This window comes from Brevibacillus panacihumi (assembly GCF_003710985.1).
Lineage (GTDB): Bacteria > Bacillota > Bacilli > Brevibacillales > Brevibacillaceae > Brevibacillus > Brevibacillus panacihumi.
Window position 1 is genome coordinate 1 of sequence record NZ_RHHT01000045.1, and the last position, 57,671, is coordinate 57,671.

Genomic DNA, 57,671 nt, shown 5'->3' on the forward strand with positions numbered 1-57,671 from the left:
ACTGGTTCAAAGCTGGCAAATCATTAATGATAGACTCATCAACGCTTTCGCTGTTCAGTTTTCAAAGAGCATCCAATCGCCCGTAGGCGACCTTCTTATTATAACACCTTCACCGCAAGAGTGCAAGTGTTTTTTTGTAACCGCCAAACTTCGTTAGCGGCGACAAAATCTAATATAACAAAATCACCTACTCAAAGTCAAGACCTTTTGAATCTTTTTTTCAAGATATTTTTAGTTGCACTGTCTTTTAGTGAGCAGAATTAGAGTATATATAAACAAACATGAGAAGTCAATAGTAAGATGCATACGTTTGGATGCTTTACTTCACACTATTTATTAAGCGTGCATTTCCCCAAACAATAAGGCGGTGAACTTGTGGATCCTAAACCTACCTACCAAGAATACGATAACCAGGATTATAGTGAGCTTTCTACTGTACAATCGCAAAGAAACGAAATCCTCCAGGAAGAGTTTCCCGAAGGTCCCTATGGTGCGGCTACAAATGAAGTGAGGCTGGGCAAGGCAACAGGCTGGGAACCCGGGCAGCATTCCACAAATACGCACTATACGTACGAAACCAGGCAGATGCATGAGGATTTGCCCCGTCAGTACCCTGGTGCTCACCCCATTCATGACAACTCCACCGAAGAGGAATAATCCAAAATACAGCAAGCCCCTACCTTATCAAAGTGGGGGCTTGCTGTATGAACTCGATATACTCTGCATCACGCTTCCGCTTCTGCTTCGACTCGTGTCCTCAGAGTTCCAATCCCCTCAATCGTTACAGAAATTTCATCACCGACTTGAAGCGCCCCTACACCTGGAGGAGTCCCTGTCAGGATGACATCCCCCGGCAGCAGAGTCATCACGGCCGATACGGCTTCCACCAGCTGCGGAACGGTAAACACCATCTGATTCGTGTTGGAGTCCTGACGAACCTCTCCATTAACCCGTGTCACAATGCGCAGGTTTTGGTAATCCACTTTGGCAGCGATCGCCGGGCCGAGCGGACAGAACGTATCAAAGCTTTTCCCCCTGGTCCATTGCCCGTCCTTCATTTGCAAATCCCGTGCTGTAACATCAATTGCACACGTAAAGCCGAGGATATAGTCTTCCGCATCCGCTGCCTTGACTCGCTTCGCTTCCTTTTTGATGACGACAGCAAGTTCTCCTTCATAATGCAGATTTTCGGTCAGTTTTGGGTAGACAATCGGTTCCTCCGGTCCGACGACGGTTGTCGAGGGCTTGAGGAACATCAAAGGCTCAACCGGCAGCTCAAGCCCCATCTCTTCGGCATGATCACGGTAATTGACGCCGATGCACACAACCTTGCTAGGTGTACTTGGAGCCAACAGGTTGACATCCCCCAGCGGCAGTTCCAAACCCGTCATGATTGGTTTGGCTGATTGAATCTTGTAGATGTCCCCTTCAATCACGCGAACCTTGTTCTCGTCTTCCACCATCCAGCCATGCTTGATCTTGCCATTGCGCTCATAGCGAATAATCATGCTCTTTTCCTCCCCCGACATGCCTTGTCTCTCGCTTAAAATAGATCGTTACTCTCCTCGCGCGGTTTGGATGTAATCTCTTCGATGACTGTTCCTTCCACCGCTGCCTCGACCAGTGCCTCTACATCCAATGCTTCCTCGAATCGCGCCGCCAGATAGGCTTTCGGTCTCGTCACCGGATTTTTTGGTGTAAATACGGTGCAGCAATCCTCATAAGGAAGGATGGACAGCTCATAGGTATCAATTTTTCTTGAAATATCGGTAATCTCGATTTTGTCCATCGCTACCAAGGGACGCAGCAGAGGAATCGAAATCACTTTATTGATTGTGTCCATGCTCTCCAAGGTCTGCGAAGCGACCTGACCCAGACTCTCTCCTGTAGCCAGTGCCTTGGCCCCGGTATTGGCTGCCACCCGTTCGGAGATCCGCATCATGAAGCGTCGCATGATTGTAATCAGATAGTCCTCGGGGCACTTTTCGCGGATCGCCGTCTGAATTTCCGTAAAAGGAACAACATGGAGCCGAACTGTGCCGCCCCATTTGGTCAGCTTATGTGCCAGATCACGGACTTTTTGCAGCGAGCGTTCACTGGTGAAGGGATAGCTGTGAAAATGGATGGCTTCCAACGTAACCCCGCGTTTGAGCATCATCCAGCCAGCCACCGGACTGTCGATTCCCCCTGAGAGCAAAAGCAGTACCTTTCCGCTCACTCCTACTGGCAAACCGCCAGGACCGGGGATCGTCTCACAACTGATATAGGTACCTTCTGTACGAATTTCGATATTTACGATTGCTTCCGGCTCGTGAACGTCCACCTTGATTTGCGGCAGAGCACGCAGAATATGCGTCCCCACGATGCGGTTCATCTCCATCGACGGCGTCGGATACCGCTTGTCCGCGCGGCGTGTCACGACACGGAACGTCCGCGGCTGCGGGTCCATCTGGCGGATCAACTCTAGCGCCCTGGTCTTGATCGTCTCCAGGTCAGGCTCGACGTGGATCGTAGGGCTGAACGAGGAGATTCCGAATACGCGTTTGAGCCGCTCCATGACTTCATACGCATCCTCTCCGTGCAGCTCCACATACATCCGCCCGTAATTGCGGCGCACCTTTACCTTGAAAAAGGAGCGCAAGACGCTTTTTACGCTACGAGCCAAGGCCTCCTCAAATTGATCGCGATTGCGTCCCTTCAAGGCAAGCTCGCCATAGCGAATCAAAATTACATCGTAGTTCATGACAGTCTCCTTCTCTATTTCCCTAAATTTTTATTTCATATAAGATCGCAATGTTTTCACACAAATCCGCAATGCCTCGATAAACTGCGCAACCTCTTCGGCTGTATTGTCGCGACCGAGACTGATGCGCAATGAAGAAGAAGCACATTCAGTCCCCACCCCGATCGCCATGAGGACTCGACTGGGTTCGTTCGCCTTGGAGGAGCAGGCCGATTTGGTGGAGACGAGAAAACCCCGTTCTTCGAGGGCATGCAATAGCACCTCTGCCTTCACTCCCGGAACAGACAGATTCATAATATGCGGCGCTGTTCCTTTTTCCGGCGTATTGACCTGAATCCCTTCGATCGGGGATACTCCCTCCCGCAGCTGTTCAAGCAGACGCTGCAGTCGCGATGGTTCATCTGCGCCCGACTCCTGCAGCAGGCGGAACGCTTTTGCCAATCCTGCGATTGCCGGCAGATTTTCTGTACCGGAGCGAACCCCTGCCTCCTGTCCGCCGCCTGTGAGCAGCGGTTGGATAATCAAGCCTTCCCTTTTATAGAGAATGCCGATGCCGCGAGGACCATGGAATTTATGAGCAGACAGGCTCAGCAGGTCAATCCCGGATTCTTTGATCCGCAGCGGAACCTTGCCGATCCCTTGCACCGCATCGACATGGAAAAGAACCTTGGGAAATTGCTTGAGCCACTTTCCAATTTCCTCGACTGGCTGTATCGTGCCCAACTCATTATTTACATGCATGACGGAGACGAGAATCGTATCAGGCCGCATAGCCTTTTGTACGTCTGCCAAGGATACTCGTCCTTCACGATCAACTGGCAAATAGGTCACGGAAAAGCCCATCGACTCCAGTTGCTTGCAGACGTCATACACGGCGGGATGCTCAATCTGCGTCGTGATGATATGCTTCCCTCTGCTTTGATATTGGAAGGCGACACCTTTGATCGCCGCATTGTTGCTCTCCGTCCCGCCTGAAGTAAAAAAGATCTCGCTCGGCTTGCAGCCCAGATATCCGGCAGCTACAGCCCGCGCTTGGTTCAGAATATTTTCTGCTTCTACGCCTTTGCGATGGAGAGAAGACGGATTGCCATAATAGCTTGCCATCGCCTTGCTCATCGTCTCAATGACCTGTGGATGGGGACGGGTAGTCGCACTGTTATCGAAATAAATCACTTGCCTACACCTTTCTTGGGGCATCTGCCCTAGTCTACGCTTCATCATAACATGACTTTTCCCTGATCACATATAGCCAAAAATCATGTCTGCTCTCTATTTTCCCCACCTTTTGCTGCTGCCATATCCTTTTTCGGTCCATGATTGAGCGTTTGTTCACAATCCGTTCACGAAGTAACCGCTTACACCCATAAATAGGCTCTTTACATCGGCAATGCCTTTCTTTAGAATAGTCAATAAATTTAGATAAAAACAAAAAACAACTTAGGAGAGAGCAACCATGACGACGCAAGCCATGCAAGAAAAAATCAGCAAAATGGAAGCAGAGATAAAAAAACTGCAAGCCGAATTAGCCAAAATGAACAAAAAAAATACACCTCGCTTCGAACGCTCAGAAATTGCCTATCTCAACGAAGTGTACAACGGGTAATGTTCTGTTTTCTTAAAAAAGCTACAGCGTGACGCTTCGCTCTCGCATCGACCGAGCAAGCATCACGCTATATTTGTGTCCATCTATTTGTAAGGAATCGGCCCCCGGTAGACACCAGAAAAAACTTCTTCCGCCGGACCCGTCATGATGACGCGGTTGTCACTCTCACGCCATTCAATGAACAGATCCCCGCCAGCGAGATGAACCGTTACTTCCCGGTCCGTCTTCCCTCTGAGGCAAGCTGCTACAGCCGCAGCGCATGCCCCGGTCCCACAGGCAAGTGTCACGCCAGTCCCCCGCTCCCAAACGCGGAATTCGATTTCCTCCCGATTCAATACCTGAATGAACTCGACATTGGTCCGCTCCGGGAACCACTCGTGAAACTCCACTTGAGGACCGTACAGCCGGACATCCTCATCCCGAATCTCATCCACGAACAGAACAGCATGGGGATTGCCCATCGAAACAGCCGTCATGGTAAAGGAAGCATCGGCGAGATCAATCACTTCTTCTACGGCCCGTTCCTCGGGAATGCCCGTCATCGGAATCGCTGATCGCTCAAAGCGCGGTTCGCCCATATCGATGCTGACCTGATCCACTTTTCCATCCGGACCTACCGACACGACAGGAGCCATGATTCCGCCTAATGTCTCCACCGTGAACCTCGTCTCTTGGGTCAATCCATGGTCGAATACATACTTGCTCACGCAGCGAAGTCCATTCCCGCAGTTTTTCGCTTCGCTCCCGTCATTGTTGAAGACGCGCATCCGGAAATCTGCCCGCTCCGAAGGAAGAATCAGGATGAGGCCATCTCCCCCGATCCCGAAGTGGCGGTCACTCACCTGCCGAGCCAGCTCAGGCAGGTCCACACGGCTCACATCTTCCTCAAAACAGTTGACATACACGTAGTCGTTGCCTAATCCATGCATCTTCGTGAACTTCATTCCTCTACTCCTCTTTTTCTTTGTTTAGGTCGGTTTTGTTTGTATGAATAATCTTAACATATCGGTCAACCTTCGTGGAGAAAACTGTAGAATGGTATACTACTCCTAAAATGAATGACTGGAAAAGGAGTTCGATTACATGGATTATTCCCAATTTCGCTATGCTCTGGGAACCCAAAATGCTGCCAAAAGGCGCGCGGTAGTGCAGGCAACCGGAGTCGAACCGACTTGTCTGTCCGTTCCTTCCGGGGTATCGGGCCAGCCCATGTCCGAAGAAGAGACAATCCAAGGAGCGATCAATCGCGCAAAAGCCGTGCTGGACAAGCTCCCCGATCACCATATCGGTCTGGGTCTGGAAGGCGGTTTGATGCTCGACCAAGCATACACCCAGCAGTGGTACCTGATCTCCATCTGCGCTGCCTGGGATGGCAAACAGTTGTTTTTGGGAAAAGGACTCAGCTTTCCGATTCCCCTTCAGGCTGCACAGCGAATCGTACAGGAAGGCATCGAGCTTAGTACCGTCATTGATGAATGGGGCAACACGACAGGCAGCAATCAACAGGGAGGGGCGTATGCCTTGTTGACAGAAGGCCGCATCCAGCGCGCAGACGTGTTCCAGCAAGCCGTGACGGCTGCCATTACTCCGTTAATTTCTCCGCTGTACAAGCCTGTAGACAGACAAAAACCTCTCCAGCCATAGGAGAGGTTTTGTCCGCGGGTTTTGATGTGCTGGCAGGTTATCGCGTCGTAAAGTACGGATAGATAACCAGGGCACCCAAAATACCAGCCGCCCCGAGTACGATCGCCCATACTCCCGTCATTTTCGCATCGCGGCGATAGGCGACAATCCCCAGCACAATCCCCACAATTCCGAGCAGGTATGGCCACATAAACAAAGAAAGAATAGACAGCACAAGCCCAGTGATTCCGATGCCTTTGGCTCCTGCTTTCGGGCTTCCATCGATTTCCTGGTCGTCTGCCCGTCGCGAGCGCGGAATCGGCTCGGCTATTTCTGCCGCTGACTCGACATCATTGTCGCGTACGTTCGAAGCCGTAAAGGGCTTCTCCTCCGTACCTCTTTCTTCACTCATCCCTGTCTGCCCGGCTTCCTCACCAACCAGTTCACCTGTGTAGCGTTCTGTCTGTGTATACGGATCATACTCGATGCGTCGCTTGGCATTCGCTTCGCCATCAGTCAGGGCAGCGCTTGTCCATGTATCGGCTGCGAACTCCGTATCATGCAGATCGACTGTCTCAGAAAAACCGGTATCTTCCTTGCGCCTCGCAGTCATACGTTCATCTTGGTCCGTCATGGCATGCTCAGCCCCTTTTGGAAAAGGATTTGTTGGTGAAGGAAGTAGCCTTATTCTCTGCCTTGGGTGTACAATTTAATCGGGAGGCGAGAGGATGAATTCAGATAAAGTCCTAACCATTGGCATTGATATTGACGGTACAGTAACCTCACCAAGCAGTATTGTACCTCTCATGAATGAAAGCTTTGGAAGAAATTTACGCTATGAAGATTGCCTGGAGTACAACCTGGCCAATATTTACAAGATTACCGACGAGGAATTTGCCGACTGGCTGGATCAGTACGGCGAACGGCTTTATAATGAGGCTCCTATTCACGGAACGGCTGATCAAATCCTGCGGGGCTGGCATCAGGAGCATAAGCTGATCTATATCAGCGCGAGGGAAGATCGACACCGAGAAGTAACCTTAAACTGGTTTTCCCGTTACCATATTCCCTACGATGAAGTGGATTTGATCGGTTCTCACGACAAGCTGGCCTCAGCACGAAAATGGGAAGTCAATCTGTTCCTCGAGGATCGCTTGGAGAATGCTCTGCAATTGTCAGAAGAACTGGAAATTCCCGTATTTTTGTTTGATACTCCCTACAACCAGGGAACTTTGCCAGATTTGATTCACCGGGTCTATACCTGGGAGGAAGTAAACGACAAGATAAAGAAGCTTTTCCCTCATACTGCTTTTCGTTAATACAGTGAAAAGACGTACCACTCCATTGGAGGATACGTCTTTTCTAGCGCAAGGGTTTACTTGCTTTTGGAATCTTTGGGTTTAAACGTCAGACAACAGGTTTGGGAAGAAGATTTCGCGGTATCCTGATGGCTGGTTTGCGTACTGCTGCCACCACTATACTCGCCTGCAAATTCTACATCGAGGTTTTGTTTTGCGTGCGCATCGATTTCAACCAGGATCGCATCAGCGCTGCATTTGTTGCCCTCTGCCCAATAAGTACAGTTGGCTACACTGCAATTTACTGTCGGCATTCCTATCACCCCCTAGGGGCTATCCTTCACCTTCACCATCCAGCTTATACTTGGCAAACACCGACACGATTATTAGAAAAACGTGGCTGACGCCCATGTCCAATAACAAAACGTGTCTACATTCTCAGAAAGTTGAAAAGGAGACTTCCTCTTCATGACTTCTCGTGTCGTCGTCATTACCGGAGCCACAGGCGGGCTTGGCCGCGCGCTCGTCCAGCTCCATCTGAATAAAGGCGATCTGGTCATCGCAACAGGCCGCCGTGAACAAGCGCTAGCTGCCTTGTCCCGGCACTTCCCTGCTGCCGATCAGCTGCATACCTACACGCTCGATGTGAGCAGCAATGAAGCGGTGCGCCAATTTGTCGCGTGGGTGCAGGTCCGTTTTGGACATTGCGATATTTTGTACAACAATGCGGGCACAGCCGTTTTCACACCGCTGACAGACATGCGGCTGGAGGAATTGGATGAGACTTTGCTCACCAACATCGCGGGAGTCATGTATCTGACACGGGCTTTTTTGCCGATGATGCTGCAGGCCCGCTCCGGACAAATCGTCAATATCGCCTCCTTGGCTGGACAGGTAGCGACAGCCAAAGCAGCCGTCTACGCAGCCAGCAAAGCGGCGGTGATCCGCTTCAGCGAAGGGCTTCGCCATGAGCTTGCAGGAACCGGCGTCAGCGTCACGTGCGCCATGCCCGGTCCGATCGACACGCCTTTTTTGGATCGTGCCGATCACACGGGAGCCTACCGCGACAAGGTGCGCCGCTACCTGCTCACACCGGAACAGACAGCGGAACGAATAGGGAGGGCAGTGGAAAAAAAGCAGCCTGAGGTCGCCATGCCCCTACGCCTTTCTTTCCTCTCCCAGCTCTACGCCCTCCTGCCCCACTGGTTGAAGCGAATCGCCGCCCCGCTGATCAACCGCAAGTGATCCTTGCTGATCCAAGCCTCGCAAAAGCCCCAGGGCAAGAAGCCCCATCAAGATACAGGCGGTGGCTCCCGCTCCCAGCAATCCGCGAACTCCTAAAACGGGAATCAAAACGCCACAGACTGCTGCCCCTGCCGGCATCCCGGTCCCTGTGATCGTACGGATGCTGGTCATAACCCTTCCCAGCAAATGATCCGGCACATGATTTTGCAGGTAGCTGCGGTAGAGAATGTTATACGGCGAAAAGCTCAATCCGGCAATCCCCATCGCGAGCATGGCGACCTCCAGTCTTGGAAACAAAGCCAACGGGAGTGTCGCCAATCCCCAGAGGACAATGATTCCGCCAAGCGTTACCCCTGTAGCCAGCTTCCAGCGAATGGCAGTAAACAGCAATGATCCCAACAAGGCGCCTACGGCCAGTGAAGACCAAAGCATTCCCAAGCCCACTGGCCCTGCTGCCAAATCCTTGTTGGCGTATAAAGGCAAGGCGACCTCGACTGGCCCGTATCCCATATTGAACAAAAAAGTAAAGATAACCAGCAGCAGCATTTCCTTGCGGCCAAACAAAAAGCGATACCCAACGCGCATATCAGCTAGCAAGGAGCGTAAGAACGGACCTATTTTCTTTGCCGTGGCCCCCGATGAGGCTTCCTGATCTTGCACCTGATGGGAAACAATCTGTCTCGGCAGCCGCGAAAAACAGAAAGCGCAGATAAAGAAGCTGACAGCATTGAGAATTAGCACATTGGCGGGTCCGATCCACCCGATCAGCACACCTGCCATGGCAGGCCCCAACATGTAGACGATCTGCCACTGACTTTCCATGACTCCATTAGCCTTTACCAGCAGCTCCTTTTTCGGGACGAGCCGCGGCAATAAGGTCTGGGCACCAGCCGAGCTCATGGGTGACAAAATCCCAGCGCATACAACCAGTATGTAAACGGACAGGAGCGGAACCTGTTCCATCTGCAGCAGCGCAACAAGACCGAAAAAAATCACGCCTCGCCCTACATTATCCACGACAATCAATTTTTTGCGGTCATAACGGTCCAGCAGCACGCCTGCAACCAATCCGGCAAAAACCGCTGGCAGCATATACGCCATGATGATGCCGCCCATCGCCACAGGGGACTGGGTTCTTTCCATTACGAACCAGCTTAGCGCCATCCAGCCCATTTGATCGCCCAGGCCAGACAGAAACAGACCGAGCCAATACCAGCGGAAGGGCCGCTGAAGCCATAGCTCCTTCATGCAGAATTCCCCTTTTTTGTAGATTTTGACCTCATTATAGCGTATTATCATACTTTTTCAATCATTATATTTCAAAAATAGAAAAAAGCTACCGGAACCCTCGTGGTCAAGTTATTTTCTACACGAAAACAAGCCCCCGATTTCTACATTCCGGAGGCTTGCCTTTTCCCTTACAATTCTGTTCCGGCTTCTCTTCGCTGCAGTTGGCGTCGGCTCCACAACCAGCCCACACCCGCAACAATCCCAAACACAGCCAGCCATACGGAGGAGACGGCGCTTCCGACATGCTCGGCGCCAACGCCCAAAATCAGACAGCTGGCCGAAAAGCTGCCCATCGTCGCCATCTCCCGGATGGAGAAAACGCGTGCCAGGTATGCTGGATCCGTAAGACGCTGCAGCTTCGTGACAGAAAGAATCGACGAGAGGAACGAAGCGAAGGCGCAGAACAAGATAGCGACTGCCATCCCTGTGATCGGCTGGATATGGAAGACTGCATAGATACAGATGCCCATCGCCACCAAGGCCCAGCCCTGCGCGACAGAGAGCTTGTGATCGCTGAACCGGTCCGCCAGCTTGGTGGCGATCACACCTGCGATCACACCGCCAAGTCCGAGCGGGATGTCCAGCAGTCCGAATACGTACAAGCCCTCTCCCCGCTCCTGCAAAATGTAGAACATCAGCATGATGTAATAGGCAGCGCAGATTCTCTCCGCCATCTGGTACAGGATCACCCTGCCGATCTCTTTTTGCCGGCTGATGTAGCGAAAGCCTTCCTGCAAGCGCTCAAAGAAATGGGCGGATGCCTGCTGCACGCGTTCTGTCACCAAGGGCGGCAAGCGCAGAAGAATCAAAAGCGATAGAAAATAGCAAGCCGCATCCAGCAGAAAATTATAGCGATAGGAAAACAGGTAGACGAGAATAGCCGCAATCCCTTGGCACACGATAATGAGAAAAGAAGTCGTCCCCTGCAAAAGGGAGTTGGCCCCCAGTCGATCTTTTTCTTCGACGGATTGGACGATCGCTACCTGCATGGCGGGCTGAAAAAAGGCACTGCAGATATTGACCAGCACCAACAGTAAAAAAGCCACCCACAAATAAGCAGATGAAGTAATAAAGAAAAAGAGGCCGACGAGAATGCCGCGCAGAAAATTGACCACCAGCATGACGCGTTTTTTATTCCAGTTCTCCAGCAGTGGTCCGGAAAAAATACTCGTCAGAACGTATGGGACTTGTCTAAACACTGTCCCGGCTGCAAAGGAAAGACCCGACCCGCTCAGGTCATGCAAGAGCCCGACTACCGCGATAAACGTAAATTCATTCCCGATGATATGAACGATATGAGCCAAATACAGGCGGAGAAAGACGGGATGCTTTAACAGATGCATAGGAGAACAACCAACCTCTCACCGCTTTTTTCCGTATTGTATCACTTGTCAAAAAAAATGGGAAAAAGGTTCTTGCCAGGAGAATGATTTAATTGTTACAATACGTTCAAATAAAACTGAACGTTTAAATTATGGAACACGTTCAGCATCACTTGAAGAGAGGTCGATCTCCTTGAAGCGTTTTCTTGTCATTGAAACGTTGGACCAATTAAAAGCCATCAGCGATTCGCTGCGCATGGAAATGATTACTCAATTGGTAAAGGAGGAGTACACCGGCAAGCAATTGGCCAGCCTCCTCTCCCTGTCCCCCTCGAAAGTGCATTATCACCTGAAGGAACTAGAGAGCAACGGTTTTATCGAAGTCGTCCGGACAGAAGAAAAGAATGGCATCGTCCAGAAGTTCTTCCGGGCTGTCGCTTACGATTTCAAGGTGAGCGACGCGCTTCTCCCCTCTTTGCAGGAGGATACGATGCTCTTGCAGGAAGTGATGCTGAACCATTTGCGCACAAGCATCACGCGCCTGTACAATGCGCCAGAGGAATCCTTCCTGCAATTTGCCGAGCCGCAAATGCGTCCTCCTGCCATCGCCATAAGCTCAGAGGTCAAAGCTCCTCGTGAGGAAATCCGGAAATGGCTCAAAAAATACCAAGCACTGCTGGATGAATTAGGAGAGATGGACACGCGGTACGAAGCACAGATCGAAGCTGGAGAAATCGAGGATACGGAAGAGATTTTCTATCTCGTCTCGGTCGGCTTCATGAGCAATGAACGTTACTACGTCGCCGATGATGATTCCTTGCCTGACGATTATGAGCATTCCCCTAGCGAATTCAAGCATTTGACGGATAAAGTCGTCGTTTCGCGCAAAAAGAAGGGGGATGCAGAGAATGGCAACTAATGCAAGCAGCAAGCATGTGCTCTGGAAAAACAGCTCATTCGTACGGCTGTGGTGCGGCTCCGTACTGTCCGCGCTGGCCGACGGCGCCTTTTTCATTCTGCTCTCCTGGTTTATCGTCGATGTGACCGGGTCGGAAGCGATGCTCGGCACGACACTGATCTGCATGTCCATTCCCCGTCTGCTGTTTATGCTGGCTGGCGGGGTCGCTGCCGATCGCTGGAGCCGCAAGTGGATCATGACGCTTTCGATGATTGCGCGGGGGCTGATCCTGATTGGATTTTGCCTGCTGCTATTGGATGGAAGCGGCGGCTGGCTGCCCTACACCGCCTATTTGATCGCCGCCCTGTTTGGTACGGTCGATGCCTTCTTCTGGCCTGCACGCAGCTCCATTGTCCCGTTCCTGGTGCCGCGCGAGCAATTAGCCCCGGCCAACAGCCTGATGGAAATATCCCAGCAGATCAGCATGGTCTGCGGCCCTTTGGCAGCCGCGTTTTTGATCCAGACGAAAAACTATCCGCTGATGTTTGGGATCTTGGCCATTTCCTTTTTTGCCGGAACGGTGTTTATTCTTACCTTGCGCTTGCGGCCGGTACAAGTCGAAGCTGAGACAGACGGGGAATCCGCCTCACAGAAGGACGGGTATTTGCGGGATATCTGGTACGGCATTCGCTATTCGTTCTCTGTACCGATTCTCTGCATTATTTTGGGTACCTCACTGATCATGAACATGATGTTCTCAGGTCCCATCAATATGGGTTTGCCGCTGCTGGTCAAGGATCTGGGCTGGGACGGCAGCGCCTACAGCACCCTGGGAATGACGATGGGGATCGGCACGATTCTGGGAGGAATTATTACGGGGATTTGCAATGGTTTTCGCGGCAGATTTCTCATGATTCCCCTCTTTGTCGGCGTGATGGGGATGGCTACCAGCTCCCTGTTCTTCATGCAGCATCTGGGCATGGGCCTTTTCTCTATGATCGTGCTGGGAATAACCTTGAGCTTGACCAACATCCCGCTGATCACCTACATCCAGAGCATTGTCCCCGGAAATATGCTCGGGCGGGTCATGTCCTTGCTTTCTCTTATGTCGATTGGACTTGGGCCAGTCAGCTACGCTATCTGCTCATTCGTGCTGCAAAACAAGCTGGCGACTCCCGCAACCTTATTATTGGCTGGTGGGGTTGTCTTGGGCCTGATCGGTCTGTCCCTGTATCTGTTTCGGGAATTCCGCAAAATGGAACAGCATCCCAACTGGGTGCAACCCGTTGCGGTATCCGCAGAATCGACGCAGCTGTCCTCCTGATGAGCACAAAATAAAAATGGCACGAGCTTTCTCAAAAGGCTCGTGCCATTTTTAATCTACCCTTGAAATGAGGGGCGGAAATGGGCGGTGCGCTGCACGTACTTCCCGACCGCCTTTTGGTTAAGCGCGTACCCGATACCCGGTCCATCCGGTACTGCCAGCTCTCCCGGGGCAATCAACTCCACGCCCGGTTCTACGATATCCTCCTCCCAATAGCGGCTGCCTGCCGAGGTATCACCCGGGATCGTAAAGTTTGGCAAAGAGGTAATGGCAATATTGTGTGCGCGGCCTACGCCGGATTCCAGCATGCCTCCGCACCAGACAGGGATTTGATTTTCTTGGCAGAGATCATGGATCTTGCGGGCTTCCGTCAAACCGCCGACACGCCCGATCTTGATATTGATGATGCGGCAGCTGCCCAGCTCGATCGCCTTGCGCGCATCCTCTGCCGTGTGAATGCTCTCGTCCAGGCAGATCGGCGTGGAAATCTCAGCTTGCAGTTTGGCATGATCGACAATGTCGTCGTGAGCCAGCGGTTGTTCAATCATGATCAAACCGTATTGATCCAATTCCTTCATGATGGAGAGATGCTCCAGGGTATATGCGGAGTTGGCGTCTGCCATCAGCGGCACATCGTCGCCAAACTTCTCGCGAATCGCCCGGATTACCTGCACATCGAAGCCAGGCTTGATTTTGACCTTGATTTTTTTGTAGCCATCACTCAGAGAGCGTTCTACTTTTGCCAGCACTTCATCCACTGTTGGCTCGATGCCGATGCTGACGCCGACATCAATCACTTTCTTGTCTCCGCCCAATGCCTTCGCCAGGGAGATCCCTTTCTGCTTGCAGCTGAGGTCCCAGATTGCTCCCTCCAGAGCAGACTTCGCCATATTGTTGCGTCGAATCGGCGCGAAGATACGTTCTACCTCTTCCGGCGATTCAATGGAATGAGCAAAAAGGCGCGGAATCAAGAACTTCTCCAGCATGCTCCAAACCGTATCAGTCGTCTCTTCACTGTAGAAGGGATCCGGCATCGCTACGCTCTCCGCGTACCCTACCTCGCCATCCCCATACACGCTGACCAGAATAAAGTCTTTCAACGTCGTACTGCCAAAACTCGTCTCAAACCGGAAACGAAGCGGCATCTGCAGGTGCTGCAGCTCGACACGCTCTATTTTCATTAGGGTTAACTCCTCTCCTATTCGAACCTGCCCAAACGGCGAAATATTCGTTCACTTTCGACAACAATTTCATGGTACAACGATCCCTTGCCGAATACAAGATTGCCCTTGAAAGTAGAAAAAGCTATCCTGCAGCCGTCTGAGGCGCAAAATAGCTTTTCTTTCATCATGGATCAGGAGGTTTTCCACTTCGCCAATTCGGAAGGGAATTTGTCATTAAGGACTTTGATATAGGTTCCTTTCATCCCCAGTGAACGCGATTCCAGTACACCGGCACTTGCCAGCTTGCGCAGCGCATTGACGATGACGGACCGTGTAAGACCTGCCTGGTCGGCCAATTGACTGGCTACGAGCAAGCCTTCTTTGGCATCCAATTGCTCCATGATTTTTTCGATCGCGATCTGCTCGCTGTATGACAAGGAAGACAGCGCGATTTTGGCAAACGTCTTATCACGCACTTCGTTTTCGATCTGTTCGGTACGTTGACGAACGATTTTCATTCCGATGACGGTCGCTCCGATTTCGCCCAGGATCAGGTCTTCTGTCTCAAACAGACCGATGGGGCGCAGCAACACAAGGGTACCCAAGCGGCTTCCGCCCGCACTGATCGGTATGACGGTCGTCATCATTTGCGGAAACAAAGCGCGAAGCTCTTGCGGAACGAGACTGTACGGACTGTTGATCGGCTCATTCGCAATCGTCTGACTCACTTCCAGCAGCTTTTGATTCACTGCAGCCGGAAGCTGGTTGGACTTGCGCTCATCCTCGCTGAGCAAAATATCCTGATGCAGGCCATTGCCCAGAATCGTGCCGTCTGCCGTAACGATATAGACGTTGGCAGCAATCACTTCTGCGAGCAATCGGGCCAGGTCCTGATAGCCGACACCGCTTCCACCCATTGTTTTTTGCAGCATCACATTAATCTTTCTCGTCTTTTCTAATAAGTTCATACATGTATTTCCTCCTTGGATTCTTATGCCCACAGTATTGTCAGAAAAATCCAGGCCTATACATGCAAATCAAAACATTAGAAAGAGACCTATGCAAATGGTTAGGAAGGGATTTGTGTCAATGTGCGTTTCTCGATCATTTCCGCCAATTCGCTCATCGGAAGCTCCAGATCATCAGCAGACAGATAAAGTCGCTTGTAGCGCTCTTCCAGATCAAATGCATGTTCCTGCGCACGCAGATAACCGCGGGCACGTCTGTCCACTTCAAAGAAAATCTCCAGCCCCGTCTCCTCCAAAAAGAAGAAGACATCCAGCTCTTCCACACGCCCGCGCAAAATACCGACTGGCCGGAATTCAAATGCCTGGACAAACGGATACTCTCTTCCCAAATAGCGATTATATTCACAATCCACCTTGTACAACTGAAACCCGATGGATTGAATGGCATCCAGCACCTTTTCCATGTAAGGATGCGGGCGCACATCAATAAAATCCGAATCGCCCGGATCCATCGCCATTTTGATGTCCAGACCTGTCCGCAAATAGACGGGCTGGCGTCCCATCGTCAGCGGGGTTTGGTAAGGGAGGGTAAAAGAGAAGGGCAAGGCAATCGTCTCATTGGGGTGGAGCACAATTTTTTCTGTCAAGCGATGTTTGGCTAACACGCATTCTTCTCTTCCCTTTTTCTGGTTTTCTTCCCGCTCATAATGTGTAATGACGTACATGTAAATTTCATCAATTTCCTGTGCCACTTCCCCGCCTGTCAGGTGAATGTCTCCTGTGACCTGATCGCCGGGTACCAGTGAATCCTGCGACAAACGAGCATCCACTCGGGCTGCTCCGATTCCGACACTAGCCAGCAGTTTTTTAAAAAAAGTCACGGCACGAAACCTCTCCTCTGTAACGATCCTCAACTTACAGCTTAATGATTTTTTCTGATTGAATATACGAGTGGAACGTAAGAAAGTTTCGGGCCACCGCCTGCCACACCTCTTCCGTTTTCACTTCCGCCGTTACAAATAGATGGAGGGTTCGGCTGATCACGACAGTCTTGATGCGCACCTCTGACATGCTGCCGTCCGAGAGAACGTATTCGCGCCTGCGCAGCATCTCATGCAGGACCTGATGAACCTCTGCCACCTGCTCAACTTTTTTCCCTTTTAAGGATTCGAGATCTTCTTCCATCTTGTCAACGACCTGCACCTCGATGGTCGGGTGAGGCTTGGGGTCCAACACGGTTACGCGAATCTCTTCAATAACCGTCTCCTGTTTTCTGCGAGATACATGCTGGTTTTTCTTCAGCGACAGATTTTCCTCGTAAAGCTTCTTATTTTGCAGCTCCAGACTTTGTTTGACCAGCATCATTTCCTCCATCTCGCGGCCATGCATAAACAAGATTGACGCTCCGCCGAGCAGACAGCCGATGACAAACAAGGCTATGTATCGCTCCCATGGCCTCCTGCTCATGATCGCACCTGTACCAGCCAGTGTACACAGATGGTCCCGATGTGAGCGCCCCAGAAAGCGACGACGATCATGACCATTTGCTTGAGGACGGGAGAGAAATTCCCCATGAGAATTTTTTCGATCTGTAAAAAAGAATCGAATGTCCCTCCCAAGGCTCCGACGATGCCGAATATTTTCAGTTGAGTAGCAAGCTGAAACATGGACAGCAGCGGTGGCTTATCGGTCAAAAAAGCCCCTATTCCGCCGGAAATGGAGCCCCCGACAACAATTCCATAGGCTACAAAAAATGTGAGTATGACTTGTGCCAACCCGCATACCTCCTCCAGACAGCATGACCTATGCTAAAACGTACGCTGCTTGTCTGACAAATATGATGAATCCCTTGTCCCGGGAAGGTAAGCAGGTAAAGGCGAAAGAAGGGATAAAAAGTGACGGCATGCATTCCGCAGCATGCCGTACCTGGTCAGCGTCTCTTTCGCTTCATCTTCCCCAGCCTCTTCTGGATTTTTGCAGCGTTCATTACCATCAGGTCCATAAAGAGGTTCACCATATTCGGGTTTTGCAAAAGCTGGCGAAATACTTCCGGATTCTCCCTGAACCACTTCTCATTCAACTTTACCCAGGCCTTGAAGCCCTCGTTTGACTGATAGTATTGATTCAAGCGACGAACAGGTCTGTAGGCACTCATCCTAATCTATCCCTTCGTCAAAAAATATAGAGAGGAGAAAGATGATCACGAGAATCCAGATCACCACTTCAAAGCCATCCTGGTTAAAAAAACCCTTCATGTTCGTCCCCCCTTCACCAACCAGCAAAGCCTTGCACTCGGCTGTCCGCCCATAGCGCCCTTCTCTATAGGTATATGTCGCCAGGCAATTGTTGGATTGTACATTTGCCCGTGATATGCCATTTTCCGCGCACGCCCAAGTCGGGTGCATAGAGACGCTCTATTTCCACTCATACTACCTACGGAGGATGATTGAAGAAGGAGGCGATCATGGAAGCCTCAACTGCCTTGATTTGGCGCAATAAACGCTACCTTATGCTTCTGGTTCTCGTGTTTTTCATGCATCTCGCCGCTTATCTGATCGTTCCGGTCTTTCCCATTTTTTTGCAAAAGGTGCGTTCCCTTTCTCTCTCCGAGGTCGGCCTGATCCTTGGCGTAGGCAGCTTCGCCTATCAGGCGGGGAGCTTGTTGGGAGGACCACTGCCGGATCGCTTCGGCAGACGCTTCGTCATGATGACGGGAGCTTTGCTGCAAGGATCCGCGATGCTAGGCTATCACTATGCGCATGCCTACGGTCTCTTCTTGCTCTTCTCTTCGGTCAATGGCTTGGGAGTCGGCCTCTTGTCTCCGACGATCAAAGCCATGATTGCCGATCAAGTCATGCCGGATCAGCGGACAATCGCCTTTTCCTGGCGCGGAATCTTCGCCCATTCCGGTATCATCGTGGCCGGTCTGCTCATTACCTGGCTGACCTCCATCGGCAAGCAGCCTTTCTTGCTCGCAGCCCTCGTGTTTTTGATTCTGGCAATCCTGACACGCGTCAGCTTGCCTGCGGATCATTGCACGGGCCCTGAATGTCCCCGCACGCCGCTAGTGGAATACAGACACATCCTCACACATCGCAGCTACATGATGTTTTCCGGGATCATGCTGCTGCTTTGGGCCCTCTATGCCCAATTCACGATGATCCTTCCACTGCGGGGGGAAGCCGTCCTGCACTCTGCGACGCTAATCGGCTTAATCTGGACCATTAACTCGGTGAGCGTCGTGCTGTTTCAGGGTGCCGTGTCCCGCTTCGTGCTGCAAAGGATCAGCCCGTATCTGGCGTTGACGTTGGGGATCCTCATGCTCGGCATCGGCTTGACCGCGCTCGGTTGGGCAAATCATTTTATCGCCCTCAGCGGAGCCGCCCTGCTGTTTATTTTCGGAGAGATGCTGTTCATGCCGGTCCAGGACAGCCTGGTTGGCCATTTTGCCCAGGAAAAATGGTTGGGCGCGTACTTTGGCTTCTCCAATTTCGTCTCCGGAATTGGCACTGCTCTCGGCACCAGCATCGGAGGCGCACTCGTACAGAGACTAGGTGGCGTTACCAGCGTCAATCCATGGATTGTCTACGCGATCGCGACTGTATTTCTGGCAGTCATCCTGGGGCTTTTCGCCATCTACGCGACAGCGCGCCATAAAAAAGGGACACCTCCCTCTCGTCAGGGGGCGGGGCAAGGCAACAAAGAAGGAGCCGTATAGAAAGGAGGGGCACGAATGGACAAAGGGAAGAAGAGCATGCCTGCCGCGCAGCATCCAAACGAAGCGGCAACCCGTCAGCCCGACTCGGTACATAATGACGCACCGGGCTACGGCGATAAAAAACTGGAGGGCCCGAATCGCCCTTCTACGTGAGCAGCAAATCGGGGCGGGGCGAGCGAATCAACCCGCTCCCTTTTTTATGACAGGCTTCGATCTTTTCTTGAAGGTTTGGTCAAATTGTCCTATTATGAATAAATAAGTTTCCCAATAAACGGAAGGGACGTAGGACCTTGCCACTAAAACCGACGACCAAATCACATCTTTTTTCCCTCTTTATCGTCTTCTTGCCTATCCTTTTCACCGTGGTCGTTTTTCTCGGGTATTCGCAAGCCAAAACCGTGTTCTACCGCTCCGGTGTTGACGCGATGGATAGGCAGCTTGGCACTGTCACACAGCTTCTCGACCTGTACAATGAACAAATCAGAGACGAAAAACTCAGCTTTACCCATGTAGAAAACAAAATCAGGGAGATATTCGTGGGTTCCCAGAACGCTGGCCATTCGCCTGAGAGGTCCCGGTCCCGCCTTGCGCTGGCACCCGATTCCGAACTTTTCGTCTTCAATTCACAGGGTACCTTGATTATCCACCATTCTTTGGAGGGTCAGAATATATTCAGCTTGTCCCAGATGGGAAACGGTTTTTTTGCGAAAAAAGTTCTTTTTGAAGGAATGGATGCCGTCTCGTATTCCTCATCTGAACCTGGAAACTCCCCCCATGCCAGCAAAATGGCCACCATTCGCTACTACCCCAAGTGGGATTGGTACATCACGCTTGCGATGGATGAAGATGCTTTTTATCAACAGCTCAGTCAGGTAAAATCCTTCCTCATCATGGTTGTATCCGTCAGCTATTTGATTACCGCGATTCTTTTTTATCGGACCTACCATAAGGAAAAGGCGTTCGTCTCCTCCAAGCTGCGCAGCGTTCAGTTGGCCGAGGTGAATCAAAGCATCCTGAAAACGTTGGCTGTCGCTCTCGAAGAAAGGGACGCCTACACCTCCGGACACTCCCAACGCGTCGCTTACTATATGCGAGTCATCGGCAAGAAGATGGGATTTGACGACGAAACGCTTGATATGATGTATACGGGGGGGCTTTTGCATGATATTGGAAAAATCGGTATCGAGGACAATATCCTGCTCAAGCAGGGCCGATTGACCGAAGAGGAGGCCGAGGTCATCAAATCCCACACGGTGCGCGGCGAGGCTCTGCTGCGAAAACTGTACGCTCAGGCGGCCAGTAAAGACGCGAGCCGCATCAAGAAGATCCTGATGATCACCCGGCATCATCACGAGCGTTATGACGGGACCGGTTATCCCGATCAGTTAAAGGAAGAGGAGATTCCTTTGCTGGCTCGCGTAGCTGCCGTAGCCGATTCCTTCGACGCCATGACCTCCTCGCGAGCCTATCGAAAAGCCCTGAGCTTCTCCAAGGCATGCGATGAGATCATTCAGAACGCCGGCACGCAATTTTGTCCGAAAGTCGTGGATGCCTTTTTCCAAAGCGTAACCGAAGATACGTTCCACCACGCCCATCATATCTCGCGAGCCAATGAACTGCTGGAGCCGATCGTCAAGGAAACAGAAGTGATTTACACCCAGCAGCATCCCATTGGCGGATGATTCCGCAACGAAGACAAAAGAAGCCATCTCGCCCTTCAACAGAAGTGCAAAATGGCTTCTTTTATTTCAATGCGACCAATTTGTAAGGCAGAGAAAAAGCCTGCAATCCGCTGATAAATGCCGCAGCGGACTCTTGGTCGGGCGCGATGAGCTGCAGGTAACGGGTAAAGTAGAAAACAATCCGGTCTTCCTGTCCTTCCTGGAGCCGATAGTGAGGCAGCTCGGCTATATCTTTCATCCCATAGAAGTACTGGTACTTCTCCTCCGTCATTGGACTGCGGAAGGAGCGGCTGACTACGATCCCCTGGCTTGTCTGCTCGCGCGTATTCTCCTTCGAACTGCCCAGAAAACGGAGCAGCTCGCTGGCCCGACGCACGCCCAGCTTCTCGATCAGCATGCTGTCATTATATTCAACCTCAAGCTCCGTCAAACGCGGACGAACGGCCTCCAGCATCGACATCATAACTTTGCGAACCGCGAGATTTTCCGTCGCAAACTGATTGTCGAATACGTTGAATTCAAAAGATGTGGCATCTCCCAACTGCTTCGTGTACAACAGGACCGCTTGCATTTCGCCACCTCCTCTTATTCTGGATTACTCAGCATTTCTGTTCTCTATTATACTGGGAAAAGAGAAGGATTTCACATCGCAATCCCCGAATCAACTTCAAATAGCTGAAATGGAGTGGGAGGAAGATACATCGATGACAATTACGTTTCGCGAGTTGAAAACACAGCAGGAACTGAAGCAGCTTGAGGCATTGGAGTCGGCAATATGGAAAGGCGAAACCCCGATTCCTCATCACATGACGCTGACTTTGGCGAAATTCGGCGGCCTTTTTTTGGGAGCTTACGACCAAGATGATCAAATCATCGGCTTTCTCTACAGCTTTCCCGGCTATACGGACGGTCAGCCCCATCTCTGCTCTCATATGATGGGCTTCTTGCCTGAATACCGAAAGCAAGGACTCGGCGTGCAGATGAAGTGGCTGCAGCGGGATGAAGCGATCCGATTGGGACATACCAAGATTACCTGGACCTATGATCCGTTGGAGACCGTGAATGGATTTCTCAACATCGTCAAGCTGGGCGGCATTGTCCGCACTTACTACCCGAATTGCTACGGTTCATTAGAGGATGATTTCAACCGTGGACTTCCGACAGATCGTTTCCTGGTTGAATGGTTTCTGGCAAGCAATCGCGTAGAGAACTATCGGACAGGATCGAGAAGGCTGCCCGAGGTCCAGGGAGCGCCGCAGGTTTTGCGCTATGAGAAGAACGATAACCTCCCGCGCCCTGTAGAGATGGACACCACGCGGGAAGAAGAAGTTGTCCTGCTCTGCGTGCCCGCCTTTTTCCAAGACGTGAAGCGAGCCAATCTGACGGTTGCCTCCCAATGGCGCGAGATGACGGGAACCCTGTTTTCCTCCTATTTTGCCCGCGGCTATGCCGTGACGCATCTGATTCGCGAAGAGGACATGGTCAACTACGTTCTGGAAAAACAACCGCTTTCCGCTCTCCTTGAGCGGGCATAGGCGGCTTCACTTACGCTGTGGCGTGTTTGCTCGCCTCTTGTGATACAATGGGCATTGCATGACTGAAACCGACAAAGGACGAGTATAACATGAATGTATCCAAACACGATTACGATGTGATCATTATTGGCGGCGGTCCCTCCGGCCTGATGGCAGCCTGGGCTGCGTCCCGCGAAGGAGCGCGTGTCTGCCTGGTGGAAAAAGGAGCGAAGCTGGGCCGCAAGCTGATCATCTCTGGCGGCGGCCGATGCAATGTGACCAATGCCAAGGAACAGGACGAGCTGATCAAACAAATGCCCGGCAATGGCCGGTTTATGTACAGCGCCCTATCCCAGTTCGGCAATCGGGACATCATCCTTTTTTTCGAGGACTTGGGCGTCGCCTTGAAAGAGGAAGATCGCGGCAGAATGTTTCCTGTGACAGACAAAGCCGTCACAGTAGCGCAAGCGCTGATCAATGAGATCAAAAGGCAGGGGGTCAACATCCGTCTGCAAACGCCTGTGAAAAAGGTCAATTACAGCGAGGGGCGCACGACTGGCGTTACGCTGCAATCCGGGGAAGTGATAACCTCCACCTGTGTCATCATCGCGGTCGGCGGCTGCTCCGTCCCTCAGACTGGATCGACAGGCGACGGGTATGCCTGGGCGAAGGAAGCCGGACACACGATTACCGAATTGTATCCCACCGAGGTTCCGCTGGTTGCCAATGATGCTTATATCCGCGACAAATCGCTGCAGGGCCTCTCCTTGCGTGAAGTCGAGATGACGCTGTACGCTCCCAACGGAAAAAAAGTGACGACACAGGAAGGGGACATGATCTTTACTCATTTCGGCATCTCGGGGCCAGCTGCTCTGCGAATGGGTCACTACGTCTCCATTACACAGCGCAAGCACGGCGGCGCTCCCCTCTTTCTGACGATCGACCTGATGCCGGAAAAGTCCGCAGAGGAGATCGCTGCAGAAAGCTGGAAGCTGCTGGAGGAACAGCCCAAAAAAGCGGTGAAGAACGTGCTCAAGGGCTACCTGCCTGAACGTCTGATCCCTCTTTTGCTCTCCCTGGCTTCCATCGCGGAGGATACGACACTCAGCCACATGCGAAAACAGGACTTGGCCCTTTTTGCCAAGCATATCAAAGCTCTTCCCTTGACGGTCACAGGCACCTTGTCACTGGAAGAAGCCTTTATCACGGGTGGCGGAGTGAGCGTCAAGGAAATCGACCCGCGCACGATGCATTCCAAACTGATGGAGGGACTCTTCTTCGCGGGAGAAGTCATGGACGTCCATGCGCATACGGGCGGCTATAACATCACCATAGCCTTTTCCTCCGGTTATGCCGCTGGGACGAACAGCGCAAAAAAATCAATGGAATTGCTCTCCTAGGGTTTACTTCCTGTCCGGATAGGGAAAGATGAGTGTTGGGTACTCTTGTTAGCAAGAGTGATCAGATTCACCCGACGTCGTTGCTGGGGACTGATCTTCACACCTCTACTCCCTTTATCTTACTGGATGAAGCGGCGATGCTCCTATCGCCGCTTCTTTTTTTGGGCCTAGTTTCCGGCATGAAAACAGCAAGGAGTGCGCGTATACAACGTCGAATAAAAAAATCTTCCACAAAATTGCGTTTTCATTCTGTCGGAAAACCATGTAAGGGGGAGATTGCAACGGAACGTATTTCGATCAAGAATCCGTTTTTGATGAATCACTTTTTGGTTTCAAAAGCAGAAGAAAGACATTATGAAGATCTAATGGAACTATTCCTCGAAACGGCTTCTTGGCTACAGAGCAAAGGACTATCGCAATGGCGCCATTTCCTTGAAGGATATGGACGTGATGATGTGATGCAAGGTATAAAAAGCGAAACGACCTATATCATTACAAAAGATGATGTGCTGGCGGGAACTGTAACCATTTCAACGTCACCTGATGATTGGGACAAGCATATATGGAAGCAATCCACTTTACCCGATTCTGTATTTGTTCATCGACTCGCCGTAAAGCGAACCTTTTCGGGTCATGGTTTAGGAGGAGGCGTTCTAAGATGGATGGAAAGAGAGCTTACATTTCCTTCTGATAAGCGGTATCTTAGACTTGATTGCGTAGCAAACAACAACAAACTAAATGAATTTTATGTACAAAACGGATATGCCTATGTGGGAAGCAGCGAGGATGGTCATAGTAAATATCAGAAAGACATACACGTGATATAAGCTGCCAGAACAATGGATAAAAATTGCCGCCTTGTAAGAAAAGGCGGTTTTCATTTTTATGTGAACACAAAAACACCCGTGCAGCGCACGAGTGTCTTGACTCACATCGTATAACGGTACAGATACGCTAGCCCCCCTAGGACAAAAGCTAGCCCGAGCAGGAAAAACGTGTTGGCTCTCTGCTTGATTCGCTGCTCATTGCCGTTAAAATGCTTCTGCATCCTGGACTGCCAGCGTTTCGTACGAGGTTGCACCATGATCAACAGGCCTGCAGCGAGCAGAAAAAGGGGATAGAGAATATGCGTCACCCCTTCTTCTTCCGTCGCAACAGCCAGCCTGTTTCTTCCTCTTGAGGAGAAGCTCCTTCAATCACCAGGCGCGCATCTTCTGCCAGCTGGTAGGCTTCCGCAAAAGCCAACTGGCGAAATGACTGCTCTGCCAGCGTCAGCAACTCATTCACCTGGCGATTTTGCCGGCGGTAGCGATTGGTGTACTGAATGGCTCCCTCCGCCAATTGGCACGTGGAAATGACTCGCTCGGTCACTCGCTCCGTCTCGTCCAATTGATCGCTTGCATCCTGCAGCAGAATCGCCACTTCTTCCAGATCGTAGCGATGTTGCTCCATGATGGCCTTGATCCGCGCCAGGGTTTGCACAACTTCCTCAAACATGAACTTCAGATGATCCGGAATTCCTGGCAGATAGCTGCGCTTGATCTGCTGACGCAAGCGAATCAAGGAGTTGGAGATTCGCTCCATCTCATCGAGAGCGTCGTCTTCGGTCTCGATGTAGAGGGTATTCGCTTCTTCCACAACCTCTTCTGCCACCGGAACTTCCGGGCGTCTCGGCATAACCAGCTCGTACTCATCCTCATCCTCGCTGCGATCTTCAGGCACGCCTTGCTCCGCTTGGACGCGGACATCCTGATCCACTCGTACGAAGGCATCGTCTTTCAGCAAGCCTTCCCGCTCCGCTTGACTGAGCGCTTCCTGCTCTTGGAGACGGCGTGCTTCTTCCGCCCTTGCTTGCTCTCGCAGACGCGCCAATTCTTCTACTTCCGCCTGTTCGCGCAGGCGCGCCGCTTCTTCCGCTTTCGCCAGTTCGCGCAGGCGTGCTGCTTCTTCCGCTTCCGCCAGTTCGCGCAGGCGTGCTGCTTCTTCCGCTTCCGCCTGTTCGCGCAGGCGTGCTGCCTCCTCGGCTGCAACCAATTCTCGCAGACGGGCTGCCTCCTCCGTTTCCACCATCTCGTGCGGGCGTACCGCTGCTTCCGCTGCCGCTACCTCTGGCAGACGGATGGATTCTTCCGCCCTCGTCTGTTCCTTGATGCGTGACGCTTCCTTTGCAGCCACTGCAGCAGCCGCTGCCTGCTGCTTCGCCAGAACAGCTTCTTCCAACCCCTGGTAGGTTGCTTCTATCAGCACTTCAAAAGCCTTTACATGCGTTTTGACGATTTCGAGGTTGCCTTCCTCAAGTCCGTTGCCAGCAGCGGTCATCAACTGCTTGGCTTGCAGCATGGCGTTGTCCAGACCATCAAGGCTGATATCAAAGCCGTCGCGTCTGGCCTGTTCAATTCCTTCCTCCAGCTGCTTGAACTCTCTTGGCATCTCCTTTTTCACACGGTCCATCATGCCTGGAACCTGGTCCAGCGCTTGGACGATGCCTTCCAGCATTTTCTGCGCCTTCAGCGTCGTCTCGTAGGCGTGCACGTCATCGCCAGCCGCTCGCGACTTTTTGACGAGCGAGCGCATGTTTTCCACCTCGTCCAAGGTGGACTTCAACTCGTGAAAAGAAAGACCGTAGTCTAGACGCATATCGGACAAGCGGCGCTCCACCTGTTCAACCAATTTGCCGATCTCCGGTATGGCAGCCTTGTTCTCTTGTTTGGTCACGGCGACCTTGGTGGTATCTTCCTTGAGCTCCGCCAGCTCCTGCTCGATCTGCGTCAGAGCTTCGCGCGCGTCCTCCAGCATCCCGATTGCGAGTGTAAAACGGAAGCGGTCGCAAGCCTCCTCCGCATCCAGAATCATCATTTCCACGTCCGGAATCTTGATGCGCAAGAGGTTCTCCTTTTTATCCGCGATATGATGATAACGCACCTCCGTCATCCCGCTTGAGCGGCGAAGCGGTTTTTCCACCTCGATGACATGGATTTTCTCGACGAGCTCATCCTTCCAATCCTCGACGTCATCTACCTGGGAGAAAATGGAACGACGGCGAATCATCGCATAGACGAGCGCAATGGACAAAATGGCGAAAACAGCGCCAATTCCGTAAATCCACCAGGGGATCTCGCCAAGAAGCGATTTTGATTTCACTTCTTCCGTCTGCGCAACTGTATCTGCCTGCTCTGTCTGGACTGGTTTGTTCTGTACCCGCTCCAGCTCTCTATGTACCTCCTGGAGGAATGTTTGAATGCCGTTCAGATATTGTTTTTGATTGCGGAAGGGCACGTAGTACGAGGCAATTTTGTCGTGAAGCATCTCCAGTGTGGCGCCTTTTTCCTGAAATACGGTGCCAGCGTAGACGCCGAGCTCTTCCGTATTGTAATCGAGTACGACCATGATCGCCTCGTCAGGCAGGTTGAAATTGTCGTATAGCTTCTGTGCGTACTCATCGGGAGTGGCTGCTTCCGGCGAGGTGCTTTCCACCACGACAACCTTGTACTCCCCCGGCAGATCTTTGATCGTTTCTACAAATTGGGTCGCATTCTCAGCTTTGAGGTAATTGTCCTGATCCTGTACGACCTTGTCTGTCTTGTCTGGAAAAGGTGTGGCAAAAGCCGGATTTGTGTATAGGAGCATGCCTGCCAAACAGAGCATGAATAGTTTTCGTTTCATTCGGATACAACCCCTTAGTGTATTCATTCATGGAAGAGGGTACTACTCCCCGAGTCAGGAATCAAACTGACGCGCAAAAAATCAAGAACCGATGTATACAGCCAATTGACGAATTCTTCTGAGGCTGGTTCCAATTCATAGACTTGTCGAACCATTTGCGGATGCAGGAGCGGATAGACGATATGACTCGTCACGCCCAAAACAACGCGATCGACCGAGCAGGTCTGGAATTCTCCTGTACCGATTCCATACTCCAGCACGGATGCCAGTCCATGCTTGTAACGGCTCATGTACAAGGTCATCACTTCTCGGGCCAGCATGGACTCCACACTTAATTCACGCTGAATCAACCGGGTAATGGCAGCGTGTTCACAATGAAACTGTACATAGAGACGAACGATCTGAGCCAGTTTTTTCCAGGCTGCAGCGCCGGCTAGAGCCGCTTCCTTCTCTCCTACCAATCGGAACAAGGTCTCAAAATAGGAAGCCATCAAGGTCTCCAGCACGCCTTGCTTACCTTGAAAATGATAGGAAATGAGGGCGACGTTCACGTCAGCCTCTTCAGCAATTTTACGAACCGATGTGCCGTGGTATCCGTATATGTCAAACAGCTTGGCAGCTGCGGACAAAATGCGCATTTTCGTTTGTTCCATTGCCGATCGTCCTTCCTGCTTGGCATCTGATGTTTAAGGAAATGCAAGCATGTCAGGTATCGTACCTATTGTACAGACTGTTCGACGAAAAAAGATAGTCCCGTTCTATGTTCGACAAAGTTTTCCAGTATTCCTCCTACTACTTTCCTTGCTATGATAAAATCAGAATAGAAAAATAAGTTCTTTTGCCTTCCTGTTTAACAGAATATTTCTACTGCTTGCATGCACAACGGGGGGTGGACATCATACGACCAAAATGGATGCGACGTATTACGCTATTTCTCACTCTATTTCTCTTTTCTCCGACAGCCCCCATCATTTACAATGTCCATTCGGTACCGGCCGCTCCGCTGGGTAAAGACGAACGACCCCTGAAAATCGTTACCTATAATATTCGCGGCTGCCGGGATGATGAAGGGATTGCCGACCCTTTGCATATTGCAGAAACTCTCCAGACCCTGAATGCTGACGTGATTGCCTTGCAGGAAGTCGATTACCGGCTGCCGCGCTCCCAATTTGTTGATCAGATTGCAGAAATCGCGGATAGCCTGCAGATGAACTACGTCTATGCACCTTCGTTGTCTCTTGTGGTCGGTACGTACGGCAATGCCCTCTTGAGCAAGCTTCCGATCCTGCATGCCGAAACGATCGCACTGCCCGCTTCCTGGGAACCTCGTTCTCTGCTGGACGTGACATTGGACTGGAATGATAAACCCCTGCATGTATACGTAACCCATCTCGGCGTTAAAGAGTCAGAACATAGAGAACAGATAGAATCGTTGCTCGCCTCTTTGCAAGAAAACACGCACCAATCCGGCGTTCTACTGGGAGACTTCAACATGCAGCCCGATCATCCGCTGCTCGATTCCCTCCGCAGCTTGTATCAAGACCCGGTATACGATCAACAGCTCGAATTTGTGACGTTAAAAGGCAAGCATCGGGGCAGGCAGATCGACCGGATTTTTCTTTCTCCGGATCTTGCTTTTCTCGATGCAGCAGCCCCCTCGATCGGCCAATCAGACCATTTCCCTGTCTGGATGCGCATACAAAAAAACGCTCCGCACCCCGAGGTTTCGGCGGAAGCGGAGCGTTGATGACAAGCTATTTCTGCCTGCCCGATCGAAGGGAAGGAGATTGATCCTTGTTTTTTACCCGTCCGTAATTTTGCAGGTACGTCTCTACCTGTGTATGCTCCTGCACACGCTGATTGTTGTAATCGTACTGGGATCGGATGCTCATCAGCATGCTGGTAGGCAGCTTGGTAGACTTCTGATACATAATCGTGTACTCCGCTTCCAGGTCCATCTGATTGATCATTTCTTGAATGTTGGCGTTTCCTGTGGACTGGATTCGCGGTCCTTGGGGAGGTTCCTGCCAATCTCCCTTGGACAGGGACATCGCCAGCTTCTGACTCGGCTTGTGAAGCTTCTCGCCGGGGATCACCGACTGAATATGGGAGCCAGTCTGCGCTTGCAATTGAGCGCCCAACCAGCTTTTCAATTTGGCAGAGTCCAGCACGACCCGGATCCCCGCCTGATCAGTCTTTAGATTTTTCGTGATCGGAGTCACGCTTCTCTTCATTTCATCCATCTGCGCGAAGGCCGATGCGGGATCCCAGTTCTCCATCTCTTGTCGCAAAGCCGCTTCCGAGGCAGAACTCAGCCTCCAGTCTTGATCGCGATCCGTTTTGGCATACAGTTTTTTCCCCTGGTCCAAAAGGGAAAGCGAATCGACGCGATTTTCCTCAGGGACAGATCGCTTCACATTCATGTAGACGCTGTCTCCGTCTTTTCGTCCGGAAAAATTGACGATGTTGGAATTGGAGCTGTTATCCGTCAATAGCTTCGTACGGCCATAGAACTCGTACGCCCTTTGTTTGGCGAATTGATCGCGAACCTGTTCAAAATCAGAGCCAGCATTCTGCTGCACGCCCATCTGATTGCAGCCGCCCAGCATCGCCGTCATCACCGTCAGCAGACAGATGATCCAACCCTTTCGCATTTTCGTCCTCCTTCACAGCTAGTCTCCATTAGCGTTTCCGGGGAGGAAAGGGCTTATTCTTCTACAAGTGGTAGTACAGCACTCCGTCTCTTTCTTTCACATCTACCTGATGCAAGATCATCAGCAGGTCGATATGCCCGATCGTTTCCGACAGGGTGAGGGGCATTTCTTTTTCGTACAGAGTCGGGAAGAGCAATGCGGCCAGCTCATATGCCGTTTTTTCACCGGAGACCAGAAGTTGGCGCAGCGCGTTGGTACGATCCCAGTTTTTTTGCAGACGCGTGGAGATGAGCTCGCGATGGTTTGCAACCGGTTCGCCGTGGCCGGCAAATACCTGCTCGATCTCCATGTCAGCGCACATCTGCAAGGCAGTGCGGTACTGGACAAGCGTCAGCGGCCGACTGCGGGAACCATCTCGCGGCGGCTCGATAAAAGCATTGGAAGAAATATGTTTGATGATGTGATCGCCGCCGATGAGCAGACGGTCTTTTTCGCGATACAAAGAAAGATGGCTCTGGCTATGCCCCGGCGTATACAGCACCTGCCATTCGGGTAAAAGCGGAACAGTCTGTTCATGCTTGAGCAGACCATCGATTTGACTAGGCTGTGAAAATGTCTGCATCAGCTTTTGAAACTTCTCAATGATGATCATCTTGTCAGCGGGTACCCCGCTTTGGCTGTAAAGATGAGTGAAAAATTCATCGTGGTACTCCATAAAGCTCTCGTCGAGCTGAACATAGGGCCGGGCCAAGGGATGCGCCAGCGTGCGGGCACCCGAAACGCGTCTCACCCGCTCCAGCAATCCGCAGTGATCGACGTGATGGTGTGTCAGAATGATCTGTGTGATCTCCTCCATCCGGATTCCGATCGAAGCAAGCCCCTCTTGAAGCGTCTCCCAGGCTTCCTCTGTCAGCGGTCCCACGTCCACCAACGTCACATGCTCTTCCTTGAGGACGTATACATTGACCGAGCCGACATGAAAAGGTGTCGGAATCTCGATGCAGTATACACCCGGTGCCATTCTTACTCCTCGTGCTGCCATCTGTGTCCCTCCATCAATCCTGACATTTTCTAAAAAAAGAGAAAAGAGCCATTCGCTGGCTCTATGCTAACACGACCTGGTTTCTACCCGAGTTCTTCGCCTCGTAAAGGGCCAAATCCGCTTGATAAAACAAGGCTTCTACGCTCAAATTGGCATCTGTCTCCTTGTTCCACTTGGCGAGGCCGGATGAAATCGTGACCTGTGGCGAGGTCTCCATTTCCACACAGCGGCGGATTCGCTCAGCGACAGCATGCGCCGTCCTCTCGTCCACGCGCGGAAGATAGACCGCCAATTCCTCTCCGCCCCATCTGGCGGCGATATCGGTGTCGCGAATGCTTTGGCGAATCAGATTGGAAACCTGGATCAAGACTTCGTCGCCAACCTGGTGGCCAAACGTATCGTTAACCTGTTTGAAGTAATCAATATCAATCAGGATCAATGAACCATGGCTATCTTGCTCCAGCGAGGTGCGCACCCGCTCGTTCAGGTAGCGGCGCGTATACAGGCTGGTCAGATTGTCCGTGATCACCATCCGTTCCATCTCTGTATGCAGCACGGCATTGGTCATCGCCAAGCTGGCGTGCTGTCCAAAAATCTCGAGCAGCTTATAATCGTCAAAACTGAAAAAATGATAGCGTGAATCCGCAACGAGCAATACCCCGCTGATCTCCCCTTCGACGATCAGGGGTACGCCCATCAAAGAGCAGCTTGGCACGAGCGAGAAGGGAAGCAGTCCCGAGCCCGGCTGAGCCAATAGCAGCGTCTGTTTGTTCTGCAGGATCTGTTGAAAAGGCTTTTCATTGGCTGTTACGATTTTTCCGGCGTATTCCGGGATGGAGGCAGCTAAAACCTCGAAGCTCTCTTCCCCCGGTTCCTTGCGCAGCAGTGCGCAAAATTCTGCATCGAAGGTGGCGCGCATCATCGTCGTCACAAACTCGAGAATTTCCGACAGATTCAAACTCCGATTCAACTGCCTGGCCATCTCGTTGATCAGTCGAAGCTCGCGAATGAGATTGCGCGATTGCTGGTAAAGCTGTGCATTTTCAAAGGCCTTCCCGGCTGTATCCGCCAAGATCGAGATGTAATCCGTCTCGTACGGGCTGGGTGATACCACCTGGTCGGAGGTGATTTGCAACACTCCGTAGATGCCTTGCTTGCCAAGCAACGGAGCTGCGATGACCGTCTTCGCTTGCCCATTCTCTTCGATGTCCTCGACAATGAGTTGTCCCTCCAGATACGCCTTCGTACTGGTGGAGCCCTTCTCTTCTTGCAGGGAAAGCTGTTTGACAGGCGTCGTCGCATCCGGTTCCACCGTGAGAAAAAGATCGACGGAATAATTCGGATATAGGCTGGGAATGCTGGTCACGATTTCATGCAAGACATCGTTGACATCAATGGAGGCCTGGATTTTGGACATGAGCTGATAGAGCAGGTTCTTCTTGCTGGCTTCACGGCGCAACTCCTCGGACATCATGACCCGCCACAAGGCGCTGCTTGCTTTATCCGCCACTTCCTGCAAAAACGCGACGTCCCTTTCGTCGTAGACACAATCGGTCTCATCAGGCGGCAGATGGATAAACAGGGCATACAGCATCGTTTTGTTCCAACTGACCGGCATGACGACCAACCGGTTTTCCTGGAGAACCGCCGGAACGATCGGACTTGTTCCCAATTCCGCTACAATGTGAGCGATCTGGCTTTGTTCCTTTTCTGCTGCTTCTGTCGTCACCATATCGTGCATCAGCAATGTCCCGTTGTCCGAGAGCTTGACTGCAGAACAGTGGCCTTTTTGAATCACTTCCGCAATCTGGCTGGTGAGGCTGCTCAACAGGGATCGCGTCGTATCATGGACGCTCAGCTCCATGATGATTTGGCTCGTCGCATGCTGAATATAGGCATCATACCCCATGCGGATCAACGGTTCTAGCCCGCGCATATAGGAAGCCAGGTCGAAGGAAATCTCCTCTTGGGGTGCTGCGATTCCAATCGTAGCGCGTACAAAACCGTCGCGCTCACGCAATGGAAACACAGCGAGTACGAGAGAGTTTTCAGCGTATGTCTCTACTGCAATCTCACCCGAATGCAACGCCGATTTTACAGGGTCAGACAGCTTTCCTGCAGGAACGGCATGTAGCGAAAGGTCAAGTTCTTGAGGGTTCCAGGGTTGGCCTACCTGCATATCCATGGAGTTGATCACACGGCCTGCGGAATCTGTCAAGAAAAGGATGCCCGGTCGCTTTTCCGGCCATGACTGCAGGATGAAGTGGGCCGCATAGGAAAAGACCGTCTCTAACTTTCCCAACATTTTACTTGACACGAGATACTCCCTCTCTCAACTTTTTCTCAAGCTTCCAAATGATCCGTATTATTCACCTGTAGCACTTCCCAGCGTTGATCGGCAAAGCGAAAAAGATTGATGCCTGTATTCTCTATCTTGGTAATTCCAGTCCCTTGCAATCCTCCCGTTACATAGTGAAGGAAGCTGTTGATCAGCCCGCCATGGGAGACCACCACGATCGTCTGGCCGGGATGTTGGGTTGCAATCTCCGTTAAGGCTGTCACTGCGCGCTGCTGCATGGTTTCAAAAGTCTCGATTCCATGCGTCTCCTCATCCTCCTGGGAGAAGCGGTCGCGAATCTCCTCGTAGGTAAGTCCTTCCAAACGACCGTAGCAGCGTTCCCGCAGCGTGGCATGTGTCGAGATCCCATAGTTGAAATGCTTCGCGATATGCTCGGCTGTCACATGGGCGCGACAAAGATCGCTGGAATATACGGCGTGAAAGATCTCTCGCTTCAATCTCGCTCCTACTAGCTCGGCCTGCCGAAGACCACGCTCATTCAATGCGACATCACTATGGCCTTGGATACGCCGAGAAGAGTTCCAGTCTGTCTCGCCGTGACGTATGAGGTACATGATAGTTTCCAAGTGATACGTTCTCCTTTTTTCACAAGTACATGAAATGAATAGGTTCTCTTATTATATAAGATGCCTGATCTCAATTCTAGATTCATCCCACAACATTTGGGACAATTTTCCCATTTATTTATAAATGCTTCCAAAATAAGCAGATCCCCTGCTGCGAGCTTGAAACGGATGGAACATCACGAGCGTCTCAGGTAATAAGTTTGATTCTAACGTAATCGGAGGTCATGAATATGAAACCCTGGCTGTACCGTTCAAGTGCCATTCTCCTGTCTGGCAGCTTGCTCATCCCTGTTCCGGCTTCACACGCCAAAACAATCCATGCCTCGCAGTCCATCTCCTCGCAAGGCAGTCCGGCTGCTCTGGCTGCCGCAAAGGACGTCAAGCTTTCCAAAGACGCTGCGCTCGCCATCGCCAAACGAATGGTTCCTGGCAATGACATGGAGCTGAAATCCGTGTCTTTTCGCTCAGCGGATACATGGCGATCCTTTCCGGAGTGGTCCTTTAGTTGGGAGAAAAAAGTACCAGATAAAGACGAGGTCCAAGTCTATCTCAGCGTCAGTATCCACGCCAACAGCGGTGAGCTGACTTCGTACTCCCACCACGATCAGAACAGCAGCAAGCTCCCGTATGCCAACCGCGTCTCTTATGAGAATGCGCGCAAAGCAGCAGAGCAATTTCTCAAAAGCAACAACCCGGGCAAAGCGGCCAAAACAACACCGGATACCTACACGACTCCAACTCCCAAGACGCCGCTGCACGCGGATTCGATCTATACCTTCCGCTTCTCGCGAGTGGAAGACGGCATCCGCTTCCCAGACAACAATGTAGAGATCTCTGTCAATGGAGCGGGCAAAATCATCAATTATTCACTGATGTGGAATGAAGAAATTCAATTTGACCGCCCATCCAAGACGATCTCTGCAGAAGATGCCAAGGAGATTATGAGGGAAAAGACACCTCCTACCCTGTCCTACCTCATTCCGTGGGATGCGCAGGGAAATCAGCGCAACAAGCCGGTATTGGCGTACACCAATCCCTTTTCCATCGTAATCGATGCGAAAAACGGGAATGTGCTCGACGGCATGCTCGCCCCACTCGATGGCGTCACGGAGCCGGTTCCCGTCAGCAGCAAGCAACTCCCGGCCAGGCATACCGGCAAAAACCTGACGCAAGAAGAAGCCGTCAAGCTCGCGGCGCAGCTTTTCCCGCTTGCCGGTTTTGAACTTCGCTCGGCCCAGTACAGCGAGTCGGATTATCGCGGCAACCGGCCTGTCTGGGATCTCTCCTATGAGAAAAAGGGCAGCGATGACTACGATTATGCCAACATCGCTATCGATGCCTCTACCGGGGACATCTACAATTTCTCAAAAAGACAGAACAAGCCGTTGGAGAAAGACGCTGCCGCCTCCAAGCGGACTGCCGCCGATTATCGGGAAAAAGCAATGGAAACCATTCGCAAATGGAGCCCGACCCTGGCCCATGAGCTGTATTGGAACGAACATTCCGAATCGAAGGCTAGGCTAGGCTCGACCGAGGAATACCTGTTGACCTTCCAGCGTTACGTCAATGGCGTGAAAGCGGCGACCGGCTCGTCTGCGGTCAGCTTTGATCCAGTGACGGGAGAGATTCTCTACTACAATGCCGATATCGGCAAGGAAGCCTATCCTGCTAAACTACCGGAGCATCTCTCGGCAGAAGAAGCGTCCGAAGCGTGGTGGAAGGAAGCGGAAATCGAGCCTGTCTTCATGCTGGAGCAGCTAACCCCGGAGGACCAGAAAAAGCTCCGGCAGCAGCCTGCCTTCATTCCGAGCCGCTCAGCCAAGCTTGTCTACCGCGCCAATTCCACAGTGTTTGACGAGCCTTATTTCCTCGACGCTGTCTCTGGAGAATGGCGTTCGCAATCGAGCGGAAAACCCGTAGTCCTGCATCGCATCGATCCTGTCGATCTCGCCGGACATCCAGCAGCCAAAGAACTGCTGCTCATGTATGAATACGACGCGCTCTCCCTCGAGGATGGCAAATTGCTGCCAGACAAGACGATTACCAGGGGCGAAATGATCGAAATGCTGATGATCAGCATCAACCGGGGACGGTACTTCCCACTCTATTCCGCGGAGCGAAAAGCCTCATTCAGCGACGTTTCCAGCCAGTCCCGCTATTTCTCAGCCGTAGAAAATGCGGTAGACAGCGGTTTGCTTGACAAACAATCGTCCAAACTGAATCCGGATGAAGCGATTACCCGAGAAGAACTCGCTGATATGATTGTTCGCGCTCTAGGGTATAAAAACCTTGCGCAATACTCCAATATGTTCCAAAGCGATCTGACGGATATTGCCAGCTCGCCAAAACGCGGCTCGATCATTATTGCGACAACGCTGGGGATCATCCCGACTGACAAGCAAACCTTCCGTCCACAGGCGACGGTCAGCCGTGCGGATGCTGCGATCACCTTCTCTCGTTTTCTGGAGAAACGGAGTGAACAGGATACGCAGCCAAGCATTGCCCGCTGACCTGAATAATAAGGAAAAGATGAGCAAAAACGCCGTCCCTGCGCACTTGCCGGACGGCGTTCCCATTTGAATCCCCTCTTGACTTTCTGCAGTTTTGCCTAGTATTATTGATTGTATGTGTACAGGGTAGCATTGATTGCAGGTAAAAACGAAAGGCTAACCCTCTTAGTTCCTTCCCTTTCAGGCAGCGGCTGAACTATCTGTGAGGAGCACGATGCGGAAACGCTACCGTCCGAAGTTCGTGTAGATAAAGAAGGAACTAACCTGTCGGAAGTAAACACCTGCGAATCCACATTAAAGGAGACTGAAAACATGTCACGTTACACAGGCCCACGCCACAAACTTGCTCGTCGTCTGGGAATCTCCCTCGATGGTACTGGCAAGGACATCAAACGCAACTTCCCTCCTGGTCAACACGGTCATAACAACCGTCGTAAAATCAGCGAGTATGGCATCCAGTTGCAAGAAAAGCAAAAACTGCGCCATATGTTTGGCCTGAATGAAAAACAATTCCGTCGCACTTTCGACCAAGCTAACAAAATGGCTGGCGTAGTGGGCGAAAACTTCATGAAATTGCTGGAATCCCGTCTGGACAACCTGGTATACCGCATGGGCTTTGCACCGACTCGTCCTGCTGCCCGCCAATTGGTAAACCATGGTCACTTCCTGGTAAACGGCAAAAAAGTGAACATCCCATCCTACCGTGTACAACCTGGTGATGTGATTTCCGTTCGCGAAAAATCCCGTGGTCTGCAATTGATCAAGGATTCCCTGGAAAGCCGCAACTTCCTGCCTAACTACGTTACTTTTAACGATGCAGCATTGGAAGGAACTTATACTCGTCTTCCAGATCGCGAAGAAATGCCTGCTGAAATCAACGAAGTTCTGATCGTTGAGTTCTACAGCCGTTAATCGTTTGATCGCAAAAGAGCAGTGCCGACTATCGGCCTGCTCTTTTTTTGCGTAAAAAATATCCGTGAATGCTGCAACTTATGGACTGATATCGACAAACCTGCCCGTAATCGCGTCGAAATACCTGCCACCCGCGTTCTTTTGTGCCCGATTATAAACGAGGACTGGCTGATCCAACTGAGTGGACCAGACATAGGCCAGCTGGAGTGGCGAATCCTCCAGGAACTTTTCGGCAGCCAAGGCGGGAGCCACGGCCTCGCTGACGTCAGGTACCCCATCCAGGTCTGGAGAGGTTGGTGCCTGCATATCGATGTATGTTCCTTTGTCAGCACCGCCCTCCCCCTGATCTGAGGTGTTGCGAATCGGGTTTACAACGTCTCCAGTTTTCGCATCCATCGCAAATGTGCCTGGTATCACGTATTGCAGGGTAGGCTTGGCCTCCAGCGCTTTTCCGAAATAATCGCGCTTCGTCACCTGGTTTGGCACGTACACCAGCCTTAGCTGCCGAGCAAAAACCTGTTTGGCTTGTTCCATTGATAGAATGCCTTGCACGTCAGGGAACACAGCCGTGTCCGCCTTGTTCTCAAGGTCTGCTTTTATTTGAATGCCTGTCACTCCTTGTTTTACCGAAACGCCGACTTGGTAGGATTCATCCAGATACGGAATGCCGTTGACGATACGGGTAAAGACGATGCTTGCTGTCTGGCTATGATGTGTCGACAAAATTTCATTGATCTTGTACTTATGCATCTCGTCCTTCCCTACCAATTGTTCGAATCGTGCAGTCGCCAGCTTTTCAAGGGCAGCGCGGTCAGAATTACCTTTCTTCGTTTGATCGGGATGCTTGGCCTGTACGGCCTGCTCGGCCTGTACGGTCTGCACCGCCTGTACTGCTTCTTCTGCTACCGGGGCGACCCCTCCCGCTGGCTTGCGAATAACTGGTGCTTTCACAGGTGCTTGCCGCTGAACCGTCTCAGCCTGTCTCGGAACCGTTTGCTGTATTTCTTCTGCGCTATCCTCCCTTTTGGGTATCGCAGATGGGGAAGTAAGCTCATTGGGACTCGCAGCCGAAGACGGATTCTCCTGGTACGGTTTCAGTTCGCTGCCGCTGCCTTCAATCCGCAACAAACCCACGGTTAGCAAAATGATCACTGCCGCACTCGCAATCTGAATGCTCCACCTGCCCCGCCCTCTTTGTATCATGAGTCTTTTGCCTTTGGCGACCAGCCTCTCTTCCAGATTGTCGACAAATGAAGAGGAAGGCTCCCGCTTTTCCAGACGCTTCAATTGCTTCAACAACTCTTCTTCACTCAACCAGCTCATGCAGCCACCTCCCATTCCCAACAGGACTTAGCGTTTGTTGAAGTTGCTTGATTGCGCGGTGATAGTCCACTTTGATTTTCGCCTCCGAGCATTCCAGGATCTCGGCCGCTTCTTTCACAGAGTAGCCTTTGATGCAACGCAAGATGACAACCATGCGATATTGCGGTTTCAGCGTCCCCAACGCCTTTTCGATCAATTTCTCCTCTTCTTGCTGATCAAGCGCCCCCTCCGGTGAGCCATCAGTGGCGGGAAGGCGGCGGAGCCATTTCTCCATAAACAAATACTGTATCTTCCTTTTCCGGTAGTGATCGATAGCGGTATACTTCGCAATGGTCATGATCCATGTTTTTCTATTGGCTTTTTCCGCATCATAGTGGGACAGACTGCCGAGGATGCGAATAAACGCCTCCTGCGTCAAATCCTCTGCTTCATTCACATCGCCTGTAAAATAAAGGAGAAAATGATAGACATCTTTATAGTATGTGCGGTATATGCCTCTAATCAGTTGTTCCTGATCATCCTGCAAAAGTGACTGACCTCCCTTTTGGCCCATTGAAAGGAGGGGAAGTTTCGCCTTCCCCTCGAAATTGCTAATCTACCGTGTGAATAACGCTTTTTCCGGTCAGGGCATCGATATAGCTGAACCCGGTTGTTTTTGCTTTGAAATCATAGACCAGGGAGGGTAAATCGCCGATCCCATCGTTGTCAAAAGCACTGTAGATCAGCGTTGCCTGGTGTGCGGCGCGGAACTCTTGCTTGGCCGTCTCCAGGTCCACAGCTTGATCCTTATCAGGCAAATCTACATGCTTGCGGTCAAAACTTCCGGTCAGATCAATCACCGCTCCGCTCGCCAGATCAATCACGACTTCATATGAATGATCTTCTACCGGAATGCCGTCGTGTGACCTATGGAAGAAAAACGAATACCTATCCGTCCCCGAAACAGCGTACATTTCACGCATTTGCAGGGATGTCACACTTTTGTCCAGATAGGGTACAAGCGTATCGAGCGCCTTTCTTTGCGCCTGTTCTTTCGTAAGGCGACCTTTCCCCTCTGTCTTTACACCTCTGTTGCCAACACTGACGAGTCCGCCTGTCTTCTCGTCTGCCGCTACAAAAAGCCGTTCTCCCTCTTTGCCTATCCATTCATACGTACTGCCCTGAAGCTGACGGAACTGCAGACCCTCCGTCCCAATCTGCAATACCTCCTTGAGAACCTGTTGTGCGTCCTGCTCCGATCTGATGCTCCATTTTTTCCCGAGAGGCTGGACTGAGAAGGGTTGTCCGTATCGGTTGCTGGATGTTTTGAAAGAATGTTCCACAGCTCCTGTTTCAGCGTTCATCTCTCCATCCAGCTCCGGTACATATTTCAGTACCGGCGCATTCGTCCAACCATTTTTTTCTTCATAGACGAGGCGCAACGTCTCCGCCATCGCAGATAGAGCTTCTTCCTGACTGATCACATGATCGGGTTTGGGGAACTTTTTCAGGTCTTGAAACTGCTGACCGGCCAAATTTCTGGAAAAGGAGGTGATGTCGCCATGGACGTTCACCCCCACTCGAATGCTTCCCGCATTGAACAAGATTCCGTCCACAAACAGATCAAAAACAATACTTCCTGACTTGCCGATGTCATGCTCTCTCGGTGTGTATTTTTTGGACTCGTCCCCCAGCAGCGCTTTCAGGAATGCTGTTGCCTTCTCTTTGGCAAGCTCTTTATCAGCACTGTCCGTTTTGTCCACACCTTCCTGTATGGAAAAAAGGACGATTTCTTTTGTTTTCGGATCGATCTGAATAGACGACGCATAGGGGTATTTCTCCGAATCTGACTTTCTCAGATGAATATCGATCACCTGCTCTTCGCCATCATCTTCATCGATGCTCACGCTTTGGATGGAGAAGTCCTTGAGCTTGGGCACTGCCGGCAATAACTGCGCCAATGCGTCCTTACCCAACTCCTGCAGCTCGGATTTGTTCCATTGATCCGGGCTTTTGGCATAAGCGTTGGGTGGTGGAAGAATTCCCAGAGCGGGTTGCGCAGACAACAGACCCGCTGCCAGTATGGTTGCCCACATTTTTCTAGTCTTGGTCATTTTACGTGCCTCCTGGTATTGTCAAAAAATGTACTCAACCAATATTCGTCATTTTAGCAGGAAAGGTTACAATTTCCCCAAAAAAACGAAAAAATGCTAAAGATCGCTGCTGGAAACCGATCCATACGCGGAGACATTCGCCTGGCGAATTTGGCAGCCACCCCTGATCAATGGCGAGGTTGACGTCGCAATTCCTATCCTCCAGGTTCCACCTATGGTATAATCAGGCTGTATGCTAGGGGGTAGTAGATCAATGTCGAATAACCAAAATTCTTCCTCTGAACCCAAGAAGAAAAAACGCCGACGAGGACGCCGGCGACTAGTCTGGGGCATCGTCCAAATCGTCTTTTTGCTCGGACTGATGGGAGCAGCACTCGCCGGGGGAATCTTGACAGGATATGTCGCAGCACTCGTCAAAGACGAGCCAGTCCGAACCAAGGAGGAATTGGAGCAGAAAATCTTTACCAACTATCTGACCGGCTTCGCCTATTACAACGACGGCTCTCTGATTGGTCAGCTTCGTGCAGAAGAGGGCGACCGACGCTTGGTAAAAAAAGCAGACGTTTCTCCCTATTTGATCAATGCTATTATCGCCACGGAGGATAAAGGCTTCTATCACCACAATGGTATTGCCGTTCAATCTACGTTGCGGGCTACCTACCAGGAGCTTACCCATCAGCCAGTCGTGACAGGCGGGAGCACCATTACCCAGCAGCTTGTCAAAAATACGATTCTCACGCATGAAGTCAGTCACGCTCGCAAGGCAAGGGAGATATTTAATGCGTTGCGGATCGAGCAGATGTTTTCCAAGGATGAGATCCTGGAAGCTTACATGAACGAGATTTACTTGGGCAAAAACGCCAATGGCTCCAATATCTATGGTGTCCAGGCTGCTGCCAAGGGTGTTTTTGGAAAAGACGTAAAAGAATTAGGTCTCAGTGAAGCCTCCTACATGGCAGGCATGATTCAAAATCCCGGAGCATACTCTCCTTTTGGCAATGAGAGCTATGAACGCGGGAAGGAACGGCAAAAAATGGTGCTCGATCGGATGCTCGAAAATGGCTACATAACACAAGATCAATACGACAACGCACTTGCCGCCGATCTGAAGGCCAATCTCGCCAAACCGACACAGCAAGCCTACCGGGAAGTTCCCTTCCTGATGATGGAAATCGAGGAACGGGCCGCACGTCAGCTGGTAGACGCTGAGCTCAAGGAAAAGGGACGGGACAAGTCTTCCATCAACCGCAATGAATACCGGCTTTTAATCGAAGAAAAACGCCGGGACATTCTGCGCAACGGGTACAAGGTATACACCACGTTTGACAAAAATGTACATCAGATCATGCAGGCTGTCGCAGCCGACGCCAGCAACTTCGGGAAAAACCGCAGCTATACGATCCGCCGTTCCAATGGAAAGACGGAAAATATCGAAAACGCACTGGAAGAAGTCGGCGCGATGATGATTCACAATCGCACCGGAGCCATTCTTGGCATGATTGGCGGACGCGACTTTAACGTGGAACAAACCAACCACGCTACTGCACCACGCCAGCCAGGGTCGGCGATGAAGCCGCTCGCGGCTTATGCCCCGGCTTTTGAACTGGGCATTCTCCAGCCCGCCTCCCCGATCGACGACGCACCCGTGCTGTTGAAGGATGGACAGAAGGGCTACCACTTGCCGAAAAACTGGAACAACAAGTGGCAGGGAATGATGAGCGCTCGGGAAGCCTTGCGGAATTCCTGGAACATCCCGGCGATCAAGGCTTATCAAAAAGTGGGCATTCCTACGGCTCTCGAGTACGTGAAGAAAATGGGCATCACCACGCTGGTTGACGCGGACAATTACGCGCAGACCGGGGTAATCGGCGGACTCACGTACGGAACCACTGTCGAGGAAATGACCAATGCATACGCTACGTTTGCCAACAACGGCTCCTTTATCGACGCATATCTGATCGAGCGCATCGAGGACAGCCAGGGCAAGGTGATTTACCGCCATCAGGCTCAGCCCGTACAGGTGTACAGCGAACAGACAGCCTATTTGATCACGGATATGATGCGCTCCGTAGTCAATGCCGGAACCGGTACGCATGTCCGCAAATTTGTTCCGCGCAAGGTCGACATCGCTGGGAAGACGGGTACAACCAACAGCAGCAACGACCTGTGGTTCGTCGGCTACACGCCGGAGGTCTCGATGGGCGTCTGGGTCGGCTTCGATGAGCCTTATCCGATGCCTGACGCCGACAAGTATGTTCCGATGATCGTCTGGGGAAAAGTCATGAAAGAGGTCATCGAAGCACATCCCGAGATTTCTCCGCCAGATGCCACCTTTAAAAAGCCGGAGGGAATCGTCAGTGCTACCGTCGACTCGAAGTCAGGCAAACTGCCAAGCGAGCTGTCGAAGGAAGCCGGTCATCTGATCACGGATCTTTTCAACCGCCGCTTCGTACCGAAAGAAGTGGACGACTCCCATCAAAAGGCTCGGGTTATCACCTATAATGGTGAGCGTTACCTGGCGAAGGAAAGCACACCTGCCGACTTTGTAACAGAAGGAATCTTTTTTCGGTCGCCTGATCCCTTGCCGACCAAGGAGCAGATTCAAGCAGCCAATTCCAAGGTCGCCATCCGCCCTCCCGATTGGGAGCAAAGGCTGCCCGATGCAGAAGACCCGCGGACAGAAGTGCCTGGTGCGCCGGGCTCGCCATCGGGACTTGCAGCGACTCGCAACGGAGCTCAGGCAGTCCTGACCTGGAATTCCAACAAAGAAGCAGATCTGGTCGGATACCGCATCTACCGTGCAGATCCGGCAAGTGGCTTCACGCATCTTGCCACGGTAAAAGATCCTGCCGTACTGACGTTTACAGATGAAAAAGCGCCCGGCGATTCGGCGTACTATGTCACATCCGTCGATTTGACAGGCCTGGAGTCAGAGCCATCTGCCATCGCAGCAGTCGGTTCCTCGTCCCACACCTGGCAATTGCCGCCGCAGAATGGTTCGAATGAAACGCCGATGGACGGCTTGGAGCCAGGCGATCTGCCCGATCCTATTCTGGGTCAGCCGGGTCAAGACAACTCATCTGGCACGACGACGCCATCTGCTTCACCGCCTAGCGCCCCCCAAAACCTGACGATCAAAGAGACAGGGAACGGCTGGCAATTGCAGTGGAAGGCTAACAGGGCGGCCGAACAGGTCATCGCCTACAACGTCTACTTCAGTCCAGACCCAAGCAGCGGCTACCTCTTGCTCGGCACCGTGTCCGACACGACCTTTACCCATGCTGCTGGCGTAGACAATCCGAATTACTACATCACAGCCGTAAATAGCTACGGGGAATCCACATTCTCCAATACCGTAACAGGCAGATAAAAGAATACATCACATTCATGAATGAACAGAAGAGATGGTAAACCAGCCATCTCTTTCTTTCTACATATTGGAGGTGAACAGATGGAACACATCAAGCGCTATCACGCTGCAAGGATGCAGGTGAACGGCAGGGATTTGCTCATCGAAGGCCCCATCTCAGGAGCCGATCTCGCAGCACTCTCTTTTGACGAGGGTCTGAAAGCATTCCGGATCCCCGAAATGCAGCATAAAGCCCTGATTGAGATAGCCGATCTCCCGGAAGGACGCATCATCGTGGCGCGAGAAGGAGATCACGTGCTGGGGTATGTGACCTTTCTCTATCCCGATCCGCTGGAGAGGTGGTCCCAAGCCAAGCTGCCGGATCTTTTGGAGCTAGGCGCTATTGAGATCAGCCAATCGGTTCGCGCTGGCGGAGTGGCGAAGAAACTGCTGGAGGTCTCCTTTCTCGACGATGCCATGGAGGATTACATCATCATTACGACCGAATATTACTGGCATTGGGATCTGAAGGGAACCGGACTGGACGTATGGGAGTATCGCAAGGTCATGGAAAAAGTCATGGGAAGCGTGGGGATGATCTGGGTTGCGACGGACGATCCGGAGATATGCAGCCATCCCGCCAACTGCCTGATGGCAAAAATAGGAAAACGTGTTCCTCAAGAAAGTGTCGTCGCCTTTGATAACATGCGTTTTCAGAACCGCTTTTTGTATTGAAAGACAGCCTCAAAGGATCTGAAATAATGGAGGAATGGTTCATGCGCATTGAGGATATCATGCGAAAAAATCTTGTGACTGCCAGCCCTGCCACTACGATCGGGGAAGCGCTGCTTTTGCTTCGACTGAACAGGATTCGTCATCTTCCCGTGCTCGAAAACGAACAGCTTGTGGGGATCGTCTCGGATCGGGACCTAAGGGATGCCCTCCCCTCCCGCCTGATCACGAGAGACGATGATGATACCATTCTGCACAAGCCGATATCGGAAATCATGAAAACCCAAGTGATTACGGTCCATCCTCTCGAGTTCATCGAGGATGCTGCTGTACAAATCTACGAAAACAAGATCGGCTCGCTTCCTGTCGTGGAGGGTACGAAGCTTGTGGGGATGATTACAGAATCCGATTTGTTCAATAGTCTTATCGAGCTGTTCGGGGTCAACAAGCCCAGCTCGCATATTGAGGTCGAGGTAGACGACCGTGCCGGCATGCTCGCAGAGGTGAGCCAGGTCTTCCGCGAAGCGCAGGTGAATGTATGCAGCGTCGTCGTCTACCCGGGGAAAAAAAACGGAACGAAAAGCCTTGTCTTCCGCGTACAGACGATGGACCCGCGCAGTCTCATTCACCTGCTCCATGAACGCGGCTTTACCGTCATCGGGCCGGCGAATGGGGGGGTTGGCTCGTGAGTCGCCAATCACGGCTGATCTACTCCCCCGTTTATACGAACTATTATTTTCATGACGATCATCCCTTCAACCAACGCAGGCTGCTGCTCACACATGACCTGATGCAAGCCTACCAGCTTCTACGTGATGAGGATATTCTGGCTCCCCGTCAAGCGACAGATGAAGAACTCGAGCTGGTCCATGACCCCCGCTACATCCAGTTCGTGCGCGAGCAAGGCGAAAGCGACGAGGTGCTTCCCATCGCTGCGGGTTATGGACTGGGGACAGAGGATGTCCCTTGCTTTCGCCACATGCATGAAGCTTCTTCCCTGATCGTGGGCGGAACGCTGCAAGCAGTCGATGTCGTGATGAACGGTCAAGCCGAACATGCCTTCAATCCTGCCGGTGGACTCCATCACGCTTTTCGCGGACGAGCTTCGGGCTTTTGCATTTACAACGATTGCTCTGTCGCCATCGCGTATCTGCGCAAGCACTGGAATGCACGGGTCTTGTACATCGATACGGATGCCCATCACGGGGACGGGGTTCAATGGGCTTTTTACGATGATCCCAATGTATTGACGGTCTCTTTGCATGAAACAGGCAAATATCTGTTTCCGGGGACAGGCAATACGACTGAGCGCGGAGACGGCCATGGCTACGGCTTTTCTGTCAACATCCCGCTCGACGCCTATACGGAGGACGATTCCTTCCTCGAGGTCTATCAGAAGCTGATCCCCAAGCTGGTGCGAGGCTTTCAGCCTGATGTGATCCTCACCCAAAACGGCTGTGATGCCCATGCTTACGATCCGCTGACGCATCTGTCCTGTTCGATGAAAGTCTATCAACAGATTCCGCGTCTGGCTCACGAAATGGCCCACACGTATTGCTCCGGCCGCTGGATCGCGGTCGGCGGAGGAGGCTACGACATCTGGCGTGTCGTCCCGCGTGCGTGGACACTGCTCTGGAGCGAAATGAGCGATCAGCCTCTTGCAGATGATTGCGAGATCCCTAGATCGTGGCAGGAGCATTGGCAGCCGCAAAGTGAGTTGATACTCCCCTCTCGCCTGTTCGACGAGCCATTTCCCGCGATTCCCCGGCGCGCGGAGATCACTGAAAAAAATCGGGTGACGCTGGAGCGGGCGATCCTGCATGCACCCATCGGATGAAAAGAATTCACCCCCTGGAATTCCTTCGTGGTACCTTCGAGGTAACACCTGAATTCCAGGGGGTGAAGCGTTTCTTACATAAACATATTCGCGATCAAGAGACAAATCAAGCCGACAAACCAGGCAATCGTGGTAGGAACAGACCAGACCATGATTTGCTCTTTTACGTTCTTGATGCCCAGCATGCGGTTAACGACCCAGAACAAGCTGTCGTTGAAATAGGAGAAGATCATCGAACCCATCGCAGCGGCTTGAGCAGCCAATGCCATATTGACTTCCATGTTCCCCAGGATCGGTGCGGAAATCGATGCAGCAGTTACCATCGCGACCGTTCCGCTTCCCTGAACCAGACGCACCAGCGTGGAGACAAAGAACGGAATCAGAATCGCAGGCAAAGGCATCTCTGCAATTTTTCCGGCAATGAAATCCCCGGCACCGCTCTCGCGCAGTACGGCACCGAGCGCGCCACCTGCACCTGTCACCAGAATAATGATCCCCGCTGTTTGAATACCCTCTTCCATCCGATCCAGCGTAGCGGAACGGCTCAGATTTCCGGCCAGCGCGTAGATCGCTGCGATCAAGCCAATACTGACGGCGATGATCGGTTTACCCAAGAAGATCAAAATTTCATAAAATCCAGTAGTCAGATCCAAAGCAGAGAGCGTTGTGTTGAGAAAAATAAGAACAATAGGGATGAGAATCGGCAACAGGGATCGGCTCAGAGAAGGCAGCTCTGTCGATTTTTTATCGGCCAGATCCAAAAACTCTTGATAGGCGATTTTGGTATCCGGTCTGCTGAATCCCTCTTCCGAATCATCCGGAATTTGATAAATGCGGTTCCCCAACCATTTTGCATACAAGACGCCAACGATCATGATCGGAATACCGAACAGCAAGCCCAGTGCGATCATCACACCGATGTCGACTCCAAAAATTCCTGCGACGCCGAGCGGACCCGGTGTTGGCGGCACCATGGAGTGCGTAATGACAAGACCGACAGCCAATGCCACACCCAAGGCGATAACCGATTTTCCTGTTTTCTTTGAAAGCGCTTTTACAAGCGGGTTTAAAATAACAAATGCAGAGTCCACAAAGATCGGAATCGAGACGATATAACCTGCGATGGCCATCGCCCACTCTTCTTTTTTCTTGCCGACAAATCGGATCAAGGAATAGGCAAGTGTTTCAGCGGCCCCGGATACCTCCAGAATCCGTCCGATCATGACGCCCAATCCAATAATAATCCCAATGGAAGCCAAGGTGCTGCCAAACCCTGCTGAAATGGTGTCCGCTACTTTCCCCGGCGGCATTCCGCCTACAATTCCTGCGATAGAAGCTGCAATAATCAGTGCGAGAAAGGCATGAATCTTGGTTCGCAAAACGAGAAAAATCAAAATGGCTACTGCCAGAACCAGGCCAACGACCATTTGTGTACCTGAGACATCCATATTCCTGCTCCTCCTTTGTATGAAAGTGTTTACATTTGAATGGATTTGTAATGAAGGATCTGTTCAATCCTTCATTACAAATCTCTCATTCACTGACGCGAGATACGCCCTCTATCCCTGCCTTACAGGGTGTTGCTGGAGAACTTAGGCGCATATTGGGCTGCGAGCTTGATGCACTCTTCCATGCTGATGCTCTCTGCGATGTTCTTCCCAGCGATATCAAAGGCTGTGCCGTGGTCGACAGAGGTGCGCAGGAAAGGCAACCCGTTGGTAATGGAGATGGTTCTGTGGAAGTCGGTCATTTTCGCTGCGATATGGCCTTGGTCATGGTAGAGCGACAGAACGGCATCATAACGACCTTGCAGAGCCTGGAAGAATACGGAGTCTGCTGGTACCGGACCTACTGCATTAATCCCTGCAGCCGCAGCCGCTTCAATTCCTGGCTTGATTTCTTCCACTTCTTCCATGCCGAACAGTCCGCCTTCGCCGCTGTGCGGGTTCAGACCGGCAACTGCAATTCTTCTCGATTCGACACCCAAACGTTGCAAAGCTTGGTCGCAGCGAACCAGGTAATCCTGCACTCTTTCTTTTGTCATCTGAGCGATCGCATCTTTTAAAGACAGATGGCGAGTCAGGAAGAAGATGCGCATGCCATTCACTTCGAACATGGTCAATGGATCTTTGGTGTTGGTAAGCGATTCGAGCATCTCCGTATGGCCAATGAAAGGCACCTTCGCCGCTTTGAGCGATTCCTTGTTGATTGGAGTAGTAGCCAGCGCTTTCACTTCGCCATTCATCGCCAGCTCTACGGATTTTTTGATGTATTCAAAAGCACCCTGGCCGCATTGCGCCGATACTTGTCCGTATTCCAGCTTGTCCATATCGATATTGTTCAGATTGATGACATCAACGGTGCCCAGCTCGTATTTTCCTTCAGCAGGAGTCTGCACTTCATTGATTTTCAAATCTGCGTTGACGATCTCGATTGCTTTTGCAAGCACCTTGGCATCCCCTACTACCAACGGTTTGCACACATCGTAAATCTCTTTTTTTGTCAGGGATTTCATGGTAATTTCTGGTCCAATCCCTGCTGGATCACCCATTGGAATGGCAATAATTTCTCTCGTTGCTGTCATGTCTGGTTCCTCCTTAACATTTTGCCAATAAATATTGAATGCTGGTGTAGATGGCTTTCTTGTCTCCTGCCATGCCGCCCTTGGTGATCAGCGGTATGCCATCGAGATATCCCCCGATGAGATGCCCGTAGGCGATCAGAGGAAGCACCTCTACCTCCAGCTTGATTCCTTCTGCTCGGCCGATGGCACATAGCGATGCGGTGACATCTCCGCCGCTGGTGAAGCAGCCTCCGATTTCATACTCACTCTTCTGGATCACCAGTCGCGTGATTTTCCCGAGACCATCTGCGATTCGCTTCGCAAGACTGTCCTGGGTCGTATTCTGTTCTTTGGCAATTTCCTTCAGATTAAGCGGCTCGGCCATCGGGGAATTGGTGGTGATGATCAAAATCGATTGCTTCTTCATCTCTTCCAGGACGACCTGAATCACGCGATCCGTCTCTTCGTCCCAGGACTCCGTCATGCTCGCCAATTTTTTGGCGTCCACGTAGATGGGCTGAGCATTTGTTTTTTCCACCAGATATTGCAGCTGGCTCGCCGCGTTCGTCGTAATGCTGCCAACCGTCACAATGATCTTCTTGTCGTTGGCGTGCTGACGAGCAAACACTTTGGAGTAGATGGCGGACAGCGGTCCCGGATCGACGGGAACCATCTGGTACTCCTTGATCGCTGCCATGGCTTTGGCAATCGATTCGATTTCCTCGTCTGTCACGGCATCCATCACCAGGATTCGTTTGCCCTCCGCGATATGCGCGCGCATCGCCTGTTCCGTTTCCTTCTCGCCTGCCAAAACCGTTTCCAGACCGATATAGGAGACTGGATATTTGCTTTGTTTTTGCACAATGGCAGGCACGTAGGATTGCGTAACGGGTGCGACCGGATCATTCGCTACGTCCGTCGTCTGCAGAGGAACCCCATTCACCAGCAGGTAGCCCCCTGAGGTAATGCGCCCTGAATCCGGATAGGAAGCTACAACTACCGCCACCGCTTTATCACCGAGTCCGGCAAGTACCGTATCGATTTCTACCCCTATGTTTCCTCGCACCGTACTGTCGATTCGCTTGCAGATGACATCTGCGCCCCATTTTTTGAGATTATCCAGCACGGTCTTGACTCTCATCTGCGCAACTTCTTCTCTGGCATATCGGCTGTCCGTATCCACCATCACGGCGTTGTAGGAATCCGATGAGGGAAGATTGTTGTAGTGAACCATCGTAGCTGCTTCAAAGCCTTGCCGGGCGAGTCTCACCCCTGTCGCATTTGCTCCTGTCAAGTCATCTGCAATGACTCCAATTTTCATGTGGCCTCACCCACCTCTGCTGTCACAACTTTCAGATGTTCTTTTATTTTTTCCAGGTCTTCCGACGATAATCCATCATCTGTAATCAAACCGTCGAGATCGGACAAGTCGCATACCTTCGTGAATGACTTTTGGTCAAACTTGCTGGAGTCTGCAACCATCCAAGTAGTGCCGGCAGCTTCTATCATCAGCTTCTTGATGGAAGCCTTTTCAAAGGTCGTTACGGTAATTCCCGCCTCTACATGAACCGCATGCGCACCCAGGAAAAACAGGTCGACGTGGATGCTTTTCAGGATTTGCTCCGTCAACGGACCGAACAAAGCCCCTACCGTGTTTTGCAGCTCTCCGCCCGCCACGATCACTTTAACCTCGCTGTCCATCAGTTCGGCGGCGATTTTGATATCGTTGGTCACTACGGTCAGATTCTTTTTATCCTTCAGCAATCTGGCTATTTCAAGGGTAGTCGTGCCTGAGTCCAGCAGGATCGTCGAGTGTTCCTGAATCAGCGTTACGGCTTTTCGGGCAATTTCCCGCTTCTGTCTGCTGTACTTCCCCTCTTTGGTGAGAAAGGGCGTTTCGTGTATCAAGGGCTTGTTGAGAATCGCCCCTCCAAACGTGCGGATGATCTTCTCTTCCTCTTCCAAAATGGACAAGTCTCTGCGAATGGTCATCGCCGACACATTCAACTGCTCGGCCAGCTGGTCGATATCGATCTTCTCGTCTTTGCTAAGCTGCTCCAAAATCCACGTTCTGCGCTCTTTTGGCAACAAAGTCATCACCCTTGTTAATTTAGAACATTTTATAATGGTATTATGTTATTCTCGAACAATTTTGTCAAGGAACAAAAGTTTATTATGTTCAAAATGAACAGTTGTATTGAAAAGGTTAGACATGACGGTTTTGGTGGCTCTATGAGTAAACAAAAGAAACCCCTGGCGAGAAGGATTTTCTCGTCAGGAGTTCTATGGATCTGGGATTTATTTTACTGTGACGGGGAATTGGAGGGTTTCCCCAGCGTACGTAACTGTAATCATGACTGTGCCGCGTTTTTTTGCTTCGATGATAATTTCATCTGTGGAATGAATGCTCAGGTCTACTCCATGTATAATTTCGATGACATCTTCGTTTGAAACGCTCCATTCTGCATAAGCAGCTGCCGGTCGTAAGTATTTATCTCCCAGGTCAGCATAAAGCATCACACTTTGACTATCGCCGATACGCAGATCACGATCCTCCTTTTCCAACTGCAGTCGGGTCGGGGGACGGTCCGAGACGATGAGCCCTTTTCGCACCGTGTGCCCTTTATATTGGCCGATAATCAGGATACTCCCCGGGTACAAAGCCTTTATCTTATTATCTTCCAAGGAATATACTCGACCATCGTCTCCCCAAACTTTAATATTCATTTTCGTACTCACATCTTCTTTTTTTCCATCTGTATATGTGGCGATAGCCTTAATTTGAAAAGTTTCCCCAATTTTAAGAAGGCCGTTTTTGCCTGAGAATTGCACCGTTTTTACAATTTTTTGCCCTTTATCTGGTTTTACTTTTAGTAAATATACATCTTCACCATTGAGATCAGAACGTGCCTTGCCCACTAGCACGTACTCTCCCTCTTTCGTTTCCCGGACTTCGTTTACCCATTCCCCATTATCAAATCCGAAATGCTTTTCCCAGATAACCTTTCCTTTTTCATCTAATTTATACAAGATAGTGACTTGTGTATTATCTTTAAATATGAATGCATTAGTCGCGACAATATAGCCGCCATCACTGGCTTGGATAACTCCTGCTATTCTCTGATTTTTATCATATGGTGGTCCTTCAATCGTCCTCCTCCATTTGATTTTTCCTTTTTCGTCGACTTTCACTACTCCATCTTCTGCATAAGTCACAATGCCACCATCATTTGTGATATCCATGAACGTAAGGATTTGCCCTACATCTTTTGTCCATAATGTTTTCCCAGATTGATTCACCTTGGTTACATAATTCCCCAGAACATAGTAGCCTTCATCACTCGTTTGCCGCACCAGGTCAGCACCATTTTTAATTTTCGTCTTCCATTTCTCTCTACCCGACTTATCTAGTTTAATAATGGCTTCACCAGTTGCCAAAATAAATCCATCATCTTTTGTTTGCTCTACGTATCCTCCCCAATATTTACCGGTCAATGGAAACTCCTTCGACCATCGGACGCTCCCGTTCACGTTCAACTTGCGCAAAATTATAGTTCTCCCTTTTCGCCCCTCGCTATTGCTAAGCATTACATATCCTCCATCACTTGTTAGACGGATAGTTCTGGGAGACTCCTTTCCTTTCATTGCAATCTTTTTTTCCCACTCAAATGCCCCGTTTTTTTTCACTTTCAAAGCAAACAGTTCATCGCTTTTCCATCCTCGAGAAATTCCGAGCACTATAAAACCGCCATCTGAAGTCGGAGAGCCTGAAAAAGCTTCTTCATTAAGCCCTTTATCGTACATGAATTCCCACAATACTTCGTCGCTAAAATTGACACTCACATGAAGATTGACTTGGAAATCCAGATAGGAAGCAGTAATGATCGCCCGCCCCTCATCGAATACCTCGATTTTGCCGTCTTTTACATCTACAATAGAAGTATTACTGCTTGTCCATTCGACTTTTTTGGTGACATCTTCCTTACTTTTGTCCTTGTAATGGATGTAAGCAATGACGTTCGATTTTCCCCTTTTCGAGAAATGTAGCTGCGTCTTGGAAAGCGTAAGTTGGGTTGGTTGTTCTCGTGAAACGCTCTTTTTTCCTCGAACATTTTCCACTTCTTCGCGACTGTCATATTTTGTATGCGAAGTACTTAACTTGTCTAGGCTTTCTAAACGACCATCTTGTGCTCCGTAGATCAGCGGATAGTCATCCATAAACGAATCCTTACCAAATGCCACTCCTATAGGCAATAGAGTTGCCATGAAGCATGCTGCTACAAGTATATGGGCAACCTTTCTAGTCAAACCTTTCACATCATATCCCCCAATGCTTTTAATTGAGTTTTTTTTCTATTTTGCTTCTACTTCTTTCACCAGAAAATCACCCCCTTTCAAGTACAAAAAAAAAGCTATTTCCACATAGGAAAATAGCCGTATACCAAAACGGAAACGATACTTGGTAACTCAGCCATCTTAGTTCATGGAACCTTAGACCTGTAGCTTTGCGCCCACATCTTTCAATGTGTTTGCCCTTTTCAAGTTTTGTCACTGATTCATTTGATCTATTTTTGTCAATTGTTAAAAATTATAAATTTATACTATACTAATGTCAAAGTTTTATTTCTACAAAATTCGACATATTTAAAAGAGTATGGCGGTAATGATGATCTATCCGTTTGTACGAAGCGCCAACAAGCGTTTTAGGTTGTTATCAATAAAGGTATTATCGGCAGTGTTGATTCCGCGACCGGCAAAATGGCCCCAGATCGACTCGATAGGAGTAAGAACAGCATTAGGTATAAGCTTAGCCTCGTAGTTGTTGTCGTCCGCCGTACAGAATAGATCCGTGCTCCCTGGCATGACGCAGGCAAGTGCTTTAATGCTTTTAAGTGCCTCATCGAAATCTCCTTTATAGGCGGGGTTTGCACTAATATCTGCATTTTGGCCAGTCCATAACATGGCCAGGACATTGTGCGGATCCATCTTCATAAAGCTGTCTTCCCAGACGCCAGCCACAAAATCCTCCAATGATTCATATCCCAGCTCTCGATAAAGCTCCTCTTTGTAAAACGCCTGCGATAAGCCCCATCCCGCATAGACACGGCCAACGGCGCGCATGTCTGCAGACGTCAACTGGTTTCGTTTACTTGAATCGAAGCCAACTGCAGCCATAAGCGCAGCTTTCAACCCGTCGAGGACCACAAACGTTTGGGGCCAAGTCTTGGCAACTCCGGAGAAAGGTGCAATTCGCTCCACCATGTCGGGATAACTTGCCCCCCATTGGAATGCTTGAATGCCTCCCATGGACCATCCAACTACGAGAGCAATCTTTTGAATGCCGAATTTTTCAGTCACCAGCCGATGCTGGAATGTAACGTTGTCAAAGATGGTAACCTGCGGAAAATTGCCCCCGTCGAATGGGGGAGGCGTGTTACTGGGAGACGAAGATAATCCGTTGCCCAGCAGATTGGGAACGATAATGAAATATTTTTGCGGATCAAGTGCCATGCCGTTGCCAATCAACCATTCATTCTGAACATGCTGGTCGCCAAAAGCAGTTGGATAGACGATGACATTATCTTTCTTTTCATTCAATGTTCCATAAGTTTTATAAGCAAGAAATGCGCCAGGCAACGTCACTCCTGATTGCAAGGTTACGTCACCCAAATCAAAAATTTCATAATCCATTGTAATCGCTCCCTTCAAAATGAAACACAAACATGTAGAATGTATTTCTTGTTGTTAGTATAGATTCGTGATAATCTCAATAAAAGTGAATGATATTAAAAGTTATATTCAATTATATTGAAAGGTAAAGGGGGGAATAGGATGGAATTGCGCCAACTGATTACGTTCCGCACGGTTGCATCAACGTTAAATTTCAGTCGGGCTGCGGAAGTGCTGAACTATGTCCCCTCCAACGTCACGATGCAAATAAAAGCATTGGAGGATGAGCTTGGTGTTCGTCTCTTTGACCGCTTGGGCAAGCAGCTCGTTCTCACAACAGCGGGTAAACGTTTCTTAACTCATATTCAAAGCGTTCTGGACAAATTGGACGAAGCTCGCAGCGTCGTGCATGACAATGAAAACCTAAGCGGCACCCTGACGATAAGTGCCAATGAGGTTATTTGCGCCTATCGGCTTCCCGTTGTCTTTCGCCTGTTTCGTTCGCGTTATCCGGGAGTGCGTCTCATTTTCCGTTCCGTTCCAAATCAAGAGCTCAAGCAAACCCTCTTTGAGGGAACCGCAGATGTCGTCTTTATGCTGGATGAACCCGTTCGCTCGAGCGCACTTGCCGTGGAACCGTTGGTGGAAGAGACATTCCGCCTTTTCGCTGCTCCAGACCACCCGCTCGCACAACGAACTGAGCTGGAGCTGGGAGATTTTCACAAAGAAGTGTTCCTGACGAATGAAAAGGGTTGTCCCTATCGCACCATGTTTGACCGGTCATTTGAGAAAGAGGGCATTGATAGTATTACGTATCTAGAGTTTCAAAGTGCTGAAGCCATTAAACAATGTGCAATTTCGGGAATCGGTATTGCCTTTCTTCCTGAAGTCGTAGCGCAAGCCGAAGTTGAACGGAGCGAACTTGTCGCTCTTCCATGGCAAATTCCGGACTTGCACGTGTATACACAGATGTTATGGCATAAAGACAAGTGGCTTTCACCCATCATCTTGTCTTTCATAGAAGCAGCAAGGGAGGTTCTCGCTATAGAGGAGGAGAAGTAAAGCATGTAGCCTTTTCAGCGATATTTTCCTAAACACACAAAAAAACGTGCAGTTCAGGCAAACAATGCCTGTCTACACGTTTCTTCTGTTTCATATACCTTCTGCCTTACTGGGCACTCCCCATCAAAGCCTCAAGCTCGTCCGGCTGATAGCCTTTCACGGCCTTATCCCCTTTGACCGTCACCGGAACACCCATGAAGCCAAAGCGCTCTACCTCCTCCTGGTAGGCACGGCTGGTCATGACGTCTCGCACTTCAAACGTGACCCCTTTGGCGGTGAGCCATTGCTTGACCAAATTGCAGTCGATACAGTTTTTCGTCGAGTAAACGATGACATCCGCGGCTGGTTTGATCGAAGCGAGCATATTTTTCACGATGGCGTAGGAACGCTCGGAGGCCAGTTTGGTAAATTCCAGAAAATTGACGTGAGCCGAACCGTCTGCCTTGTCGGACATGGAGCGAACCACGACGAATGGAACATGGTTCATCGCACAAACCTGTGCGACTGCGGCTCCCTCCATCTCGGTGCAGTGAGCGCCGAACTGTTCGTAGAGGGCTGCTACTTTTTCCCGGCTGGCGACAAATTGATCACCGGACAAAATGCGGCCCGTAACGATCTGAACCCCTGCTTCCAGCGCCTTGCCAGCCTCGACAGCCTGCTCCGTGAGCTTCTGATCTGCTTTCCAGATCCATTGCTCCGTGTACGGGATCTGTCCAGGCTCAAAGCCGAGAGCGGTCACATCCATGTCATGCTGCAGACAATCCGTCGAGACGACAATGTCCCCAATGTTCAACTCAGGATGCAATGCGCCTGCGACGCCGGTAAAAATGACGTGGTCCACGGAGAACTGGTCGATTAGAATCTGTGTGGTCACCGCCGCATTCACTTTTCCTACGCCGGACTTGCACAAAACCACCTGCTGCCCTTCCCACTCTCCGCTGTAATACGTGATCCCCGCTTTTTGCGTCGCAGCGGGTTGACCCATTCCTTCCATATATAAGGCGATTTCTTCATCCATCGCACCGATAATTCCGATCCGCATCGAACATCCTCCTCTTGCTGTCCATTTCCTGCCGTATGTTTATGCCTGATCGGGTTTGGTGCTCTCCCGATACTCAATTCGATGCGGCAGCAAAACGACATGCTCTTCCACAGGCTCATTGTTCATATATTTTGTCAGCAGGCGCATCGCCACCGCTCCGATATCATACATCGGCTGCACGACGGAGGTGAGACGCGGACGAACCATTTCCGTCAGACGGATATTGTCATGCCCGATCACTTCCACATCGTTTGGCACATGCAGCCCCGAATCCTGCACGGCGTGGATGGCTCCGATCGCCATCTCGTCGTTGGCGGCGAAAATGGCTGTCGGCGGCTGTGTGAGCTTGAGGAACTCCTTGGTGTGGGACAAGCCGGATTCATAGAACAGATTGCCGTGGGCGACCACTTCTTCCTCCACTTGGACTCCAGCATCCGTCAGTGCTTGCTTGTAGCCTTCATATCGCATCAAACCGCCAAGCGGGTCGCTCATCGGTCCCGTAA

The 57,671-nt window shown here is 51.0% G+C and carries 54 protein-coding genes and 1 riboswitch (1 of these 55 running past the window's edge); of the genes, 21 read left to right on the forward strand and 33 right to left on the reverse strand.

Annotation, left to right across the window (positions count from 1 at the left end; all coding sequences use genetic code 11):
- Positions 1–375 precede the first annotated feature (375 nt).
- Positions 376–657, forward strand: a complete 282-nt coding sequence (locus EDM58_RS18215) for a hypothetical protein (protein WP_122914584.1) — start codon at positions 376–378, stop codon at positions 655–657.
- Between the two features lie 68 nt (positions 658–725).
- Here EDM58_RS18215 and EDM58_RS18220 read toward each other — a convergent pair whose 3' ends face one another.
- The 3 genes from EDM58_RS18220 to EDM58_RS18230 are packed head-to-tail and all read right to left on the reverse strand — an operon-like array spanning position 726 to position 3,916.
- A complete protein-coding gene (locus tag EDM58_RS18220) occupies positions 726–1,508 on the reverse strand; it encodes a fumarylacetoacetate hydrolase family protein (RefSeq protein ID WP_122914585.1) in 783 nt (260 codons plus the stop codon).
- Positions 1,509–1,543: 35 nt separating this feature from the next.
- Entirely contained in the window at positions 1,544–2,743 is a 1,200-nt protein-coding gene (gene thiI, locus EDM58_RS18225) for a tRNA uracil 4-sulfurtransferase ThiI (RefSeq protein ID WP_122914586.1), read from the reverse strand.
- A gap of 30 nt (positions 2,744–2,773) precedes the next feature.
- Positions 2,774–3,916 carry a cysteine desulfurase family protein gene (locus EDM58_RS18230; RefSeq protein WP_183187555.1) on the reverse strand — a complete coding sequence of 381 codons (1,143 nt, stop codon included), beginning with the start codon at positions 3,914–3,916 and terminating at the stop codon, positions 2,774–2,776.
- Positions 3,917–4,196: 280 nt separating this feature from the next.
- Here EDM58_RS18230 and EDM58_RS25810 point away from each other — a divergent pair, with 280 nt between their 5' ends.
- Positions 4,197–4,346: a hypothetical protein gene (locus EDM58_RS25810; protein WP_023557702.1), complete on the forward strand. Its 150-nt coding sequence runs from the start codon at positions 4,197–4,199 to the stop codon at positions 4,344–4,346.
- 83 nt (positions 4,347–4,429) lie between these two features.
- Here EDM58_RS25810 and dapF read toward each other — a convergent pair whose 3' ends face one another.
- Complete coding sequence (gene dapF, locus EDM58_RS18235; protein ID WP_122914587.1) at positions 4,430–5,290, reverse strand: diaminopimelate epimerase; 861 nt, start codon at positions 5,288–5,290, stop codon at positions 4,430–4,432.
- Positions 5,291–5,429: 139 nt separating this feature from the next.
- Between dapF and EDM58_RS18240 the strand changes: the two genes are divergently transcribed.
- On the forward strand, positions 5,430–5,990 hold the full coding sequence (locus tag EDM58_RS18240) for a DUF84 family protein (protein ID WP_122914588.1): 561 nt from the start codon (positions 5,430–5,432) through the stop codon (positions 5,988–5,990).
- 37 nt (positions 5,991–6,027) lie between these two features.
- Here EDM58_RS18240 and EDM58_RS18245 read toward each other — a convergent pair whose 3' ends face one another.
- Complete coding sequence (locus EDM58_RS18245; protein WP_122914589.1) at positions 6,028–6,603, reverse strand: DUF4190 domain-containing protein; 576 nt, start codon at positions 6,601–6,603, stop codon at positions 6,028–6,030.
- Between the two features lie 94 nt (positions 6,604–6,697).
- Between EDM58_RS18245 and EDM58_RS18250 the strand changes: the two genes are divergently transcribed.
- Complete coding sequence (locus EDM58_RS18250) at positions 6,698–7,288, forward strand: 5' nucleotidase, NT5C type (RefSeq protein ID WP_122914590.1); 591 nt, start codon at positions 6,698–6,700, stop codon at positions 7,286–7,288.
- A gap of 56 nt (positions 7,289–7,344) precedes the next feature.
- On the opposite strand, the gene EDM58_RS18255 is transcribed toward EDM58_RS18250, so the two are convergent.
- Complete coding sequence (locus tag EDM58_RS18255; RefSeq protein ID WP_122914591.1) at positions 7,345–7,581, reverse strand: DUF1540 domain-containing protein; 237 nt, start codon at positions 7,579–7,581, stop codon at positions 7,345–7,347.
- Between the two features lie 154 nt (positions 7,582–7,735).
- Here EDM58_RS18255 and EDM58_RS18260 point away from each other — a divergent pair, with 154 nt between their 5' ends.
- Positions 7,736–8,512: an SDR family NAD(P)-dependent oxidoreductase gene (locus EDM58_RS18260; protein ID WP_122914592.1), complete on the forward strand. Its 777-nt coding sequence runs from the start codon at positions 7,736–7,738 to the stop codon at positions 8,510–8,512.
- On the opposite strand, the gene EDM58_RS18265 is transcribed toward EDM58_RS18260, so the two are convergent.
- Together EDM58_RS18265 and EDM58_RS18270 are read right to left on the reverse strand one after the other, a co-directional pair.
- Positions 8,426–9,760 (reverse strand): MFS transporter, encoded by a 1,335-nt coding sequence (locus EDM58_RS18265; RefSeq protein WP_122914593.1) that lies wholly within the window; start codon positions 9,758–9,760, stop codon positions 8,426–8,428. The genes EDM58_RS18260 and EDM58_RS18265 overlap by 87 nt on opposite strands.
- 170 nt (positions 9,761–9,930) lie before the next feature.
- On the reverse strand, positions 9,931–11,145 hold the full coding sequence (locus tag EDM58_RS18270; RefSeq protein WP_122914594.1) for an MFS transporter: 1,215 nt from the start codon (positions 11,143–11,145) through the stop codon (positions 9,931–9,933).
- Positions 11,146–11,317: 172 nt separating this feature from the next.
- Here EDM58_RS18270 and EDM58_RS18275 point away from each other — a divergent pair, with 172 nt between their 5' ends.
- Together EDM58_RS18275 and EDM58_RS18280 are read left to right on the forward strand one after the other, a co-directional pair.
- Entirely contained in the window at positions 11,318–12,043 is a 726-nt protein-coding gene (locus EDM58_RS18275; RefSeq protein ID WP_122914595.1) for an ArsR/SmtB family transcription factor, read from the forward strand.
- Positions 12,033–13,346: an MFS transporter gene (locus EDM58_RS18280; protein ID WP_342769038.1), complete on the forward strand. Its 1,314-nt coding sequence runs from the start codon at positions 12,033–12,035 to the stop codon at positions 13,344–13,346. Before EDM58_RS18275 ends, EDM58_RS18280 begins: the two co-directional genes overlap by 11 nt.
- Before the next feature lie 56 nt (positions 13,347–13,402).
- Here EDM58_RS18280 and menC read toward each other — a convergent pair whose 3' ends face one another.
- The 6 genes from menC to EDM58_RS18310 all read right to left on the reverse strand — a co-directional run bounded on the left by menC (position 13,403) and on the right by EDM58_RS18310 (position 17,632).
- Positions 13,403–14,527, reverse strand: a complete 1,125-nt coding sequence (menC, locus tag EDM58_RS18285) for an o-succinylbenzoate synthase (RefSeq protein WP_122914597.1) — start codon at positions 14,525–14,527, stop codon at positions 13,403–13,405.
- A 173-nt stretch (positions 14,528–14,700) separates the two neighbouring features.
- Positions 14,701–15,477, reverse strand: coding sequence for a GTP-sensing pleiotropic transcriptional regulator CodY (gene codY, locus EDM58_RS18290; RefSeq protein WP_122914598.1), 777 nt, complete (start codon positions 15,475–15,477; stop codon positions 14,701–14,703).
- Positions 15,478–15,578: 101 nt separating this feature from the next.
- Positions 15,579–16,358 (reverse strand): sporulation protein, encoded by a 780-nt coding sequence (locus EDM58_RS18295; RefSeq protein ID WP_122914599.1) that lies wholly within the window; start codon positions 16,356–16,358, stop codon positions 15,579–15,581.
- Positions 16,359–16,392: 34 nt separating this feature from the next.
- The gene (locus EDM58_RS18300) at positions 16,393–16,944 is read right to left on the reverse strand and encodes a sporulation membrane protein YtrI (RefSeq protein WP_023557717.1); all 552 of its coding nucleotides are present in this window, start codon (positions 16,942–16,944) and stop codon (positions 16,393–16,395) included.
- Positions 16,941–17,252: a YtrH family sporulation protein gene (locus EDM58_RS18305; RefSeq protein WP_122914600.1), complete on the reverse strand. Its 312-nt coding sequence runs from the start codon at positions 17,250–17,252 to the stop codon at positions 16,941–16,943. The genes EDM58_RS18300 and EDM58_RS18305 overlap by 4 nt, the downstream gene beginning before the upstream one ends.
- A gap of 155 nt (positions 17,253–17,407) precedes the next feature.
- Positions 17,408–17,632 (reverse strand): hypothetical protein, encoded by a 225-nt coding sequence (locus tag EDM58_RS18310; RefSeq protein WP_122914601.1) that lies wholly within the window; start codon positions 17,630–17,632, stop codon positions 17,408–17,410.
- Between the two features lie 309 nt (positions 17,633–17,941).
- Here EDM58_RS18310 and EDM58_RS18315 point away from each other — a divergent pair, with 309 nt between their 5' ends.
- The 3 genes from EDM58_RS18315 to EDM58_RS18320 all read left to right on the forward strand — a co-directional run bounded on the left by EDM58_RS18315 (position 17,942) and on the right by EDM58_RS18320 (position 20,877).
- Positions 17,942–19,195 (forward strand): MFS transporter, encoded by a 1,254-nt coding sequence (locus EDM58_RS18315; protein ID WP_122914602.1) that lies wholly within the window; start codon positions 17,942–17,944, stop codon positions 19,193–19,195.
- Between the two features lie 15 nt (positions 19,196–19,210).
- Complete coding sequence (locus EDM58_RS25815; RefSeq protein WP_183187556.1) at positions 19,211–19,348, forward strand: hypothetical protein; 138 nt, start codon at positions 19,211–19,213, stop codon at positions 19,346–19,348.
- Positions 19,349–19,485: 137 nt separating this feature from the next.
- A complete protein-coding gene (locus EDM58_RS18320; RefSeq protein ID WP_122914603.1) occupies positions 19,486–20,877 on the forward strand; it encodes an HD domain-containing phosphohydrolase in 1,392 nt (463 codons plus the stop codon).
- A 61-nt stretch (positions 20,878–20,938) separates the two neighbouring features.
- Here the strand turns inward: EDM58_RS18320 and EDM58_RS18325 are convergent, their stop codons facing one another.
- Complete coding sequence (locus EDM58_RS18325) at positions 20,939–21,448, reverse strand: hypothetical protein (protein WP_122914604.1); 510 nt, start codon at positions 21,446–21,448, stop codon at positions 20,939–20,941.
- A 133-nt stretch (positions 21,449–21,581) separates the two neighbouring features.
- Between EDM58_RS18325 and EDM58_RS18330 the strand changes: the two genes are divergently transcribed.
- From EDM58_RS18330 to EDM58_RS26260, 3 genes are all read left to right on the forward strand, one after another.
- Entirely contained in the window at positions 21,582–22,412 is an 831-nt protein-coding gene (locus EDM58_RS18330) for a GNAT family N-acetyltransferase (protein ID WP_122914605.1), read from the forward strand.
- An 89-nt stretch (positions 22,413–22,501) separates the two neighbouring features.
- Positions 22,502–23,791 (forward strand): BaiN/RdsA family NAD(P)/FAD-dependent oxidoreductase, encoded by a 1,290-nt coding sequence (locus EDM58_RS18335; protein WP_122914606.1) that lies wholly within the window; start codon positions 22,502–22,504, stop codon positions 23,789–23,791.
- A 35-nt stretch (positions 23,792–23,826) separates the two neighbouring features.
- Positions 23,827–24,618 (forward strand): GNAT family N-acetyltransferase, encoded by a 792-nt coding sequence (locus EDM58_RS26260; RefSeq protein ID WP_246000852.1) that lies wholly within the window; start codon positions 23,827–23,829, stop codon positions 24,616–24,618.
- Between the two features lie 101 nt (positions 24,619–24,719).
- On the opposite strand, the gene EDM58_RS18345 is transcribed toward EDM58_RS26260, so the two are convergent.
- The 3 genes from EDM58_RS18345 to refZ are packed head-to-tail and all read right to left on the reverse strand — an operon-like array spanning position 24,720 to position 28,107.
- Positions 24,720–24,926 (reverse strand): hypothetical protein, encoded by a 207-nt coding sequence (locus EDM58_RS18345; protein ID WP_122914607.1) that lies wholly within the window; start codon positions 24,924–24,926, stop codon positions 24,720–24,722.
- On the reverse strand, positions 24,923–27,454 hold the full coding sequence (locus tag EDM58_RS18350) for a septation ring formation regulator EzrA (RefSeq protein WP_122914608.1): 2,532 nt from the start codon (positions 27,452–27,454) through the stop codon (positions 24,923–24,925). The genes EDM58_RS18345 and EDM58_RS18350 overlap by 4 nt, the downstream gene beginning before the upstream one ends.
- Before the next feature lie 23 nt (positions 27,455–27,477).
- Positions 27,478–28,107, reverse strand: a complete 630-nt coding sequence (gene refZ / locus EDM58_RS18355; RefSeq protein WP_122914609.1) for a forespore capture DNA-binding protein RefZ — start codon at positions 28,105–28,107, stop codon at positions 27,478–27,480.
- 260 nt (positions 28,108–28,367) lie between these two features.
- On the opposite strand from refZ, the gene EDM58_RS18360 reads away from it, so the two are divergent.
- Complete coding sequence (locus tag EDM58_RS18360; protein ID WP_122914610.1) at positions 28,368–29,201, forward strand: endonuclease/exonuclease/phosphatase family protein; 834 nt, start codon at positions 28,368–28,370, stop codon at positions 29,199–29,201.
- 7 nt (positions 29,202–29,208) lie between these two features.
- Here EDM58_RS18360 and EDM58_RS18365 read toward each other — a convergent pair whose 3' ends face one another.
- The 4 genes from EDM58_RS18365 to EDM58_RS18380 all read right to left on the reverse strand — a co-directional run bounded on the left by EDM58_RS18365 (position 29,209) and on the right by EDM58_RS18380 (position 34,075).
- The gene (locus EDM58_RS18365; RefSeq protein WP_122914611.1) at positions 29,209–30,108 is read right to left on the reverse strand and encodes a hypothetical protein; all 900 of its coding nucleotides are present in this window, start codon (positions 30,106–30,108) and stop codon (positions 29,209–29,211) included.
- A 61-nt stretch (positions 30,109–30,169) separates the two neighbouring features.
- Positions 30,170–31,150 (reverse strand): MBL fold metallo-hydrolase, encoded by a 981-nt coding sequence (locus tag EDM58_RS18370; RefSeq protein ID WP_122914612.1) that lies wholly within the window; start codon positions 31,148–31,150, stop codon positions 30,170–30,172.
- A 61-nt stretch (positions 31,151–31,211) separates the two neighbouring features.
- Entirely contained in the window at positions 31,212–33,455 is a 2,244-nt protein-coding gene (locus EDM58_RS18375) for a sensor domain-containing diguanylate cyclase (protein ID WP_122914613.1), read from the reverse strand.
- 38 nt (positions 33,456–33,493) lie between these two features.
- The gene (locus tag EDM58_RS18380) at positions 33,494–34,075 is read right to left on the reverse strand and encodes a histidine phosphatase family protein (RefSeq protein ID WP_122914614.1); all 582 of its coding nucleotides are present in this window, start codon (positions 34,073–34,075) and stop codon (positions 33,494–33,496) included.
- A 230-nt stretch (positions 34,076–34,305) separates the two neighbouring features.
- On the opposite strand from EDM58_RS18380, the gene EDM58_RS18385 reads away from it, so the two are divergent.
- Both EDM58_RS18385 and rpsD read left to right on the forward strand, forming a co-directional pair.
- Entirely contained in the window at positions 34,306–36,585 is a 2,280-nt protein-coding gene (locus EDM58_RS18385) for an S-layer homology domain-containing protein (protein ID WP_122914615.1), read from the forward strand.
- A 312-nt stretch (positions 36,586–36,897) separates the two neighbouring features.
- A complete protein-coding gene (gene rpsD, locus EDM58_RS18390; RefSeq protein WP_023557736.1) occupies positions 36,898–37,497 on the forward strand; it encodes a 30S ribosomal protein S4 in 600 nt (199 codons plus the stop codon).
- A gap of 78 nt (positions 37,498–37,575) precedes the next feature.
- On the opposite strand, the gene EDM58_RS18395 is transcribed toward rpsD, so the two are convergent.
- The 3 genes from EDM58_RS18395 to EDM58_RS18405 all read right to left on the reverse strand — a co-directional run bounded on the left by EDM58_RS18395 (position 37,576) and on the right by EDM58_RS18405 (position 40,913).
- On the reverse strand, positions 37,576–38,820 hold the full coding sequence (locus EDM58_RS18395; RefSeq protein WP_122914616.1) for a hypothetical protein: 1,245 nt from the start codon (positions 38,818–38,820) through the stop codon (positions 37,576–37,578).
- Entirely contained in the window at positions 38,804–39,346 is a 543-nt protein-coding gene (locus tag EDM58_RS18400; RefSeq protein WP_122914617.1) for an RNA polymerase sigma factor, read from the reverse strand. The genes EDM58_RS18395 and EDM58_RS18400 overlap by 17 nt, the downstream gene beginning before the upstream one ends.
- Positions 39,347–39,410: 64 nt before the next feature.
- Complete coding sequence (locus EDM58_RS18405; RefSeq protein WP_122914618.1) at positions 39,411–40,913, reverse strand: YcdB/YcdC domain-containing protein; 1,503 nt, start codon at positions 40,911–40,913, stop codon at positions 39,411–39,413.
- A 253-nt stretch (positions 40,914–41,166) separates the two neighbouring features.
- Between EDM58_RS18405 and EDM58_RS18410 the strand changes: the two genes are divergently transcribed.
- The 4 genes from EDM58_RS18410 to EDM58_RS18425 all read left to right on the forward strand — a co-directional run bounded on the left by EDM58_RS18410 (position 41,167) and on the right by EDM58_RS18425 (position 46,831).
- Positions 41,167–44,283 carry a penicillin-binding protein 1A gene (locus tag EDM58_RS18410; RefSeq protein ID WP_122914619.1) on the forward strand — a complete coding sequence of 1,039 codons (3,117 nt, stop codon included), beginning with the start codon at positions 41,167–41,169 and terminating at the stop codon, positions 44,281–44,283.
- Positions 44,284–44,364: 81 nt separating this feature from the next.
- Positions 44,365–44,997 (forward strand): N-acetyltransferase, encoded by a 633-nt coding sequence (locus tag EDM58_RS18415; protein WP_122914620.1) that lies wholly within the window; start codon positions 44,365–44,367, stop codon positions 44,995–44,997.
- Positions 44,998–45,038: 41 nt separating this feature from the next.
- Complete coding sequence (locus EDM58_RS18420; RefSeq protein ID WP_122914621.1) at positions 45,039–45,683, forward strand: acetoin utilization AcuB family protein; 645 nt, start codon at positions 45,039–45,041, stop codon at positions 45,681–45,683.
- Entirely contained in the window at positions 45,680–46,831 is a 1,152-nt protein-coding gene (locus tag EDM58_RS18425; protein WP_122914622.1) for an acetoin utilization protein AcuC, read from the forward strand. Before EDM58_RS18420 ends, EDM58_RS18425 begins: the two co-directional genes overlap by 4 nt.
- A gap of 74 nt (positions 46,832–46,905) precedes the next feature.
- On the opposite strand, the gene EDM58_RS18430 is transcribed toward EDM58_RS18425, so the two are convergent.
- The 6 genes from EDM58_RS18430 to EDM58_RS18455 form a co-directional block, all read right to left on the reverse strand.
- Positions 46,906–48,279 carry a GntP family permease gene (locus EDM58_RS18430; RefSeq protein WP_122914623.1) on the reverse strand — a complete coding sequence of 458 codons (1,374 nt, stop codon included), beginning with the start codon at positions 48,277–48,279 and terminating at the stop codon, positions 46,906–46,908.
- Positions 48,280–48,401: 122 nt separating this feature from the next.
- The gene (pdxA, locus tag EDM58_RS18435) at positions 48,402–49,415 is read right to left on the reverse strand and encodes a 4-hydroxythreonine-4-phosphate dehydrogenase PdxA (protein WP_023557742.1); all 1,014 of its coding nucleotides are present in this window, start codon (positions 49,413–49,415) and stop codon (positions 48,402–48,404) included.
- A gap of 13 nt (positions 49,416–49,428) precedes the next feature.
- On the reverse strand, positions 49,429–50,715 hold the full coding sequence (locus EDM58_RS18440; RefSeq protein WP_122914624.1) for a four-carbon acid sugar kinase family protein: 1,287 nt from the start codon (positions 50,713–50,715) through the stop codon (positions 49,429–49,431).
- The gene (locus tag EDM58_RS18445; RefSeq protein WP_122914625.1) at positions 50,712–51,485 is read right to left on the reverse strand and encodes a DeoR/GlpR family DNA-binding transcription regulator; all 774 of its coding nucleotides are present in this window, start codon (positions 51,483–51,485) and stop codon (positions 50,712–50,714) included. Before EDM58_RS18445 ends, EDM58_RS18440 begins: the two co-directional genes overlap by 4 nt.
- 207 nt (positions 51,486–51,692) lie before the next feature.
- The gene (locus EDM58_RS18450) at positions 51,693–53,711 is read right to left on the reverse strand and encodes a PQQ-binding-like beta-propeller repeat protein (RefSeq protein ID WP_122914626.1); all 2,019 of its coding nucleotides are present in this window, start codon (positions 53,709–53,711) and stop codon (positions 51,693–51,695) included.
- Between the two features lie 141 nt (positions 53,712–53,852).
- Positions 53,853–53,938, reverse strand: a riboswitch (cyclic di-GMP riboswitch).
- A 127-nt stretch (positions 53,939–54,065) separates the two neighbouring features.
- Positions 54,066–55,085 carry an alpha/beta fold hydrolase gene (locus tag EDM58_RS18455; protein WP_122914627.1) on the reverse strand — a complete coding sequence of 340 codons (1,020 nt, stop codon included), beginning with the start codon at positions 55,083–55,085 and terminating at the stop codon, positions 54,066–54,068.
- A gap of 141 nt (positions 55,086–55,226) precedes the next feature.
- Here EDM58_RS18455 and EDM58_RS18460 point away from each other — a divergent pair, with 141 nt between their 5' ends.
- Positions 55,227–56,126 carry a LysR family transcriptional regulator gene (locus EDM58_RS18460; RefSeq protein ID WP_122914628.1) on the forward strand — a complete coding sequence of 300 codons (900 nt, stop codon included), beginning with the start codon at positions 55,227–55,229 and terminating at the stop codon, positions 56,124–56,126.
- A gap of 106 nt (positions 56,127–56,232) precedes the next feature.
- Here the strand turns inward: EDM58_RS18460 and EDM58_RS18465 are convergent, their stop codons facing one another.
- Together EDM58_RS18465 and ccpA are read right to left on the reverse strand one after the other, a co-directional pair.
- On the reverse strand, positions 56,233–57,168 hold the full coding sequence (locus EDM58_RS18465; RefSeq protein WP_122914629.1) for a 5'-methylthioadenosine/adenosylhomocysteine nucleosidase: 936 nt from the start codon (positions 57,166–57,168) through the stop codon (positions 56,233–56,235).
- 39 nt (positions 57,169–57,207) lie between these two features.
- On the reverse strand, positions 57,208–57,671 hold the end of the coding sequence (gene ccpA / locus EDM58_RS18470; RefSeq protein WP_122914676.1) for a catabolite control protein A. It continues 547 nt past the right edge of the window; only the last 464 of its 1,011 coding nucleotides appear in the window; the start codon falls outside the window, past its right edge; the stop codon is at positions 57,208–57,210.

What these genes read in the sequence shown, in the direction of transcription:
- EDM58_RS18260 (WP_122914592.1), top strand. Translation starts at nt 7,736, where the DNA reads ATGACTTCTCGTGTCGTCGTCATTACCGGAGCCACAGGCGGGCTTGGC.
- EDM58_RS18315 (WP_122914602.1), top strand. Translation starts at nt 17,942, where the DNA reads ATGGAAGCCTCAACTGCCTTGATTTGGCGCAATAAACGCTACCTTATG.
- EDM58_RS18455 (WP_122914627.1), bottom strand. Translation starts at nt 55,085, where the DNA reads ATGGATTATGAAATTTTTGATTTGGGTGACGTAACCTTGCAATCAGGA.
- refZ (WP_122914609.1), bottom strand. Translation starts at nt 28,107, where the DNA reads ATGGAACAAACGAAAATGCGCATTTTGTCCGCAGCTGCCAAGCTGTTT.
- EDM58_RS18465 (WP_122914629.1), bottom strand. Translation starts at nt 57,168, where the DNA reads ATGCGGATCGGAATTATCGGTGCGATGGATGAAGAAATCGCCTTATAT.
- EDM58_RS18415 (WP_122914620.1), top strand. Translation starts at nt 44,365, where the DNA reads ATGGAACACATCAAGCGCTATCACGCTGCAAGGATGCAGGTGAACGGC.
- EDM58_RS18370 (WP_122914612.1), bottom strand. Translation starts at nt 31,150, where the DNA reads ATGGCAGCACGAGGAGTAAGAATGGCACCGGGTGTATACTGCATCGAG.
- EDM58_RS18240 (WP_122914588.1), top strand. Translation starts at nt 5,430, where the DNA reads ATGGATTATTCCCAATTTCGCTATGCTCTGGGAACCCAAAATGCTGCC.
- EDM58_RS18420 (WP_122914621.1), top strand. Translation starts at nt 45,039, where the DNA reads ATGCGCATTGAGGATATCATGCGAAAAAATCTTGTGACTGCCAGCCCT.
- EDM58_RS18280 (WP_342769038.1), top strand. Translation starts at nt 12,033, where the DNA reads ATGGCAACTAATGCAAGCAGCAAGCATGTGCTCTGGAAAAACAGCTCA.
- EDM58_RS25810 (WP_023557702.1), top strand. Translation starts at nt 4,197, where the DNA reads ATGACGACGCAAGCCATGCAAGAAAAAATCAGCAAAATGGAAGCAGAG.
- EDM58_RS18325 (WP_122914604.1), bottom strand. Translation starts at nt 21,448, where the DNA reads ATGCAAGCGGTCCTGTTGTACACGAAGCAGTTGGGAGATGCCACATCT.
- EDM58_RS18250 (WP_122914590.1), top strand. Translation starts at nt 6,698, where the DNA reads ATGAATTCAGATAAAGTCCTAACCATTGGCATTGATATTGACGGTACA.
- menC (WP_122914597.1), bottom strand. Translation starts at nt 14,527, where the DNA reads ATGAAAATAGAGCGTGTCGAGCTGCAGCACCTGCAGATGCCGCTTCGT.
- EDM58_RS18460 (WP_122914628.1), top strand. Translation starts at nt 55,227, where the DNA reads ATGGAATTGCGCCAACTGATTACGTTCCGCACGGTTGCATCAACGTTA.
- EDM58_RS18430 (WP_122914623.1), bottom strand. Translation starts at nt 48,279, where the DNA reads ATGGATGTCTCAGGTACACAAATGGTCGTTGGCCTGGTTCTGGCAGTA.
- EDM58_RS18395 (WP_122914616.1), bottom strand. Translation starts at nt 38,820, where the DNA reads ATGAGCTGGTTGAGTGAAGAAGAGTTGTTGAAGCAATTGAAGCGTCTG.
- EDM58_RS18300 (WP_023557717.1), bottom strand. Translation starts at nt 16,944, where the DNA reads ATGAGCAGGAGGCCATGGGAGCGATACATAGCCTTGTTTGTCATCGGC.
- EDM58_RS18440 (WP_122914624.1), bottom strand. Translation starts at nt 50,715, where the DNA reads ATGAAAATTGGAGTCATTGCAGATGACTTGACAGGAGCAAATGCGACA.
- rpsD (WP_023557736.1), top strand. Translation starts at nt 36,898, where the DNA reads ATGTCACGTTACACAGGCCCACGCCACAAACTTGCTCGTCGTCTGGGA.
- EDM58_RS18330 (WP_122914605.1), top strand. Translation starts at nt 21,582, where the DNA reads ATGACAATTACGTTTCGCGAGTTGAAAACACAGCAGGAACTGAAGCAG.
- EDM58_RS18365 (WP_122914611.1), bottom strand. Translation starts at nt 30,108, where the DNA reads ATGCGAAAGGGTTGGATCATCTGTCTGCTGACGGTGATGACGGCGATG.
- EDM58_RS18255 (WP_122914591.1), bottom strand. Translation starts at nt 7,581, where the DNA reads ATGCCGACAGTAAATTGCAGTGTAGCCAACTGTACTTATTGGGCAGAG.
- EDM58_RS18410 (WP_122914619.1), top strand. Translation starts at nt 41,167, where the DNA reads ATGTCGAATAACCAAAATTCTTCCTCTGAACCCAAGAAGAAAAAACGC.
- EDM58_RS18335 (WP_122914606.1), top strand. Translation starts at nt 22,502, where the DNA reads ATGAATGTATCCAAACACGATTACGATGTGATCATTATTGGCGGCGGT.
- EDM58_RS18310 (WP_122914601.1), bottom strand. Translation starts at nt 17,632, where the DNA reads ATGAGTGCCTACAGACCTGTTCGTCGCTTGAATCAATACTATCAGTCA.
- EDM58_RS18405 (WP_122914618.1), bottom strand. Translation starts at nt 40,913, where the DNA reads ATGACCAAGACTAGAAAAATGTGGGCAACCATACTGGCAGCGGGTCTG.
- EDM58_RS25815 (WP_183187556.1), top strand. Translation starts at nt 19,211, where the DNA reads ATGGACAAAGGGAAGAAGAGCATGCCTGCCGCGCAGCATCCAAACGAA.
- thiI (WP_122914586.1), bottom strand. Translation starts at nt 2,743, where the DNA reads ATGAACTACGATGTAATTTTGATTCGCTATGGCGAGCTTGCCTTGAAG.
- EDM58_RS18350 (WP_122914608.1), bottom strand. Translation starts at nt 27,454, where the DNA reads ATGAAACGAAAACTATTCATGCTCTGTTTGGCAGGCATGCTCCTATAC.
- EDM58_RS18360 (WP_122914610.1), top strand. Translation starts at nt 28,368, where the DNA reads ATGCGACGTATTACGCTATTTCTCACTCTATTTCTCTTTTCTCCGACA.
- codY (WP_122914598.1), bottom strand. Translation starts at nt 15,477, where the DNA reads ATGAACTTATTAGAAAAGACGAGAAAGATTAATGTGATGCTGCAAAAA.
- EDM58_RS18265 (WP_122914593.1), bottom strand. Translation starts at nt 9,760, where the DNA reads ATGAAGGAGCTATGGCTTCAGCGGCCCTTCCGCTGGTATTGGCTCGGT.
- EDM58_RS18245 (WP_122914589.1), bottom strand. Translation starts at nt 6,603, where the DNA reads ATGACGGACCAAGATGAACGTATGACTGCGAGGCGCAAGGAAGATACC.
- pdxA (WP_023557742.1), bottom strand. Translation starts at nt 49,415, where the DNA reads ATGACAGCAACGAGAGAAATTATTGCCATTCCAATGGGTGATCCAGCA.
- EDM58_RS18220 (WP_122914585.1), bottom strand. Translation starts at nt 1,508, where the DNA reads ATGATTATTCGCTATGAGCGCAATGGCAAGATCAAGCATGGCTGGATG.
- EDM58_RS18375 (WP_122914613.1), bottom strand. Translation starts at nt 33,455, where the DNA reads ATGTTGGGAAAGTTAGAGACGGTCTTTTCCTATGCGGCCCACTTCATC.
- dapF (WP_122914587.1), bottom strand. Translation starts at nt 5,290, where the DNA reads ATGAAGTTCACGAAGATGCATGGATTAGGCAACGACTACGTGTATGTC.
- EDM58_RS18385 (WP_122914615.1), top strand. Translation starts at nt 34,306, where the DNA reads ATGAAACCCTGGCTGTACCGTTCAAGTGCCATTCTCCTGTCTGGCAGC.
- EDM58_RS18270 (WP_122914594.1), bottom strand. Translation starts at nt 11,145, where the DNA reads ATGCATCTGTTAAAGCATCCCGTCTTTCTCCGCCTGTATTTGGCTCAT.